The organism is Bradyrhizobium sp. Mp19 (genome assembly GCF_029952935.1).
In the GTDB taxonomy this organism is placed as follows: Bacteria; Pseudomonadota; Alphaproteobacteria; order Rhizobiales; family Xanthobacteraceae; genus Bradyrhizobium; species Bradyrhizobium elkanii.
In genome coordinates this window covers 1-52,288 of sequence record NZ_JASAUT010000055.1, presented here as the reverse complement: position 1 = coordinate 52,288, position 52,288 = coordinate 1, and the positions used below count along the sequence as shown (strand labels likewise).

Below are 52,288 nucleotides of genomic sequence, written 5' to 3'. Positions count from 1 at the left end.
CAGGGTTGCAGCAGCAGCTGCTGCAACCCTGCAAGGAAGCGTGACCGATCTCTTGCCAAATCCGCGGCTAGAGACCCCGGTCTCGCCGACGGGCAGGGTTGCAGCGCAGTGCTGCGCTTCAACCTCAGTCCCTCAGGAGAATGACCGTGAACATGCTGAACCTTTCCCAGAGCGAAGAGTCTACGTCAGGCGGCTTCCGCGTGGACGTATCGCGCGGCCAGCGGATTGGCCGCGTATCGTCCGAGTGGTTTGCGCGTCCGGATGACGAGCGGTTTCTAAATTTGCCGAACCTCTATGAGGTCGTGCGGAGCCGCGCCGAACGCGCGCAGGCGCGGACGGTGGAGACCCGGGCCATCCGGGTAGAGGCGAGGCGGGATAATTTGGAGCGGCTGGCCCTGACCGTGCCAGGAGGCGACGGGGCGGTGACGCCGACGCATTGGAGCTTTGGTCAGTTGTGCACGCTCGTTGGTGCGCCGACATCCTATCTGCGGCAGCTTCCTGCGGCGCTGGCAGCGATCAACCTGCAACACGGCTTGCTCTCGCACCGCGCCGAGCTCGTGAAAACCTTGGAGAGCAACAGCGGATGCGTCGAGCTTCGTGCTGTGACCGGGCCGGACTATGGCCGGATCTGGGACCACGAACTTGTCGCCGCGGTGATGACGATCGCGGGTAACGGCACAGGCGATACGCGGTGGAAGGTGCCGGGCGTGCTGGATTGGGCGACCATGACCCATAATCCCTTTGTAGACGTGACCAGGGACACGACGACGCTCTACGCCAGCGACCGCGACGTGTTCCTATTCCTGGTCGACGACACCAACCCGATCGAGGCGGGGCGTTTAGCGGACGGATCGCCGGATTTGTACTTCCGGGGATTCTATTGCTGGAACAGTGAAGTCGGCAGCAAGACGCTCGGGATTGCAAGCTTCTATCTCCGCGCCGTCTGCATGAACCGCAATCTATGGGGCGTGGAGAATTTCGAGGAAATCACGATCCGGCATTCGAAATTCGCCGCGCAACGCTTTGCGCGTGAAGCGGCACCCGCGCTGACGAACTTTGCCAATTCGTCGCCCGCGCCCTTCGTCGCAGGGATCAGGGCGGCCCGGGAGCGGATTGTTGCTCGCACTGACGAGGACCGGGCGAGCTTTCTGCGCAGAGGCGGGTTTTCCAGATCCGAAATCTCGAAAATCATCGAGACCGCCCTCGGCGAAGAAAATCGCAAGCCGGAAAGTATCTTTGATTTTGTGCAGGGCATCACCGCGCTTGCCCGCGGCAAGGCGCATCAGGATGCTCGGCTTGAACTGGAGGGCAAGGCAAGGCGCCTGATGGAACGCGCAATTTGACGACATGAGCTGCGCAACCAGTTGCCGGTTGCGTGGCCTTGTCGGCCTGGTGCATCGTCGCCGATTTCGGCAAGCCGGATCGACGACGATGACGTGTCCTCCGCGCCCGACGCTCGCCCGGCCTTCGGCCCGGCTCGCCGCCAACAGTGCCGCACTATCGGGCCCAGATTATCCATCGACCATGGCTCATGTTTGGCGCTTGAGAAGATCGGCTGCCCAGAGGCCATCAGACGGCGTTGTCTCGCGGAGTATTTCACCACGGAGACGTTCGGCGGATGGAAGTTGCACCGTGGTCGCTGATGATGAGTCAGCTGTGCGATCACACCTTCGAAGATTTCTGCAGGATATGCACGAAACCCGCGCTGCCCAGGCCAGCGTTTTGTTGGAGCCCGGTGCGAGCTCCTTCAACCTGGCGCCGACCAGCGATGCCGCGAAGCTGCCATGTGAGTTCCGCGATCTGGGCCAGTCCTGTAGCCCCGAGCGGATGGCCCTTGGACAGCAGGCCGCCGGACGGATTTACGACAATGTCTCCTCCATAGCTGCCCCGGCCTTCGATGATGAATCGTTCGATCTCGCCTTCGGAGCAAAAGCCAAGCGCTGAATACATCAGCGCCTCGTTGCTGGTGAAGCAGTCGTGCAGCTCGACGACGTCGATGTCCTTCGGCCCGACCCCGGCATTCTCATAGGCCTTATCTGCAGCGTCCCGACCGAGCGCACGGAACATAAGATCCAATGGATCGCCCGAAAAATGTTCAGTGCGATCGCTTATCCACCCAGATCCGATAACGCGCACATTTCTCTGCAAGCCGTGCCGCGCTGCGAACCTTGGCCCGCATAGGACCGCGGCCGCCGCGCCACAGCTTGGCGGACAAGCGAACAGCTTGCGCAGGCCTCGAAAGAGCAAAGGGCTCGCCAAGACGTCGTCTTCCTGTAACGGTGTCCGAAACAAGGCGTATGGATTGGCTGCGGCGTGACAGCGTGCCTTAACCGCAATCTTGGCCAGGGCTCGATCGTCGACGCCGCAACGCTGCTGCAGCAATTCGACCTGACAACCAAAGAGCTGGATCGCCGGCGGTTTTGCACGATCATCGACGGTCAGGTCCATCATTTCCGCCACACGGGCCAGGTGCGGGCCAACCGGATTGGGTCGATCAGCGAATACCACGTCCAGTGCGCCGGGAGCCATTTGCTCAAACCCCAGTGCCAGGATGCATGCGTCCGGCTGATTGCGGATCGTCTCGACCGCAAGCGCAAATGCGGTCGAGCCACTGGCGCAGTTATTGTTCACGTTGATGATCGGTATTCCAGTTGCGCCCAGGTGACCGAGCGCAGCTTGGCCGGCGCAGCTGTCACCATACACGTAACCCGCATAGGCCCGTTCAATGTCGGCATATGCGATACCGGCGTCGTCCAGAGCGGCGCGCGCGGCTCCGGCACCCATAAGATCGTAACTTTGATTTTGACCGGGCTTGGCGAAGGGGATCATGCCAACCCCAGCGATCAGGACTTCAGCCATGCTGCTCCACCTCAATTCACTGCGCGTGTCCGCCCGTGCCAATAGGTTGCCCTCAGCTCGGTCTTGAGCACCTTCCCGGCCGCGCTGCGCGGCAGGTTCTCGACAAAATCCACGCTCTTGGGTGCCTTCACGCCGCCGAGGGTTCGCTTGACCAGGGCGATCAGCTCCGCTTCCGTTGCTTTGGCAGCAGGCTTGAGCTGAACCACAGCCTTCACGGCCTCGCCCCACTTATCGTCCGGTACTCCGATGACCGAACAGTCTTGCACGGCCGGATGAGCGGTCAGGACCTGCTCAATCTCGTTGGGAAAGATGTTGAAGCCCCCCGAAATGATCATGTCCTTCTTGCGGTCGACGATCGTGACATAGCCATGCTCGTCCATCACCCCGACATCACCGGTGTGATGCCAGCCAAACCGGCGGATAACTGCAGTCGACTCAGCGTCGTTGTAATAGCCGGGCGTAACCAGGGGCCCGCGCACGCAGATTTCACCGGCTCTCCCGCGCGGCAACTCTGCTCCAGCGTCGTCGAGAATGGCGACCCTGTTCCATACGCCGGGTCGTCCGACACTGTGCAGGCGGTCGATGTCGATTTCACCTCCGGCGCCCAGATAGTCCCATGGCGCCTTGAGGCAGATCGCAGCCGGACATTCGGCCTGACCGAACGTTTCCGACAACACCGGCCCGAATGCTCCTATGGCCTCCTTCAGTTTTTCAAGCGAGGAGGGCGCCGCCGCCACCAGCAGATGCCGCAGCGATCCATAGTCGTGCCGGCCAAGGTCGGGGTGAGCCAGCACCATGTAGAGCACCGTCGGCGGAAGGAAGAGATGGGTGATGCGGTGTTCTTGAATCGCCTCGAGAATGGCGCCGGCATCAGCCTTTGCCATGATGACGTTGCATCCACCCCGGCTAAAATGGAGGCAGCCGAGAATGCCGGCCGAATGCGTCATCGGAGCCACGACAAGATGCCGCGCGCCCTCGTAGTAACCGAAGTGGCTCATGAAATTACTGAACATTGCCGCGATATTGCCGTGAGTGATCATCACCCCCTTCGGCTGACCGGTTGTTCCGCCTGTTGGGAAGATCGCAAACATGTCATCCGGCGCGTATTCGCCGGTGAGATCGCTCGCCTGCTCCTGACTCGTCCAGGCATCGAGCGAAGGACCCAGTAGGCTTTCGGCGTCGAGGCAGACAGTGGCGCGCAGTTCGGGGACTTCCGGAAGGATGTGTTGTGCGTCCCTCTCATGGATCTGGCTGAAGAACAACAGCTCACCATCGAAGCGTCGTAGAAGGTCAGCGTTAACCGCTGGCGGATTGCGGGGATTGAGCGGAAGCCAAGTTGCTTCGGCGCGCATCAGCCCGATCAGGGTCACGAATGCAATGCTGCTATTGGGCGCCAAGATGCCGATCTTGGCGCCCTTACCAAATCCATGTTCCCGAATTGCTGCCGCGATCCGGCGCGTCAGACGATCAGCCTCTCGATATGTCAACATCTCGCCGCTTGCGAGATCGTGGAAAGCGACCTCGTCGGGATGATAGGCGACGCCCTGATCGAAGTGATCGATGATTCGCATAAGAGCTCACTGCTTAAGGTCGACAAGATTGGTACCATATTGTGCTTACTGGTACCATCGGGGACTTGTCAACATGGCTCTGGGTTTTCCGCCGGGTGGCGCGCTATATCGGAAGACCTGCAACGAGGAGAGATATGGATGGGCCAAGGCACGCGCCGGAGCGAGGACCGCCAGCATGGGCGTCATAGGGAGATCCTGGATGGGCTCGAAGAGATATTCCTAACTGAGGGGTTTCAGACACCGACCGTTGCTGATCTTTGCGCGCGATTGCACTGCTCGAAGCGTTCGCTATACGAGATCGCGCCCACCAAGCCTGAGTTGTTTCTACTGATTCTGCGACGGGTGCTCGATCGTATCCGGCGACTCGGCATGCGCGGCGCGCTTGAGAAGGAAGATCCGCAGGCGCGTATCCTCGCTTATTTGCAGCCGGGCATCACCGAAAGCTCCCGAGCGACCCAACGCTTCAATGAGGATTTGAGAGCTTTTGAATCTGCGCGGCTGATGCTTGAGGAACACCAGAAGGAGCGGGTAGCGGTATTGCGCGATATAATTGAAGACGGCATCAAGAAGGGGCACTTCCGAACGTTGCATGCGCACTTGGCTGCCGAAATCTACTTGGCCGCGGCGAGACTAACCAACCAGCCCGAGGTACTTGCCGCTGCTGGACTCACCATGAGCGAAGCCTTTGCGGAGCTCCCGGACTTGCTCTTCCACGGGCTGTTCAAGCGCAACGACGACGCGCCTCGGCGCGCGGCGCCCAAAAGCCGTTAAGGTACCTTCAGCTTTCCGAATGCGGATATGGACGGCGGCGAGCTCGACTCGAGGGCCGCTGGCGGCCGATTTTTGCACGCCCTTGACCGATTTGCTGCGCTAGCCGCTTGACAGCGGGTTGGTACCGAATTATCGATTTTGGTACCAAGAATGCGTTGGGCAAGTGCGAGTCAACGTGACGATGGGGAGGCGGCGATCGCGGAACGGACGCGACCTCGTGTTGGTCATCCGCGCGCCGGAGCTCTCCTTACGCCTTGCCGGAAGAGAGGAGACACCATGAGGCGCTTTGTTGTTGGAAATGATGGGGGCGGAAGGTCAGATGTTCTGGCCGTTGATGATATTTCAGATCTGCCGCACCTCGGCTTTAACGTGTTCGGTCGTGATCTATGGATCACCCACGAGACTCCAGCAGATCTGTCCTGTTCGCGAGACCCCACGGTCGGCGCGACGATCCAGCACGAGCCCCCGGACGGAGGCACAGTTTTTCGCGTTGTTCGTTTCAGGCCCAATCCGGAGCCCCACTCGGCTGCGGAAGTCGAGGCAATGCATCGATCGATCCAAAGTGTGCATGTGCCGTCTCGCGAAGAGATCGAAAGGGCGAAGCACAGCTCCATGCACAAGACCGACACCCTCAACTATTTCATGATCGCCTCCGGACAGGTCTGGATGTTGACCGAGGGACGGGACGTTCTTCTTCAGGCCGGCGATGTGGTCGTGCAAAACGGTGGGATGCATGGCTGGCGCAATGATGGTCCCGACGATTGCGTATTGGTCGGTGTACTCGTCGATGGAAAGGTCTCGGCATGAGGCTAGTCACCTTCAGCGTCCAGAGCAGGCGTTCAGTTGGGGCACTCCTGGCCAATGACAGGATTGTCGATCTTACCGCGTCAACTGCGGCGGATTCTCGGGCCTCGGGCTGGTTCAGATCGATGCAAGACATGATTGAGGGGGGCGCGGAGGCACTTAGCCTCGCGCGACAAATCATCAGCCACCCTTCTGCCGCGGCCATTGTGCCGATGGTCGAGGCGAAGCTGCTCGCGCCATTGCCGCGCCCCGTTCGCATGCGCGACTGCAACATGTTTACGGAGCATGTGGAACGTTTCTTTGAGCGCAAGGACCAACTCGAAGCCGAGGCCGCAGCCGGCTCGGATCAGGCGGCAGCTCAACTCGCCGTTGCCAAACGGCTACGCTTTGATCTGCTCCTTGAGCGGCTGACCTACTATACGGTCGACCCTTTGTCCGTATCGGGCCCGGATGAGGATATTCAATGGCCCACTTATTCGATGGCTGCGGACTTTGAGCTGGAGTGGGCCGTCGTCATCGGGACGCGGGGCAAGGATATTCCGCTGAATGCGGCGAGAGACCACGTCTTCGGGTACACGATCTTCAACGATTGGAGCGCCAGAGACGAACAACTGATCCACATGGAAATGGGGATCGGGCCGGGCGGCGGTAAAGATTTTGATGGAGCGGTAACTCTTGGGCCGTGCATCGCGACCTCAGACGAGTTTCGCGACATGTCCGACGTACGCATGATTGCGAGAGTTAACGGCGAGGAATGGACCAACCGGTCCTCCCGGCATATGCGGTTTACCTTCGAGCAAGCAATCGTCGAGATGAGCCGCTCCCGCACCATTTTCCCTGGCGATATCTTCGCGTCCGGTACGGTTCTCGGAGGTAGCGGTGTCGATCACGGCCGCTCACTGAAGGACGGCGACGCAGTCGAGCTTGAGGTCGAGGGCATCGGTGTATTGCGAAATCGCGTGCGCATAGCGACGCGCGGCTCGGGCTGATCGGAGGCGATGAACTTCGAATGGGATGGACGCTCGAACTCCTCCAACCTTGGAGAGACGATATGGATTGATCAAATGGGTCCTGTTCCGAATTGCCATTCCAAAACTGTGATCTGACCTGCATCGCATCTTAGTCCGGAGCGTCGGTCGAACTCCGCAAGTTCGTTGCGATGTGAAGCACCGGGGCACATGATCAGCAGCACGTCTTGATCGTTGGCGAACGCGCCTATCTCTTGGGCTGCAACGCTCCAACCCGCCACCAACGCGAAGAGCCACCTCTCCGACGGTAGTTCCGTCGGCGAGGAGAGCTGCGCCGTTTTGTGAGATCTCAGCGCGAGCCAGCCTGGGTTCTCACGATAGGTGCGGCAACAATTTTGAGGTGTCTGCAAGAAGCAACGAAAAACACTTATCAGAGGGAGGATGGAATGAATCAACGTCTAGCAGTTTCCGGTGATCAAACTATAGCGCCGCCAAACCGGGATCAACTGCATCTGCGCCGGTATCGAGCACTTTGTCTGGGCTCGTTGAGTCTCGTTGCTCTTGCTGTGAGTGACGCGCCTGCTCGGGCAGATCTTGTCGAGCACAAGGCGAAGCCTGGCGAGATCATCACTAAGGGACAGAACGCACGCGCGGTTCCAGTCGGGAAAATGTCTGCCGATAATCGAAAGCGCGCATTGCGGCAAAAAGTTGCGTCGTCCGCGGACGGCAATGATCGGAAGATGGTTGAAGCGACTGCGCGCGGTCGTAAGGATCTTACCGAACTCAATAGGCGCTATGGAGTCAAGGGCTGGAATATTCCGTTCCCTTCCTACGGCGATTCGCTTCTGCGTGATGAAGGCGGCTGGCGCTCCGCATTGGCCTCAGCGGGCTTTGGTTTCCAAGCTTATAACATCGCGGTCTTTGAAGCCAATATGCTGGATACACCGCGGCAGGTGCCGAGCAATTATCCGCCTTGCACGTCACGCTATTCTCAAGCAACCGGCGCGATCTGCGCGGGCAACCAGACCTATTTCGGTCAACGTCCCAGCTATATCAATGAAACGATCGCTTGGCTTACCTACGATATGAGCCGCTGGGGTGTTCCCGACGGACAATTGATGGTGGCGGGGCTGTACAGCGCGGGCAACGATGTGGGGTACCTGCCAAATTCTCTCCAGCTCTATCAGCTCGCCTGGTATCAAACGTTCCTCGACAAAAAGCTGGAAATCAAGTTCGGCTATGTGACCAACACGACGGAGTTTATCGGCACCTTCGTTGGTTCGAATCTTGCCAGTACGTTCGGGCCCAGTGGCTCGATCCCCATCCAGCTGGGTATGTCGATTAGTCCGACCCCGAGTTTCAGGACAACCTGGCACGTCACGGATAAGATTTATAATCAAGCTGCTGTGCAACGCAGCCTGCCGATAAATAGCGTCACCGGGAACGTCATCTTTGATGAAGCGCTGACGAACCCGGCAGGCATCAACTGGAATGGACCAAAGGGCACCAGGGAGCTCTTCATCGATGAGCTCGGCTACAAACAGCCGGCAAGCCCGGGCAATCCCCAGACATGGCTGCGGCTCGACCTTCTCTACAACACTTCAACCTTCCGCGATTTTTCGCACCTACCGGCAAATCCGGGCGCAACGCGCGACGGCAACTTCGGCGTGACCTTTCTGGCCGATCGACAATTGTGGCAGCAGGACCACTCGTCACCATTAGCCGCCGCTCGCGGCCTGTATGCCGGCATATCGGTCATGTACGCACCGCCCGAAGCGACCGGTATTTCCCAATACTATGAGGGGCGGGCGTACTGGATTGGCCCATTTGACAACCGTCCGACCGACATGTTTTCCCTCGTCGCCGCTCGCAACGTTGTGAGCCACTATCTATCGGACGCAACCAACCGGTTCTCGGGGCTTACCGGAGTGTTTGCCGCCCGAACCTCCAATTCAGTCACGGCGACCTATACCGCGCATCTCATGCCCGGTCTCTGGGGTACGATTGGGGTAGGCTACACCGATCACCCAAGTCTCGCGTATTTCAAGACTGAGGGACCCTCATTCAACGTTCTCGCTTCTCTCCTCGTAAACATGTAGTGGCGCGTCATTTGATGCCATTGATTGGATCGCCAGATCTCGGGATCCAATCAATGGAAAACGTCGGCACCGTATGGCCAGGCCGGGCTGCGGAAACCATTGACGCAGCCCTGACGTGGAGTTGAGTGGGGCGATCGCCTGGCGGCCGGCGCTGCGCGATGGCGAAGGCCGCTTGCCGATGGCGTGTCTCGTGTTTCAGCTGGGGACCTGACCGGGCCGATGGCTCAATGATGACAGCGGTCGATCGTTTATTTCAGGAGTTCGTCGATGCTATCTGGACGGTAGACGACGAGCAGGGGTTCGAAAAGGTCGCAAGACGCCTGACCCAGCGGCTTGGATTTCGATGGTTCGCCTATCTGCAAATTACCAACGACGCGCCAACGCTCGTCTCCTCCTATCCGAAGGCATGGACCGGGCGATACTTCGAACTTGGCTATCAGAGACTTGATCCCGTTGTGCGTCGAGCTCGTTCGGAAAATGAAGTTTTCTGCTGGGGTGACGGTGCACCCAAACCTGTCGGGACAAAGCAACAGCGTAGTTTCTTCGAAGAGGCCATCACGTTTGGCATCAGGTCTGGCGTCACAGTCCCGATTAGGGGCGGCTACGGACGGATGGCGGCGTTCACGTTGGCCACTGACGAGCCTGCCGCCTCAACGAGCCGGCTTGTCGCCGGTTCCAAGACCGCTGTTCACCTTGTTGGGCTTTATTTTCATGCCCACGCAGCCGCGCGTCTGAGAATGCCGACGCAAGGCACCACCACTCTTACCCAGCGCGAGCGTCAATGTCTTGCCTGGGTCGCCCGGGGCAAGACTGTCGCGGATATCGCCGTCCTCGTTCAGATCTCACCGCGTACGGTGGTGTTCCATCTCGAGAACGCTCGGCGCAAGCTGGACGCCGCAACGATCGCCCAATGCGTCGGCGAAGCGCTGCGCCGGGGGCTATTGCCCTGATTCACTGCGCGCGGTCGGGATCACGACCCACACTAAATCGGGTCTCTTCCTCACTTGAGGAAGGGCATCTTCGATTGCTGAAATTGGCTCATTCTTGATAAGAGTGGATCTAGCTTCGCCTGTATCGGCTTCACACCTGCAAGATTCGACAGGCGCGCGATCCGTTCGCCTCTGGCTTTGTGACGTCCTGTTCTCAACCAGGAGGTCCTCATGCAAGTCGTTGCTCTCCGCCATCATCAGTTCGGGCATCATCTCGATCTGCTTGCCGCAATGTTTCGCCTGCGCCGGCGCGTGTTCAAGGACCGCCTCGATTGGACAGTGTCGGTATCGGGCGAGTTCGAAATCGACGTCTATGACGCGCTCAACCCGACCTATCTGTTGATTACGACAGAGACCCGGGACGTCGTGGCATCCGTTCGGCTGCTACCAACCACGGGGCCCACCATGTTGACCGACACGTTTTCATCCCTGCTCGCAGGCCAGCCGGCACCACGAAGCGAGCAGATCCTCGAAAGCTCCCGGTTTTGCGTCGATACCGCCCGCGCTCCCGAGGCGACGGAGGGCGGGCTCAATCGCACGACGTTCTTGCTGTTTGCGGCTATGATCGAGGGCATGCGGGCCGCCCGAGCGGATACGATCGCAACTGTTACCGACGTACGCATGGAGCGCATTCTCAGGCGCGCCGGATGGCCGCTGGAGCGGATCGCACCAGCGCAGCGGATCGGCCAAACCATGGCTCTGGCGGGCTTCCTGCGGAATTCCGATGCTACGCTAGCCGCGATGTACCGACATGCAGCTGTCGAAGGCCCTGTGCTTCGGGACGAGCCGCTGCCTCTCGCTGCCGCCTGACTCCGACACCTTTCCGCTCTCTATCGGTCATTCGGTCCATTTCTCAAGTCAAAACGATGCTGGCAGATCCGCGGCAAAGTCGTCTGGTCCTGATCAATCCCGGGCGTAACATGCCCGGGACCCTATCGGTTGAACGCGCTGATGCTCGGCAGGAGAGCATGGCGCTCCTGCCGGCGGTGTTCGAGGTTTTTGGGGTCACGGCTAACGTGCTCGGTGAGCACGAACCGCCATGGGCCAGCCAGTTTCGCGGTCTTGCTGCGCTACCCGAGGCGGATCCTCTGGAGCTCTGGCGCAGCGACAGTTTCATGGCGAGCCTGACATCCGCAGATACGAGCCTGGTCTTGGTTGCCGGAGCGTGGCTGGAGGAGGAAGTCCTGATCGCCGCGCTCGAGGGCACGAGGCTTGGTTACGATGTGCGAGTGCTTGCGGATCTCTCCCTCTTTCGCCGCGAACAGGAGCACCTGCATGCTCTCGATCGCTTGGCGCTGCACGGAATTCCGGCAACGACGATTCGCCAGACCATGCTTGAATGGGCGGCGTGCCTTGGTTGTCCGAGCGCAATACAGAAGGTGCGGCAGCTTCTCGCCAGTCCGGAATGCGGACCGTCTTGAGCGCGTCCACTTACAGATGGCGCAATTGACGCGCGGGTCGATCGAACGGTGGCGCCCGAGGTCCATCGCGGTCATTGCGGCGAGCAGCTGCGCGGACTAGATGGCATCCCGCGAAGACCCCACGGGCCCAGCTCGGAGAGCGTTAAGCGTTTGCTCAGATGCAACCGGGCCTGCCGGTTCGGCCGCCGTGGGCTCGGTCGCTTGTCGGGAGCTCCGAGTCGTGAATCAAACCATAACGCTGCAGGAAATAAGCTTGCAGCGCAGGCTCTGCGACTCAGGCTATGAGTCCGGCTCGATCCACGGAAGGAACTGGACGGAGCCGGCCCATGCCAAATGCATTCAGCATCTTTGTTGACGGCGGTGCCATGGTGAAGCGGTGCGTTGCGCAGTGTGTGGTCGGAGGGGCGACATTGACCGCGACGCTGGTGATGCTGGTGCGGGTCGTTTCCTCGCTGACGGTCGGGACGCCTTAGGGGGCGGACCGGACATATGGATCGGCTATCCCAAAGGATCACGTCAGGGCAGGGCATGCCGCCGGAATTCGTCGCGGTGCGGTTGGACCGGATTTCGGGATGGCGACGGCTTGCGGGCCGCGCATTCGCATTGCTTGTGATCGCCGGGGCACCGGCCGACCAGGCGCGCGCCGGCGACGTCGCCGGCCAGGCAAGCGTGATCGATGGCGACACCATCGAAATCCATGGCACGCGCGTGCGTCTCTATGGGATCGACGCGCCGGAGCACGACCAGCTCTGCAGCGACCGGCACGGCGGCCGCTATCGCTGCGGGCAGGTGGCCGCAAACGCACTGGATGCCTTCATCGGCCGGCAGGCCGTGGCCTGCGTCGAGGTCGACCGCGACCGGTACGGGCGCTCGGTCGCGGTCTGTAGCGCCGGCAAGGTCGACCTTGCGGAGTGGCTGGTGCGCGGCGGGCTTGCGGTCGACTGGCCGCGCTACAGCAAGGGTGACTACGCTGCGGCCGAAGCCTGGGCGCGCGGCAAGCAAAGCGGCATGTGGAGCGGACGATTTGTCGAGCCCTGGCGCTACCGCCAATGTATCGGCGCCGGGGGCCAGCCAAATGATTGCTCCGCCGAAGGGACGGGCGGACAGCGATAAGGCGAGGCGTCCAGGAGCTGATCGGCGGGACCGCCGCGAACGGCAGTCGCTGCAAAAGGACCGCCAGAGCAAAGAAACCGGACCCATGTGCATCAATCCATTGGCTGCTCGAGCCGTGTGCACATGGGGCCGGCCTGATCGTCGCCGCAGCCTCGCAAGAGCATCTTGCGATGCATCCGGTCGCCTCATCGCCATGATCGGCGCGACCGGCGATGCCGCGGCGGCCTGGGCGCGTGGAAAACCGCGCGCTTACTTCTTCATCTTCTTGGTCTTCTTGGCGACCTTCTTGGTCGCCTTCGCCGTCTTCTTCGCCTTCTTCGCTTTCTTGGCCATGTCGTCCTCTTGGTTTGGTTGGCTCGACGAATATGCGAACGCCGTGAATCTGCGCACGCACCATCAAGCTAATCTGAAACTAGCAAGATTGATACCACGTTGGGTTAACGCGTAGCCTGGCGTTGCGGACCGAGCAGCGATGCCCGCGTGCTGCTCTTGCTCCGCAGATGTTTTCATATTCCCTTGCCGGCGAGATGGCGCGCCGATTTGCCGACGAGCCGCAGGCCCGTCGAGCACGCCCCGCGTTCCGCATGCCAAGGCCCGGGAGCCGTGCTCTTGCCCCAATCGGCCGGAACGATCATAAGCGCAGCCTCAAGGCGTGGTGGGCTCTCTTGAATATGTCGCATCACAGGCGAGCTCGGCGCGACGCCGGCGAAGCGGCTTCCGGTCAGGCCTGCTTCGACGCCGCCGACTGGGCGTGGGAGTTCCTGCGGCGTAACGCCGACTATGCCGCGGACTGGCGGCGCTCGGTCCCGCGTCGTCTTCCGTGCCTCGCGCTGACCGACGGCACGCAATTGCTGCGGCTGCCGCGCCGGTTCCCGCAGGCCGAAAAATGGGGGCTGCTGGCCTTCTCGGACCCTGCGGTCGCCGCGCGCGATGCGCCGGTGCTGTGGCATGCGCGCGCGTTGAAACGCGTGGCGCGGCTCAAGGCGTTGCCGGCGCGCGAGGGCGACGAGGAACCGCCGAACGTGCTCGCCGACTTCAAGGTCGAGCGCCATGCGGTCATCGACGCCGACGGCCGGCCGCTCGTGCTGTTGAAGGGCAGGGGTGTCCACGTCGCGGTTGAGCTCCATGATCTCACGGTTCTTACCCGCAGGTTCCGGCCGGTGTTCGAGCTCGAAAGACTGTCGGAGCTTGCGGCCCAGACCGAACTCTTGAAGCGCTTGCAACGCTTCATGGTCAAAGAGACGGCGCCGCCCGAAACATCATCCTTTGGCGCCGACGAGCGGCTGCGCCAGGCGCTGCTTGCGCTGGACGAAAGCCTGAACGGCAAGACCTATCGGCAGATCGCGACCACGATCTTCGGTGCGAAAATGGTTGCCGATGAATGGCAGGGGCCGAGCCAGTTTCTCAAAGACCGGACACGGCGCCTGGTCGCCAAGGGCACCGAGCTGATGAGGGGCGGATACCGCGATCTGCTCGGCTGAGCGGGCGGCCTGCCTCACGCTGGACGAGACCTGCCCGCACGGGGTGGCAAACCGCGCTCGCTGATCTTCGCCACTCGGATTCCCGCGCGATCTGACGACGCTTCTTCTCGCATCCTGCGCGTTGCGCGGGCTCTCGCGAGAAGGAGTGCCGGACAACATGACGAAAATGGAAGACAAGCAGCCTGACAAGCCGTTCCTGAATACGGCGGAGGCGGCCGCCTGGCTCAGGCTCACCAAGAACACGCTGGAGAAAATGCGCGTGCAGGGGCGCGGACCGGCTTACCGAAAGCACGGCCGCTACGTCCGCTATCACATCGAGGACCTCGTCGAATTCTCGCAGGCCAGCAAGCGGAGGTCGACCTCAGATGCGGATTGATCCACGCCGTCGTTTCAGAAGGGCCGCGATCCTCGTAGTCATGTGCGGCGGCATCGTCACGCTGTGCATGGCCTTTGCCGACCGCGCGCCGCTTCTGATCTACAACGCCTCGGGCAGCGCGCCGCTCGGCTTCTACGCGCTCGAGCAGCGCTTGCCGGTGAGGGGCGAGCTTGCGGTGCTGAGGCCGCCGCCTTCGATCGAGCTTCTGATCGTGGCGCACGAGATCGCGCCTCAGGCGGTGCCGCTGCTCAAGCAGGTGGTTGCGCTCCGGGGCGATGAGGTCTGCCGCACAAAGGACCCGACGGACGCGATTTCGATGGGTGGCAAGGTCATTGCCGAAGTGCAGGAGAAGGACCATGCAGGCCGGCCGTTGCCGTCCTGGGAGGGCTGCATGCGGCTCGTCGACGGGGAGTATTTTCTGCTGCAGCCGCATCCTCTCTCGTTCGATTCCAGGTATTTCGGGCCGGTCCTGCGCTGCGATATTCTCGGCGTCGCTCGTCCGCTCTGGACGTGGAAGCCGGACGTTTGAGTGGCGGGTAACGGTGCGCGTTCCGACGGAGCGCGCGCCCTGCCTCCGTTTCTTTGGCCTGGCACGATCGGCGGCGTCCAGCCAGGCTCTTCCAAAGAGATCTCGCGCCGATCGTCTTGTTGAACGCTTCGCCATGGTGGATCGGATGGACCGCAAAATGCGGTTATCCAATCTCTGATCGTTTGTCGAAATCGAAGCCATCGAACTCGCCGGCTGAGCTTGACATCGAGCGGCGAGGTTAAATCCGGCACCTAGCTACTCGAATTAGCCAGTCTTGTTCAGAGTAATCGGAGGTTAACCTCTCTGGTCGAGACTTTGCACTCAGCCTGACCGGAGACGTGGAAGTTGTCCTTCCAGCTGACCGTCCTGAAAGTGCTGGCCGGCCAGCCCGCCGGGCGAGCCTCCGTTGCCGAAGTTCGGCACGCGGTCGAAATACTGATGAACAGCGGTAAAGACTGGACTGATCGCATGAAGCGATTGGCCGAACATGCGCCTGACCTGAATATCTTCTCGGCCAAATTTGTGGTTCGCGATGCGGAGGGTTGGGAGATCACGGAAGAGGGACGGCAATTCCTCGCCGCGCTTCAAACGGCGGTCGCTGTTCGAAGGTCGCCGCTTCGCCCAGTCGACGATCCGCCAACGAGCGAGCCCGCCGTAAGGAATGCGCTGAAATTGTCTGATCCTCCGCGCGGGCACCGGCGCAACGGGCCGCGGCGCCGTCGCGGGAAAGGTCGATCCAGTCGGCGTACAGCGTGAAGCATTACTCGCACAGCATCGATCTTATTTGCATTGGTTATTGATGGACATGGACATGAATGCTCTTCCGGACAGGCGAAAGTCCGTGCGTAATCCATCGCTAGACAATGCGTTGATCAGGTTTGGTGACCTGTCATTATGCTGTGTCGTGCGCGATATCACAGAGAGTGGCGCAGCGCTCAGGGCAGAAGATCCGCCATCCTCACTTCCCGAACAATTCACGCTTATCGTTCCGCCCAGCAGGACCTACTCGTGCAATGTCGTTTGGCGTAAAGGCGATTGGGTCGGCGTCGCGTTCGTTGTGTGACGACTACTTCCCAAATGCACGTGAACTGCGTGGAAAATCCAGGGCAATATGATCTACGTCACATTTGATCCTGCCTAATTGGCACTATCCTGCTGACTTCAGCGGGACGCCATGGACGACGACTTTTGCAAAGAGAGAGCGCGGACTGTGCGGGCGCTCGCCGAACAGGCTGATCCTGTCATCAGGAAGCGTCTGTTGCAGCTGGCCGATCACTACGAGCGGCGCCTCGTGATTCAGCCAGATGGCGCCGATCGCGCTCCAAGGCGAGACGCAGGACAGCGAACCACGTTCGCAGGCTGCGGAGCAGAACCGCAGGGACCACGTGACCGGCTCGGGTAGGCTCCAAGAACCGCGCGCCCGATGGAGCGCGGCCGATTTCATGGATACAAAGCGGCGACTCCCAACGTAAGCCCATCCTCCGATCAGGGGCGCGATCCGTCCGATCAACGCCGACTGCTGCAGCCCAGGGAGGCTGTGTCACGCCTCCAGTTGCATAGCCACGCGGCGAGGCCGGACGCTTCGATCGTCTCATGATGCCGCGCTTCGAGAGCGCGATCTGACGGATATTCTGGCGGTGCTGCCGGTTCATTCCCGCGAGAATGTGGCTGGGTTCCCCTTGCGTTGGTTCGGCTGCGTCCTCCCGGCGATTGATGCGCAGACATCGGCTTGTCTTCGGCCGATCCGGCCGTCTTCTGGTGCTGCGCGGGTGGCGGTTGCCATGGTCATCTCCGTCAGTTCCGTCATGAGCTCGCGTCCAACGCAGTCTCGATTGGGCTGATCAAGCCCGGGGGACGGCAAGGGCCTCGATCGCCTTCCCGCAACGGCTGCGCCTGCTTTTTTCCCCTGCCGCCAAGCCGCGGCATTCCTCGCGAAGGACAAAAAAGCAGGCTTATCGCCGTCCTCCGCTGGCGCTGCGGGCCTTTAAGGCTGCGGGCCGATCGCTCCCCGGGCAAGGGATCGCTATCGAGGCTGCGATGAGCGCGGCCCGAGCAAAACAGACGGAGATTATCATGGCGACCATCGGTACTTTCACCGCTTCGGACAACGGCTACACCGGCTCGATCAAGACGCTGACGCTCAACATCAAGGCAAAGCTCGTCGTATCCGAGAAGGACAACGACAAGGCTCCCGACTACCGGATCTTCGCAGGCGCAACCGAGTTCGGCGCCGCCTGGAAGAAGACCGCCCGCGAAAGCGGGCGCGAATATCTCTTGGTCAAGCTCGACGATCCGAGCTTCCCGGCCCCGATCTACGCCTCGCTGGTGAAGGTCGAAGGCGACGAGGGCTTCACCCTCATCTGGTCGCGCCGCAACGGCGACTGACCCAGACGGATCATCAGCCCCGCCTCCTCGGAGGCGGGGCTTTTTTGCGTTTCTTGCGCCGCCTTGGGAAGGGCAGAGCAGTATTTTCACGTTCAGAAGAGGGCTTTGCCGCCGGCCAAATACGATCAGCCGGACGGATTTCGTGCGCGGCGTTCTGCGCTGATTTCCCGGAATTCCATGTCGCTTCAGGCTCCGATTTTCGATCCCGGTGCGCGCTGTCTCGCCAGTTCGAACACCGGCCGCGCCCTGCGCGCGATTGCTCTCAGAGCCCGAATTGCTGGTCAGCCGATTGCTGAAGTCAAATCCCTCGTGTCACTTGCACCTTCGGACCCGTGGCGACTTGAGCAAAGTGAGAGACAGCAGGGCTGAGGACGGAGCAGGTGTGGCGCGAGGCAAGATTAAAGCACTGGCGTTCGACGAGCTCCAAGTCCTTGTCTGCACATCAAGGAGTTGGCGATACGACGCAACTGGATGTCGCCAATCGGGCTTCAAGGCGATGCCAGTGCTCGTCGTTTGCGTCTGCGACTTGGCGAGGGATCTTTGGCTTCACATATCCGCGGTCTTCTCAAGGGGGAGCCCGTGTCATGCATGGCATTGATGACGACGAACTCGAACCGAAGCTCGGCCGCATCGGCAACCGCAAGGCCAGAAGGCCGGCCGGATATCTTCGACGTGTTCGGCAGGCCGCGGAACGCGCCGGTCGCGCGGCTCATCACGCGTCGAACTTCTCGGGCGGCCGGATCGGCCGCGGATACGCGCAAGGTGCGGTGCTCGCCGACCGAGGCCGGAACAAGGGGCAGCGCCGGGTCGTGGTCAAGGCACGGATCGTGCGCATCAAGGCCGGCGACACAGGCGCCGTCCGCGCGCATCTGCGCTATGTGCAACGCGACGGCGTGACGCGAGCAGGTGAACCTGGCGAACTCTATGATGCAGCCAACGATCGCGCCGACGGCAAGGCGTTCACTGAACGAAGCGCCGGCGACCGCCACCAGTTTCGCTTCATCGTGGCACCGGAGGACAGCGCTGAACTCCCTGACCTGAAACCCTTTATCCGTGACCTGATGCGGCAGATGGAGAGTGACCTCGGCACCAGGCTCGACTGGGTCGCGGCGGATCATTTCAACACGGGGCATCCGCATAGCCATGTCGTGCTCCGCGGCAAAGATGACGCGGGGCATGACCTCGTGATTGCACGGGACTATATCGCCCACGGCCTTCGGACGCGGGCCTCCGACCTCGTCACCCGCGAGCTCGGCCCTGAGACCGAGATCGAGACCGCGCGCAAGCTTCAGCAGGAGGTCACGGCCGAGCGGTTCACGCGGATTGACCGGGCTATCCTGCGCGACGCCCGTGATGGTGTCCTTGAGCTTGCACAGGCCGCGCGGGATCCGGTTTGGCACACGATGCGCATGGGCCGGCTGCGGACGCTCGAGCGGATGGGATTGGCGGAGGAAGACAATCCCGGCCGCTGGCGCCTTGACGGGGAGCTCGAATTGAAGCTCCGGCGGATGGGCGAGCGCGGCGACATCATCAAGACCATGCATCGCGAACTGCGTGCGGCGGGCATCTCGCGGGCGGCAGCCAGCTATGCGATCTTCGATCCGCGGAGCGCGGGCCGGCGCCTGATCGGGCGGGTCGTTGGCGAAGGGTTTGCGGACGAGCTGACGGAACGCCGCTATGTGGTGATCGATGGGGTCGACGGGCTGACGCACTATGCCGAGGTCGGTGCTCTCGGCGCCAACGAAGAGCTGCCCGCGCGGAACACGATTCTGGAGCTTAGGCCGCGTTCGGCGGAGCTGCGCCCGGTGGATCGAACGATCGCCGAAGTGGCCGCGGCCAATGACGGCTCTTACAGCGAGCGCCTGCACCGGGAGCTGGATCCGCAAGCATCGGCCGAATATATCGGAACCCATGTCCGGCGACTGGAGGCGATGCGTCGGCAAGGGACGGTCAGCCGCCTTGCCGATGGCGGCTGGAAGGTCGGCCAGGACTATCTCGATCGGGCTTTTCGGTATGAGGAACTCGAGCGCTCGCGCAATCCGTTGCGCGTTGCGGTGTTGTCTTGGCAAAGGCTCGAAGAGCTGCCGCATGCAGTCGGTGCGACCTGGCTCGACCGGAAGCTCCTCGCAAGGGAATCCGATGGGCTCGCGCCAACCGGTTTCGGCGCGGAGGTCGAGACGGCATTGCGGGCGAGACGGCAGTGGCTGATCGAACAGGGGCTGGCGCGAGAAGAAGGAGGGTGGGCGCGCTATGCGCGGAACATGCTGCATATCCTTGAAGAGCGCGAGCTGGCGAAAACGGCGGCGGACATTTCCGCTCGCACGGGGCTCGAATATCGCAACGTCAGGGCCGGCGACAGCCTCAGCGGCGTCTACAAGCGGATGCTCACGCTCAGTAGCGGGCGGTACGCGCTGATCGAGCAGTCGCGCGAATTCGTCCTGGTGCCCTGGCGGCCGGTTCTGGAGCGCGCGCGTGGCCAACTCGTCAGCGGCAGCGTCGGCGGAGAGGGCATTTCCTGGTCGATCGGAATGAGGCGCGGCATCGGACGCTAGTCCAGAGCCTCCCGACTTCGACGGGGCTAGCCGGGTGCAAGCCCGACCCTGTACCGCTGCGCAAGGCGCCAGAACCAGTCCTGATCGAGGTCAGTCTGTCGATCGATTTCTCTGACCGAGCTGCGTGCGCGATCGAACAGCGCATAGCAGAGACCTTCGTCGTCGTGGCGGGCGTAATAGGCGATGCCGTCGGGATTGAGCGGATGGCTGAAAAGCGCCTTAGACCAGGCCTGCGGCACGTCGTAAGGCAGTCCGCCATGCACCACCTCGGCGGTCGCGCCGAGAATGGCGAGCGAGGGGCCGGCCAGTCTGGCCAGCGAAAGATCTGATGTGATCTCGAGGCGAGCATAGGCCTTGCGACTGAGCAGGCGGGGATCGAGCAGGGTCCGTCCCGGCACGCGGAGGAACGTCTCTGCGAAGGCGCCAAAAGGCTCCCGGGCCGCATAGAGGACGCCATAGCTCCCGTCGGGTGCGTTCAGCCGGCCGAGACGCGAGGTGTCGAAGAAGATCGGATCGTACCCGGCGGTGTAGAACCGGTGAACGACCGTACCCGCCCGCAGCCGGACCCGGCGGGGACGGCGGCGATCGAGATCGTCCGGCGGCAGCGGAGCGGTCACGCGCCTTGCTGAGCCATGCGCCGGGCGGCCTCGACCACAAGTTCAACCTTGCCCTCCCTCAGCAGGTCGATCGGCTTGCGGCCACCCAACCGGTCGTCAGGCTGGGCCAGGAAGTTCAGAACTGTCCAAGGGTTGTTGGTCGGCAGCGCCTCCTGGACGGACTTGAGACCTTCGACGACGGTGCCGTCGACGTTGAACTGAAGCGTCGGAAAGCTCCGGTGGTTGCTGGGACCCGGTACCGCAAGGAGGCTACCTTCCTGCACGCGCTTGTCGACGGCCTGCCGGGAGATTCCCCGCAGGAGCGTTCTGACCTGGTCCAGATCATACGCGCCGCCGGATCGCCGAAGATCCTCCTGCGCAATGCGGACGCCCTCAAGGACGGCGAGCGCGCGGGCATCGGGCGCGAATGCGTCCTTGTTGACGACAGCGGTTTTCTTCGCCGCCTCGGAGAAGAACCGGAATGCTTGCCCCGTCAGTTGCTTGTTCTGCTCACGCACCTTCTGCAGTGCGGTCACGCTTTTGGAAACGATGGCGACCTGCGCGTCGGCAGGGAGCGCGAGGCTCTTCAGGGCCGCGGGTTTCTGCTTAAGTACCATCATCACGCCGTCCTCGTGGACGGACAGATCCTCGGTACCGGAGCGCTTTGATTGTGCTTTGGACATGAGCTGAACTCCGCCTTCAATATCGGGATTGTATGCAACTTTGTCAACTTTAACAAACGACGTTGCCGGTATTATCGTAGTATAGTTAGCCCCGTTTTGGATCTCTGGGCATTCCCCCCGCAATCGTGCGGAGAATAGAACCGCCAGTCTCCGCACGGGCGTGTCGCGCGAGATCGATGGCCATTGGGCAGCCCGTCGCGCGGCGATAGTGCTTTCGTCCCCGTGCGCCCTTTTTCAAGCTGGCGGTCGATGCGACGATCGACGTTGAAGGCACAAGCGGCCTTTGTTCGATTCGTTCATTCGCTGGGGTGTGCGCATGCGCGATCACCAATCCTGGGCAAGGCCGAACCAGAGATCCAGTTTGATCATGCCGTTCACCTTCAATTGAGGAGCTTCCTCACCCACGCCGAGACTGCCGCAGCAACGATCTTGCTTCGATGGGTTTGATCGAGTCGGATCTCGTTGCTGGCGGCGATTTTTATTCAGGTTGAATGCGAGCCGTCATCCCGCTTTTCATCTCGCCGCGCTCGTTGCGAGCGTCAAGTGGGGCGGATAATGTTTCCGGCAAAAATCTACGTCGGTCAGATCACGGTCGTCTTCGGCATCGTCATCGCGTCGACATGGGGAGCGACGCAATGGACGGCGGCGGCGCTTGGATTTCAGGCGCGGCTTGGCGCGCCGTGGTTCGCCATTAGCGGCTATCCGGTCTATCTGCCTTGGCGATTGTTCGAATGGTGGTTCGCCTATGAGGCCTATGCGCCCGAGATATTTGAGGAGGGCGGGGCAATCGCCGCGGCTGGCGGCATTGCGGGCGCGCTGTTTGCTATCATCAATTCGGTGTGGCGGGCGCGGCAAAACCAACTGGTCACGACCTACGGCTCCGCGCGCTGGGCCAATGTGAAGGAGATCCGCGCTGCCGGCCTGCTCGCGGGCAGGGGTGTGTTCCTCGGGCGATTTGAAAATTACTACCTGCGTCACGATGGACCCGAGCACGTCATGTGTTTTGCACCGACGCGGTCGGGCAAGGGCGTGGGGCTGGTGCTTCCGACACTGCTGTCGTGGACTTCATCGGCGGTCGTGCATGACATCAAGGGCGAGAACTGGGAGCTGACGTCCGGCTGGCGCTCGACCTTCTCGCACTGTCTGCTGTTCAATCCGACCGATCCAGCAAGCGCGCGCTACAATCCGCTGCTCGAGGTCCGCAAGGGCGCGGCCGAGGTCCGCGATGTCCAGAACATTGCCGACATCCTGGTTGACCCGGAAGGGGCGCTGGAGCGCCGAAGCCACTGGGAGAAGACCAGCCACTCGCTGCTCGTCGGCGTCATCCTCCACGTCCTCTATGCAGAGCAACAAAAGACGCTGACGCGGGTCACCGAGATCCTGGCTGACCCGGCGCAGTCCTTTGAGAAGACGCTGCGGATCATGCTCGCTACCAACCATCTCGGAACAGAGGCCGAGCCGAAGGTCCATCCCGTCGTCGCCGCGACCGCGCGGGAGCTGCTCAACAAGTCTGAAAATGAACGTTCCGGCGTGCTGTCCACCGCCGTGAGTTTCCTTAGCCTCTATCGCGATCCGGTTGTGAGCCGCAACACCGAGAGCTGTGACTGGCGTATCGCGGATCTCGTCGGTGCGGAGAGGCCGGTCACGCTTTACCTGGTCGTGCCGCCGTCAGACATCAGCCGCACCAAGCCGTTGATCCGGCTGATCCTCAATCAGATCGGCCGCCGATTGACCGAGTCCTTGAACGTCAGGGCGGGTGATGCAAAGCATCGCCAGCTGCTCCTGATGCTGGACGAATTTCCAGCGCTCGGCCGGCTTGATTTCTTTGAGAGCGCGCTCGCCTTCATGGCCGGCTACGGCATCCGGGCCTATCTGATCGCCCAATCGCTCAATCAAATCGCCAAGGCCTATGGCGAGAACAACGCGATCCTGGACAATTGCCACGTCCGTATCGCCTTTGCGGCCAATGACGAGCGAACCGCGAAGCGCATTTCGGATGCGCTCGGCACCGCAACGGAACTTCGGGCACAGCGGAATTATGCCGGTCACCGGCTCGCTCCCTGGCTAGGCCATGTCATGGTCAGCCGCCAGGAAACCGCCCGGCCGCTGCTTACTCCAGGCGAGGTGATGCAGCTGCCCCAAGATCAGGCCATCGTGCTTGTCTCGGGGCTTGCGCCGGTGCGGGCTCGCAAGCTCAGGCACTACGAGGACTCAAATTTTGTGACGCGCTTGCGTCCGTCACCGCCCCTCGGCGCCGGCGAATACCGCGATCGCCCGGCTGCACGTCCGAGCGATTGGGGGCGCCAGATCCGGGCGGTCGATCTCAGGTTGGCAACGCTTCCATACCGCGACCTCATGCAGGCGGGCGCGGAGGAGGGCGGGCTCAAACAGCAACTGCCGCTGTTTGAGGAAACGGTGCCCCAAGCCGAGGCGACGCGGTTTGCCGAGGAGCGGCTGCTCGACGACGACGCAGATGTGGCGGCGGATCGCAACCAGATGCAGCGCGCGGCGAACGCCTCCAGCGCCATCCGCAGCGCTCATGCCGTCACGCGCGATGACGACGATCTCCTTCCTGCATTCTGAGGAGCACTCTCAATGAAACCAAAGCTATCCGCCTATGTCTCCGACAGCGTGGCGCAACAGCTCGAACTCGCGGCCAGGCGGCCGGGCACCAACAAGTCGGCGATCGTCGACGCCGCCCTCGACCGCTTTCTCAATCCGGAGCGGGATGCAAGCGGAGACGCAGCCCTGATCCGCAGGCTCGACCGGATGAGCCGGCAGCTCGATCGGGCAGACCGTGATCTCTCGATCATGGTGGAAACCATCGCACTGTTCGTTCGCTACTACCTGACGATTACGCCTCCGCTGCCCACCGGAGACCAGGACGCCGCGCGTGCGCTCGGGCGTGAGCGGTTCGAGATGTTCGTCGCGCAGGTCGGCAAGCGTATCGCCTCGGGCGGCCGGCTGGTTGCCGACGTCATGGAACAGGTCTCGACATCAAATCCGGACCTCTTCATGCGGCATCTGGAGGAGGGCGCGCCGCTCGGCGCCGGTGAGGCCCAGACCACGACAACAGAATCCCGCTCGCACCACGCGGCGGGCCAGCAGCCGGAGCCGTCTCCGGCTGGGCGAGAGGAGGTCGGCAATGTCTGACCTTCTCTCGCCCGAAACCCGCGAGCGCCGCCGCGGCATGCTGCGGACCGCGATGGGGCCGGCGATCGCGCTGGCGCTGGAAGAGGCCGAGGTTGTCGAGGTGATCGTCAACCCGGACGGCAGGCTCTGGCTTGAGCGGCACCGGTCCGGACGTACTGATACCGGCGTCATTCTGACGCCGCAGGAGTCGGAGCGGATCATCCGACTGGTCGCAAGCCATGTCCGGGCCGAGGCCAGTGCATCCTTCCCGATCGTCTCGGCCGAACTTCCCGAGACCGGCGAGAGGTTCGAAGGCGTGCTGCCGCCGGTCTCGCTCGCGCCGTGCTTTGCCATCCGCAAGCCCGCAACGACGACGTTTCTTCTCTCCGACTATGTCAGGGCGCAGATTGCCTCGCCCCTGATGGCCAAGGTGCTGGCGGCGGCCGTTGTCGAAGGCCGCAGCATCCTGGTTGCGGGCGGCACCGGATCGGGCAAGACCACACTCGCCAATGCGCTCCTGGCCGAGATTGCGCGCCTCGATGAGCGTATCGTCATCATCGAGGATACCCGCGAGCTGCGCTGCGAGGCCAAGGACGTCGTGACACTGCGCACCAAGCCGGGCGTCGCGAGCCTTGCCGATCTCGTGCGCTCAACGCTTCGCCTTCGACCTGATCGCATCATCGTGGGCGAGGTGAGGGGCGCCGAGGCCCTCGACATGCTGAAGGCCTGGAATACGGGCCATCCCGGTGGGATCGCCACGGTTCACGCCAACTCGGCGCGCGCCGCGCTCTATAGAATTGAGCAATTGATCCAGGAGGCTGTCGCCACCGTGCCGCGCCGGCTCATCGCCGAGGCGATCGACCTCGTCGTCTTCATCAGGGGACGGGGTCCTGCGCGCCGGATCGAGGCGATCGCCGAGCTCAAGGGCCTCGATCCTTCCGGCGATTACCTCCTGGAGAACCCGCCAGGCCTTCCAAACGCTTCGCATCGTCCCTGATCTACACGGAGAATACGACATGTCTGGTTTGCCCCGTTCAACGGCGCATTTCTGCTTTCGCCGAATTTACAAGCGTTTCCTCATCGAGCTGGGAGGAGGCCTCGCGTGCATGCTCCTAACGGGCCCGGCTGCGCACGCCGCAGGCTCGGGCATGCCGTGGGAAGCGCCGCTCGAGCGCATCCTGGAGTCGGTGCAGGGACCGGTCGCGAAGATCGTAGCCGTCATCATCATCACGGTAACCGGGATTTCGCTTGCGTTCGGCGACACCTCGGGTGGCTTCCGCAAGATGGTCCAGGTCGTCTTTGGCCTCTCCATCGCTTTCGCGGCGAGCTCTTTCTTCCTGTCGTTCTTCTCATTCGGCGGCGGAGCGCTGATCTGATGCGTCCCGACGGCTTTGAACTCGTGCTCCATCGCTCGTTGACCGAGCCCATTCTGCTCGGCGGTGCGCCGCGCTCTGCGGCCATCCTGATCGGCACCCTGTCGGCCGTGCTGGCGCTCGGGCTGCGGCTCTGGCTCGCAGGCGTCGTGCTCTGGATCGTCGGGCACGCCATCGCGGTGTGGCTTGCCAGGCGCGATCCCGCCTTTGTCGAGGTCGCAATCCGTCACACCAAACACAAGGGCTGGCTCGCATGCTGAATTTGAGAGAATTCCGTCCTCATGCCTATCGTCTGGCCGACTGGTTGCCCTGGGCGTGCCTCGTTGCGCCTGGCGTGATCTTGAACAAGGACGGCAGCTTTCAGCGCACCATCCGCTACCGGGGCCCGGATCTCGACAGCGCGACCGAGGCCGAGCTCATGAGCGTGACCTCGCGGGTGAACAACGTCTTAAAGCGCTTTGGCTCGGGTTGGGCCCTGTTCTTCGACGCTACGCGGATTCCAGCGTCGGAGTACCCGCGCTCACGTTTTCCGGACGCGGTGTCGTGGCTTGTCGATGAGGAGCGGCGGGCCGCCTTCGAAAGCCTGTCCGAGGCCTCCTGGGACGATCCGTCGCGTCCGCGCGGACAGCATTTTGAGAGCGCGTTGCATCTCACCTTGATGTACCTGCCGCCGGCCGAGCGCGTGTCGCGGCTGGAGGGACTATTCCTCGAGCGTTCGCGAGACGAGCAGGGCCCGGGACGGTCACGCCGTCAGCGGCATGCGCAGCATGCTTCCGAGGCTGATCCAAAAAGCGGCCGGCCGGACGATCCAGTCGCCACGTCGGCTCGTGAGACTGACCAGCCCCTGCCGTCGCGGGAGCACAGCTATCGTGATCATCTCGAGCGCTTTGTCCAGGAAACGGACCGGGCGATTGATCTTCTGTCTTCGGTCCTGCCCGAGATCTGGCCGTTCGATGACGAGGAGACACTGACCTACCTGCATAGTTGCATCTCGACCAAGCGACACCCGGTCGCCGTGCCCGAGATTCCAGCCTATCTCGATTGCTTCCTGAGCGACGAGCCGTTGACTGGTGGATTGTCGCCGGCGATCGGCCGAAGCCATCTTCGTGCGCTGACCGTGCTCGGCTTCCCGCACGTGACCTTTCCCGGATTGCTGGATGAGCTGAACCGGCTTAGCGTTGCCTATCGCTGGGCCACCCGATTTTTGCCGCTCGACCGCACGCAGGCGCATTCCTCGCTGTCGCGGTATCGCCGCCAATGGTTTGCCAAGCGCAAATCGCTGGGAGCAATCGTGAAGGAGGTCATGTTCAACGAGCAGGCGGCGCTCGTGGACACGGACGCCAGCAACAAGGCTGCCGACGCGGACACTGCGCTGACGGAGCTCGGCGATGATCTCGTCGCGTTCGGTTACATCACGACGACCGTCACTGTCAGCGACGAGGACGCGCGCGTCGCCGACGACAAGATCCGGCTCGTCGAACGCGTGATCAACAGCCGGGGTTTCACCACGATCCGGGAAAGCGTCAATGCGGTCGAGGCGTGGCTTGGCAGTCTGCCAGGACAAGCCTATGCGAATATCCGCCAACCCATCGTGCACACGCTCAATCTGGCGCATATGTGCCCGTTGTCGGCGGTGTGGGCTGGCCCAGCGCGATGCGAGCATCTCGATGGACCGCCGCTTCTGATCGCGAAGACCAAGGGCGCAACCCCCTTCCGGCTTTCACTGCACGCCGGTGACGTTGGGCATTGCATCGTTGTTGGGCCGACCGGCGCCGGCAAGTCTGTGCTGCTCTCGATGCTGGCCCTGCAGTTCCGGCGCTACCCGAATGCCCAGCTGATCACATTCGACAAGGGCCGCTCCGCGCGTGCGACAACGCTTGCGCTGTCGGGCGCGTGGTACGAGCTCGGCGCCAAGGGTGGCATCGCGTTCCAGCCCCTGAAGGATGTTGCGGAGGAGGGGGCGCGGCTTTGGGCGCTCGACTGGCTTTGCGGCGTCCTTGCCCACGAGCGGGTGAGCGTGACGCCGGAGGTCAAGGAAACCATCTGGTCGGCACTCAAGAGCCTGGGTACGGCGCCGGTGTCCCAGCGCACGATGACCGGGCTCGTGGCCTTGCTCACCCGAGACGCCCTGCGTCAGGCGCTCCAACCCTACACGCTGGAGGGACCTTACGGCCGCTTCCTCGATGCGGACGCCGACCGGCTTTCGAGCGCCGACGTCCTAACCTTCGAGATGGAGGAGTTGATGGCGCTGCCGGGGCTTGTCGCCCCCGTGCTCACCTATCTGTTCCACACTCTGGAGTCGCGTTTCGATGGGCGGCCGACCCTGCTGGTGCTCGACGAGGCCTGGGTGTTCCTCGACGACCCGCTGTTTTCGAGCCGGATTCGCGAATGGCTGAAGACGTTACGCAAGAGGAACGTGGCGGTGGTCTTTGCCACGCAGTCGCTTGCCGATATTGCGGACAGCGAAATCGCGCCCGCGATCATCGAGTCTTGTCCGAGCCGCATATTCCTGCCCAATCCCCGGGCCCTTGAGCCGACCCAGACCGAGACCTATCGGCGCTTCGGCCTGAACGACACGCAAGTGCGTCTGATCGCCGAAGCCTTTCCCAAGCGCGACTACTATCTGCAGTCTCGTGCCGGCAACCGCCTGTTCGAACTTGGCCTTGGACCGGTGGCGCTTGCGCTCGTCGGGGCATCCTCGCCGGACGATCAGCGCATCATTGACGATGTCCTGGCCCGTTCGGGGCCCCACCATTTTGCCGAACGCTATTTCGCTGAACGCGATCTGCACTGGGCGGCCAACCTGATCAGCACCTTTGAACAGGCCCACAAGGCCTGACCCGATCTCAATCTCCGGAGTCTTCCATGCTCGAATGTGTCGGCCTCTTGGGCGCGCGTACAACTACAAGAATTATCGTCACGGTAGCGCTATCTGTCGTCGTCGCTGTGAATGGATCGCGGCGGGTCGGGGCGTTCGACATCGTGTTCGACCCCTCGAACTACAGCCAGAATCTTCTGACTGCCGCTCGCGCGCTCGAGCAGATCAATAACCAGGTCAGAAGCCTCGAAAATCAGGCTCAGTCGCTTCTCAATCAGGCAAAGCATCTGGCAAGCCTCCCGACCAGTGTCGTCGGCCAGCTCACTTCGACCATAGGTCAGATGAACAGCCTCATTGCACAGGCAAAAGGCATCTCGTTCGACGTTCAAAAGACCCAGCAGGATTTTGCGCAGCTCTATCCTCAGCAGTATGGCGCCGCCACCTCCTCGGACAGGATGGTCCAGGATGCAACCGCACGCTGGAATAACAGCTATGAGGGGCTCAAGCAGGCGCTCACAATCCAGTCGGCCATCGTCAGCAACCTGGATCAGGACGGCCAGACGCTTCGCACACTTATGGCGAGTTCGTCAGCCGCGGCCGGCTCCTTGCAGGCCCAGCAGTCCGGCAACGAGCTGCTGGCTTTGCAGATCAAGCAGGCATTGCAGACGCAGGCGCTGCTGGCAACTCAAGCCCGCGCCGACACGTTGAGGGCGGCTGAGGAGCGCGCGTCGGCGGCGGCCGCCCAGGAGCGCTTTATCCGCTTCATCGGCGATGGCCATGCCTACGCCGGCGGCAGATAGGAGGGGGCCATGGCTGATCTCTCCGTCATCGATCGCTTCACCGAGACGTTTTCGCGCTACATCGATTCTGGCTTTGGTCTTCTGTCAGGCGAAGTCTCGTTCCTGAGTTCGACACTCGTCGTCATCGACCTCACGCTTGCCGGGCTTGCCTGGAGCGTGCGGTCCGACGACCAGATCCTGGTGACGCTTGCCAAGAAGATCCTCTACGTCGGTGCATTCGCCTTCATCATCGGCAACTTCAAGAGCCTTGCCGACATCATCTTCAACTCGTTTTCTGGCATCGGCCTGAAGGCGTCCGGCGGCACATTGAGCCCGGCTGATCTGGCCCGGCCGGGTTTTGTTGCCGCCGCTGGGTTCACTGCGGCGCATCCGCTTCTCGAGGAGGCGAGCCAGTTCTCGGGCTTCGATGTGCTGACGAACCTGCCGACGATCGTGATCCTCTTGTTCTGCTGGATCGTGATCGTACTCGCGTTCTTCGTGCTGTCGATCCAGCTGTTCGTGACCCTGATCGAGTTCAAGCTCACGACACTCGCGAGCTTCATCCTGGTGCCGTTCGCGCTCTGGGGCAAGACGGCCTTTCTTGCCGAAAAGACGCTCGGCAATGTCGTTGCCTCAGGCGTCAAGGTGATGGTGCTGGCGATTATCGTCGGCATCGGCTCGACTATCTTCGGTCAACTCGCGAGCACTTTGACACGGCCGGTCGATATTGCGTCGGCCATGAGCTTGCTACTTGCGGCGCTCGCTCTGTTTGGGCTTGGAATCTTCGGTCCGGGCATTGCTGCGGGTCTCGTGTCCGGTGCACCTCAACTGGGGGCCGGGTCGGCGGCGGGTACGGTGGCCGGTGCTGCTGCTGTCGCAATCGGAGGCGGAGCGGTCGCCATGGGCGGCCTTCGCATGGCCGCCGGCGGATCGATGACGGCGGTCCGTTCCGCGGCGTCGCTGAGTGCAGCATCGTCGATTGGCGACGGTGCGGCCCGCGCGGCCGCGGCCGAGCAGCCGGCAGGCGGAGGCGTTGGACGAGCGGGCGGAGCCGCGGCCGCCAGCCCTTCGCGCGCAACTGCGACCCCCGCCCGACACGCCAGGGAAGCCGCACAGATTACTGCCCATACCCTGAAGGAAGGGGACAAGGGCGGTCATTCCTCGGGTCCCAAGCTTGGGGAGGACTGAGATATGGCCGGTCATCCATTTCAACGCGTTTCGGTTCGGTACGGAGAAACGCCCGAGCCCGTGACGCCTTACCAGAAAGCGGGACAGGTCTGGGACGAGCGGCTGGGGTCCGCGCGAGTTCAGGCGAGTAATTGGCGGCTCGCTGCGCTGGGTGTCACTGCAGTGAGCGTTGTTCTCGGCTTGACCCTGCTTGCCGTGATCGGCCGTTCAGGGATCGTCCCCTATGTGGTCGAGGTCGACCGGTTGGGTGAGGTCCGCGCAGTTGGACCTGCGCTGGAGGCGTATCAGCCGTCGGATGCGCAGATCGCGCACTTCCTGGCGCGGTTCATCGAAAACGTGCGTTCGTTGTCGATCGATCCCGTGATCGTCCGCAGCAACTGGCTACGGGCCTACGACTTCGTCACCGATCGGGGCGCGCAAGTTCTGAACGACTACGCGCGCGAAACCGATCCGTTCGCGAAAATCGGGTCCAGGACGGTCACCGCGGAGGTGACCTCGGTGGTGCGTGCGTCCCACGACAGCTTCGAAATCCGCTGGAAGGAGAATTCTTTCGAGAACGGCTCGATTGCCAAGACCGAGCGGTTCACGGGTCTCGTAACCACGGTTCTCAAGCCGCCGGTGGACGCCGAGACGCTGCGAAAGAACCCGCTCGGCCTCTACGTCCATTCCCTCAACTGGTCGCGCGACCTCATCGGAGATGCGAAATGAATTCTACCGCCCCCGCCAAGCTTGCGTCGGCCAGCATCCTGACCCTGTCGCTCGTGCTCGGAGGATGCGCCACAAAGCTCAACCTCGAAGCGCCCTATGACGAGATGACATTCGAGCAGGCTCTCCCCGAGGCGGATCCGCCGAAGCCCGTCGAGATTGTTGAAAGGCCCAAGGTCTTGCCTCTGCCTGGCCAACTCAAGCCTTATCCAAAGAAGGGCGGCAAGGAAGAACAGCTGCCACCGGAGCAGGCGATCGCCAAGGCGAACAAGGCCGCGCGGATGGAGCCGACCCGGGCGGGCTACATCAATGCGATCCAGGTCTATCCATGGACCGAAGGAGCCCTCTATCGGCTCTATGCGAGCCCCGAGAAGGTCTCAACCATCGCGCTTCAGGCCGGCGAGGAATTGATCGATGTCTCGACAGGCGACACGGTTCGCTGGGTGGTCGGCGATACCTCGAGCGGTCAGGGTAGCAACCGGCGTGTCCATATCCTCGTCAAACCGACGCTGCCGGACATCCAGACCAATCTGGTGGTCCTGACCGACCGGCGCGCCTACCACCTCGAGTTGGTCTCAACCAAGCAGACCTACATGGCTTCGATCTCCTGGACGTACCCGACGGATACGCTGGTTGCACTTCACAAGCAGAATGCGATCGCCCAGGCAAACGAGGAGCGGGTCGCCGATCGCGGCGTGCGGCTCGATAGCCTGAACTTCCGCTACCGTATCGAAGGCGATGACCCACCATGGCGACCAGTGCGTGCGTTCGATGACGGCCGCAAGGTCTATATCCAGATGCCATCCGGCCTGTCGCAGGGCGAGGCGCCGCCCCTGTTCGTCGCGGGCGCCGATGGCCGTCCGAATCTGGTCAACTATCGCGTCAGGGGCTCCTACTACATCGTCGACCGCATGTTTGGCGCCGCCGAGCTCCGTCTCGGCGAGGATCCCCAGCGCATCGTCCGGATCATCCGCATCGATGCGCGGCCGGTGTCGCAGGCCGTCAGCAGTGGGAGCGCCTCATGACGAGTGGGGTGGATCGGGAGCCGCCGGAGCCTCTGGAGCTGCGGGCACGGCCGCGGTCCATCCGGCGGTTGAACAGGCGCGCGCTCATGATCGGCTGCGCTATCACTGCACTGTTCATCGCCGGAGCGACGATAGTTGCGCTCCAGCCGCTGCGGCCTTTGAAGCACGCCGACCGCGCAGAGCTCTTCAACACCGACCGGAAGCAAACGGCGGACGGCCTGAACAAGCTGCCGAGGTCCTACGAGGAACTTCCGCCGTCAACGCCACGGCTTGGACCGCCATCCCCGGGCGATATTGGACGAGCTTTTGCCGAGAACGAAAAGAAAGTCGGCATCGCGCCATCATTGGATCCAGCCTTCCGCAGCAACCCGGAAGAGGACGCAGAAAGGGCGGAGCGCATCCGGCAGGTGCGCATCGCGCAGCAGGCGAGGGAATCGGGCTTGTTCTTCCGACTGTCGGAAAAGCAGGACAAGCGAAAGCAGGCCGGTGTCACGGACGTGGCAGCCAGCCAGCCGTCCCCGTTTCGGCCGCCGGCGGCCGATTCCGGGCCGTCCGCAGCGGAACTTGCGAAAACCGCGCGGGCAATGGTCGATCGATCGGACGAGATCGTACCCTCGTCGCAGGCACGAAAGCTCGCCTTTGTGGGAGCGAAGGCCGACACCGAGACCACCAATCCGCACGCGGTCGTCGCCGCGCCCTCCAGCTATGCCGTGATGGCTGGGTCGATTATTCCAGCGAGCCTGGTGACGGGGCTGAATTCGGACCTGCCGGGAGCGACGATCGCTCAGGTCACGGAGAACGTCTATGACACGGTAACGGGCGAGCATCTGCTGATCCCACAAGGGACGCGGCTCGTGGGCAAGTACGACAGCGTCGTCGCCTTTGGCCAGAAGCGGGCACTGGTCGTCTGGACGCGACTGATCTTGCCGAACGGAAATTCGATCGTGATCGAGAACCTTCCGGCCACGGATGTTGCCGGCTATGCCGGGCTCGAGGATGAGGTGGATTTCCATACCTGGCAACTGCTCAAGGGCGTGGCTTTGGCGACGCTGATCGGGGTGGGTACACAGCTCTCGATCGGAAATGACGAGAGCGATCTCGTGAAGGCGTTGCGGGAAAGCACGCAGCAGACAACCAATCGTGCGGGCCAGCGCCTGGTGGAGCGCCAGCTCGACGTGCAGCCGACAATCACGGTCCGACCGGGATGGCCGCTACGGGTGATTGTTTCTAAGGATCTGGTGCTGAAGCCGTACGAGGACGTTCAGACGGTCGCGAAGGGCAGGTGAAATATGAAGCTTGCGAAACTGCCTGATCGAACACCCGTGAGGATGAATCTTGTATTGGCGCCGAGCTTAGCGAAGCGGCTGCGGGAGTATGCTGATTTTTATGCGGAGACTTACGGCAGCAAGGAGGAGGTTGCCGAACTGATCCCGTTCATGTTGGAGGCATTTCTCGATAGTGACGCGGATTACAAATCGAGGCAAAAGGATGACAAACGTAAAAAATCGAGCCGACTGGACTGCTTGCAGGGCTTGCGTGAACCGGCGAACGACTCGGCCTGAGGGTTTAGGTCGTCCTTGCGAGAGTAGTCAGAGCTGAGGCTCCGCCGGAGCCCGCGTCTCCGCTTGATTCAACCCCTGCTGATGGGTCACCTCCGCGCAGCTGTTGTAGTCGAGTCGGACCCGTAGCTAACGCGGAAAGGCCCGGCAGCGATGCCGGGCCTTTTTTTCTCTTGAGCGCTGAACGGTTGGGCTCAGAAGTCCATGCCACCCATCCCGCCGCCTGGGGGCATCGCGGGACCGCCGGCGTTCTTCTTCGGCAGTTCGGCGACCATCGCTTCCGTGGTGATCAGGAGCGCGGCAACCGAGGCAGCGTTCTGGATCGCGGTACGGACGACCTTGGTCGGGTCGATGATGCCCTTGCTGACGAGATTGACGTACTCACCGGTCTGACTGTCGAAGCCGAACGCGTACTGATCCTTCTCCAGGATCTTGCCGACGATGACGGAACCATCCTCGCCCGCGTTGATCGCGATCTGGCGAGCCGGAGCCGACAGCGCCTTGCGCACGATCTCGACGCCGGTCTTCTGGTCGTCGTTCTTGGTGCGGATGCCCTTGAGATGTTCGGAGGCCCGGAGCAGGGCGACGCCGCCGCCCGGCAGGATGCCTTCCTCGACAGCCGCGCGGGTCGCGTGCATCGCGTCATCAACGCGATCCTTGCGCTCCTTCACCTCGACCTCGGTCGCGCCGCCGACGCGGATCACCGCGACGCCGCCTGCGAGCTTGGCGAGACGCTCCTGCAGCTTCTCACGGTCGTAGTCCGAGGTGGTCTCCTCGATCTGCGCCTTGATCTGGGCAACGCGAGCGTCGATGTCGGCCTTCTTGCCGGCGCCGTTGACGATCGTGGTGTTCTCCTTGTCGATCATCACCTTCTTGGCGCGACCGAGCATCTGCAGCGTGACGTTCTCGAGCTTGATACCGAGGTCTTCCGAGATGGCCTGGCCGCCGGTCAGGATCGCGATGTCCTGCAGCATGGCCTTGCGGCGATCGCCGAAGCCCGGAGCCTTGACGGCCGCGACCTTCAGGCCGCCACGCAGGCGGTTGACGACGAGGGTGGCGAGGGCTTCACCTTCGACGTCTTCGGCGACGATGACCAGCGGCTTGCCGGTCTGCACCACGGCCTCGAGCAGCGGCAGCAGCTCGTTCAGCGAGGAGAGCTTCTTCTCGTATATCAAGATGTAGGCGTCGTCCATCTCAGCGCGCATCTTGTCGGCGTTGGTGACGAAGTAGGGCGAGATGTAACCGCGGTCGAACTGCATGCCCTCGACGACGTCGAGCTCGGTCTCGAGCGACTTGGCTTCCTCGACCGTGATCACGCCCTCGTTGCCGACCTTCTTCATGGCGTCGGCGAGGAACTTGCCGATCTCGGCATCGCCGTTGGCCGAAATGGTGCCGACCTGGGCGATCTCCTCGTTCGAAGTGACCTTCTTCGAGTTCTTCTGGAGGTCCGCAACGACGGCTTCGACCGCGAGGTCGATACCGCGCTTCAGATCCATCGGGTTCATGCCGGCGGCGACCGATTTAGCGCCTTCACGGACGATCGCGGCAGCCAGCACGGTCGCGGTGGTGGTGCCGTCGCCGGCAGCATCCGCCGCCTTCGACGCCACTTCGCGCACCATCTGGGCGCCCATGTTCTCGAACTTGTCCTCAAGCTCGATCTCCTTAGCGACGGCAACGCCGTCCTTGGTGATGCGGGGCGCGCCGAACGACTTCTCGAGGACGACGTTGCGGCCCTTCGGGCCGAGGGTGACCTTCACCGCATTGGCAAGGATGTCCACGCCGCGTAGCATGCGATCGCGGGCATCGACACCTAGTTTGACCTCTTTAGCTGACATGTTTGTCCTCCCTGAATTGAAATTCGTCTCTCACCTGCGAGGCAGCATCGGCAGGCGCTCCTCAGAGGTGAGCGTTTGCGGCGGTCAGCGTTAGGCCGCCTTCCTGGAGCCGGCCACGTTGGTGAGAACGCCCATGACGTCGCTCTCCTTCATGATCAGAAGCTCCTGGCCGTCGATCTTGACCTCGGTGCCGGACCACTTGCTGAACAGGACCCGGTCGCCTACCTTGAGGTCAATCGGGATCAGCTTGCCAGCTTCGTCGCGACCACCGGGACCGACGGCGATCACTTCCCCCTGGGAGGGCTTTTCCTTGGCAGTATCCGGAATGATGACGCCGCCAGCGGTCTTCTCTTCGGCGTCGATGCGCTTGACCACGACGCGGTCGTGAAGCGGACGGAATTTCATGCGATCCTCCTTGGCTTTTTGATTATTGCTGGGTTGGCAGTCGCAATGAGCGAGTGCTCACCGGTCCTCACATAAGTCCGTGACACTCCGGCGCAAGGGGACCCACGTCGCCTGTTGGTCTTGGTGTCGAACCGCGCCCCTCACTTTGACTACGGCTGTTCGCGGGAGATCGGACGTGGTTGCGGGCATACCAAATCGACGCGAGTGACCCGACGCGGAAGTCGGTCCTAGTACAACGCCGGCTCAATATGCTTTGATGCGCGGGTTAGGACTGAGATAGATGGGTGGCTGATGTACATGTTCATTCGAAAGTACACCAACGTTCGCTCGGTTGCTGACGCTGCTCGCCGCGCCAAAAGTGGCATCGGTCAGATCCTAAGGGAATCGCACGGATTCAGATCCTATTACGTATTGGATGGGGGCGATGGCGTCGGTGTAGCTGTGATGATATTCGAGGACCGCGAAAGCGCCAATGCCGCGAACGATAAAGTTCTGGATTTCGTTCAAGCAAGCCTGCATGACCTTAATCTTGGAGACCCTGAAATCATTGCCGGGGAAATTTTGGTGAAAATAGAATCTGATGCGTAAGTCTTCCGCGCGTCGGTTGTCGCGGGAGGATCGTGCGCGGCGGTGCTGACGGACAATGTATCCGATTGCATCATCGCGGCTGCGTTGGCCGCATCCCAATCCGCTAACGAGATCGAGGTCGCTTTCGGAGACCAAATACGTATCTCCCGAACCAGACGGGGTATTCCATTGGTCTGTGCAGTCTATCGCAATTCAGCATGCCAAGCTCTCTCAAGGTGTCGCACGACGTCCACCCGCGCGGAAGGCGGACTGACATGTGGTCGCACCCCATGCGGGTAAGACTGAGTCGGGTGCGGTGGCCGCTGCGGCGCCGTTTGCTGAAGGAACTGTCCCGCCGCCGCCGTCTTTCATACTCCTTCTCGAAAGCGTATTGTTTCGATCAAACGAGCTCACTCTGCAGCGCGGTCGTTCAGAGTATCTTGTTCTTCGATTCAAGAAGCTCTCAGCAACGAAACGCGGGGAACGCTCATGACCGGCGCAAGGCTGAAACATTACGGCTGGGGACGGGAAGGCGAAGGCATGAGCGCGGAAGAGCGGGCGTTTGTCCTCGGCCGCTACCATGCCAAGTTTGGCGCCCGCGAATTCGACACGGTAACTGTTCCCGGCCTTGAAGAGCTATCCTTGCGGGAGCCGCGCGTGGTGCTGCCAGCTTCGCTCACGCCGTTCTGCACGACCGAACGCTACGACCGCGCCGCGCACACTTACGGCAAGTCCTATCCAGATTACGTCAGGGCCATGCTCGGCGATTACGGTTGCGCGCCCGATATCGTGGCCTATCCACGCAACGAGACGGAGATATCGGCTGTCATGGACTGGGCGGGGTCCGTCGGTGCTTCGCTGACGCCGTTCGGGGGCGGATCCAGCGTGTGCGGTGGCGTCGAGCCGCTGGCCGATGGCATCAAGCACAAGGCGGCCGTCACGTTAGACCTGCGCAATCTCTCCAAGGTCGTCGAAGTCGATCCGGTCTCGCGCGCCGCATTGATCGACGCCGGCACCTATGGGCCATCGCTGGAAAACCAGCTCAAGCCGCACGGCGTCACGCTGCGGCATTTTCCGCAGAGCTTTGAGTATTCGACCTTGGGCGGTTGGATCGCGACACGATCGGGCGGCCACTTCGCCAGTCTCTACACCCATATCGACGATTTCGTTGAAAGCCTGCGTGTCGTGACGCCGGTTGGCGTCGTGGAGACGCGCCGGCTTCCCGGCTCGGGCGCGGGGCCGAGCCCCGACCGCATGTTCATTGGCTCGGAAGGAATCTTAGGCGTGATCTCGCGCGCATGGATGCGATTGCAGCCGCGTCCAAAATTCCGCGCCGGCACATCGGTTCGCTTTCCCACTTTCTTCGATGCCGCGCGCTCGGTGCGTGCGGTGGCACAAGCCGGCCTCTATCCCTCCAATTGCCGCATCCTGGATCCGCAGGAGGCGTTCAACACCGGTGCGTCCGACGGCAGCTCCGCCATCATGGTGCTTGCATTCGAATCGGGCGATCATTCCCTGGACGCCTGGTTCAAGCGTGCGCTCGAATGCTGCGCCGACCACCGCGGGACACCGGAGCCCGCAGAGGCCGGCGACGCGCATCTCGAAGGCGCGGCAGGCATCTGGCGCAACGCGTTCATTCGCATGCCCTATGCGCGCGAATTCTTGGCGCCCGTTGCTATCATCAACGATACGTTCGAGACCGCCATCACCTGGGATCGGTTCGAAAGCTTTCACGATCAGGTCAAGGCGGGAACAGAACAGGCGATTCTGCAAGCGACCGGAGTGAAGGGTGAAGTTACCTGTCGCTTCACCCACGTCTACCCGGACGGGCCAGCGTCCTACTTCTCCTTCCACGCACGCGGTCGGCACGGTGCGCTGCTCGCGCAGTGGAAGGCCATCAAAGACGCGGCGAGCGACGTGCTAATCGCGGCAGGCGGCACCATCACGCATCACCATGCCGTCGGCCGCGATCACCGACCCTGGTACGACCGGCAGCGGCCACAGCTTTTTGCCGCCGCGTTGCGGGCCGCCAAGCGCGAACTGGATCCCCACGGCATGCTCAACCCGGGTGTCCTGATCGATCCTTAGGCGGGTGCCGTTGACGCGGGTGTGGTGACCTCAGGATCTACTTGGACGAGAGAGTTGGAAGGCAATTTTGATCGCCGTGCTAGGCGTGGATATTTTCGCCGAAGCGTGGCTCAAACGCTCGGTCCGTGGTTCGCTAAGGCCCGCAGTCTGTCGGCCTCACGCTGGCGCGTAGTCAGCGCCACGACTGCGCCAGTTGTGGCGAGGACCTGAATCGTGGCGACCCATCAGGAGTCGTTTGCGCGGGTCGGTTTCATCGGCAAGGAGATATCCGCATTGCATTGCTTGGCGCCTATAGCGGACATACCAGCCAGTCGGATTGATGTCCGCCTTCAGAGGCGAGCACACATCCTAGCTCGCAACCAGCGTAGCCATGAATTGATCTATTGAGGGCTGCGCAGCCTTTTGCATTTTATGCAGGTCTTCAGGTTTGAGATTCGTATAACGCCGGAGCATGCGCCAGTCCTTGTGGCCGGTCACCATAGCGACTTGCTGGATTGAAAATCCGGCTTCAAACAGTCGGCTCGTCCCTTCATGGCGGAGGTCGTGAAAGCACAGATCATCGATATCGATTGCCTTGCACGACCTGTGGAAGGCGGCACCAACCGATTTTGAATGGTGAGGAAATACTCGCCCAACGCCGCGCGTGACGATCCGTTGCTCAAGAACGAGTTGCCATGCGTCATACCCCGTCGAATTGAGTAACGGGACTTTCTGATGGTTTCCGTCCTTTCGTCGCGGATCCTTGCGGTCCCGAATAGTGACTGTTCGCTTCGTTAGATCGACGTCAGACCACTCTATCCGGCTAATCTCGGCTTGGCGCATTGCAGTCGCTATTGCGAAGCGAATAATTCGACCGAGCGGTAGAAATTGTTGAGGGTTAGACTCCGCATACCCGATCAATCGATCCAATTCGTCCTGCGTAGGGCGACGATCACGCTCGTTCGATTTTCCCACGAGATTGAGGTGTTTGAGCGCAGCTTTGGCCAGCTGAACGTTCTCAACGGAGACGTCGATGCCATGGACCGCCGCAGCGTGGAGGAGGATCGCTCGAATAAACGAGAAGTCGATCGCAAGAGTGGCTGGTCCAGCGCCTTGCGAGGCTCGCTTCCGTCCAAATTCGATCAATCTCTCACGGCTTAGGTCTCTCAGGTTAACGCGTCCAAGAGAAGTTTTGAGCGCCTTAAGCACCATCGACTTCGATCGTCGAACCGGCTTGCCAACCTGGGCAAGATCGTCGAGGTGCAATGCGATCAAGTCGGAAAAGATGCGCGGTTGCTCGCCAAACTTGGAACGTCGGACCGCGGTTCCCCGATCGATGGAACGCTCGGCTTCGATTGCCCACTCTTCAGCGTCGCGTCGCCTAATGAACGTATTTGCGATGTACTGGCGTTTTCTCCTGACCTGGACCCGCCAGCTTCCAGACCCCAGCTTCGTATAAGTCGGCATTTGCGTGTGCACTCCGTCCGTATTTCGTGTGCTCTACGTGTGCACCGCGAGGTCAAATGCGGTACAAACCAGCGCAAATTTGGCTAGTTTGGAGTGCACACAGAGGGGGTATGTTCCTCTTCTAGTCCTTTGAGAGTGTAGGATAACTTCTTGAATAATCAAGATTATCGGTTTTGTACCGCGCCCATGATGGACTGGACCGATCGGCATTGCCGGGTCTTCCATCGGCTGATGTCGCGGCGGGCGCGGCTTTATACGGAGATGCTGACGACCGGCGCCATCATCCATGGCGATCGGGCGCGGCTGCTCGGCTTCGACGCCAGCGAGCATCCGGTGGCGCTGCAGCTCGGCGGTTCCGATCCGCGCGATCTGGCGACCGCCGCAGAGATCGGCGAGCAGTTCGGCTACGACGAGGTTAATCTCAATGTCGGCTGTCCCTCCGATCGGGTGAAGGATGGCCGCTTCGGCGCTTGCCTGATGGCCGAACCCGCGCTGGTCGCCGAAGGCGTTGCGGCGATGAAGCGTGCGGTGCGAATTCCCGTGACGGTGAAATGTCGGATCGGCATCGACGACCAGGATCCGGAAGTCGCGCTCGACACGCTGGCCCGCGGCGTGATTGCCGCGGGCGCGGATGCGCTTGTCGTGCACGCGCGCAAGGCCTGGCTCAACGGATTGTCTCCGAAGGAGAACCGCGACATCCCGCCGCTCGACTACGATCGGGTCTATCGCCTCAAGGCGGCGTTGCCGCAGGTGCCCATCATCATCAACGGCGGCATCACCAGCCTCGCCGAGGCAAAGCGGCATCTGGCGCATGTCGATGGCGTGATGCTGGGGCGGGCGGCCTATCAGGAGCCATGGCGGCTGCTCACCGTCGATTCCGAGCTGTTCGGCGAGACGCCGCCGCACGCCACGATGAAGGACGTGTTCGCGGCGATGCTGCCCTATATCGAGCGGCAACTGGCCGAGGGCACCCGGCTGCATTCGATCACGCGCCATTTCGTCGGCGCTTTCCATGGCGTCCCCGGTGCGCGTGCGTTCCGCAGGTATCTCGCGGAGAACGGCGTTCGGCCGGGGGCTGACATCGACGTGCTGCGCGAGGCGATCGCACGCGTTGACGATCGCGCGCCGGCGGCGGTCGCGGCCTGAGGGCTCTAGATTCCTTGTCTTGACGCGTTTTCTTCACGCGAACCGGTATCCACTTCGCTCGAAAACGCTCTAATGCTTGCGCTGACGCCGCGTGACGTCTTGTGCGACCTTCAGGAAATTGAACAGATGCGGCATCCGGTTGTCGCGCCGGTAGTTCAGCGACAGCGCAGTGCCCGGATTGTGTCCCTCATAGGCGCGGTAGGCGACGCCGGGCCGCTCCGCCTCCGAGACCGATTTCGGCACCAGCGCGATGCCGACGCCGACCGACACCAGGCTGATTGCGGTCTGGTAGTCCTGCGCCAGCACCTGCGATTTCGGAATGAAACCTTCCTCGAGGCAGATATTGAGGATGTGGTCGGCGAAGCTCGGGCGCGGCTTGCGTGGGTAGAGGACGAACGTCTCGGCCTTCAGCGCCGCCAGCCGCGGGACCTTTTGATCGAGCAAGGGCGAAGTGTCTGAGAGCGCGAGGATCAGCGGCTCCTGCAGCAACGGCTCCGACTTCAGCTCCTCGTCGTCGAGCGAGGGTCGGGCGATGGCGATATCGATCTCGCGCTGGATCACCGCGCGCTTCTGCTCGGCGTTGTTCATCGCCGACAGCGCGAGCTCGACGTCAGGATAGGCCGAACGAAACGCCTGGATCACGCTCGGCAGCACGCCATAGGTCGCCGATCCGACGAAGGCGACGCGCAGGTGACCGGAAAAGCCTTCGCCGATCCGCTTGATCTCGCGGTGTGTCCGGTCGAGCCGCTCCAGGACGTCGCGCGCCCGCTCCAGCAGAACGCTGCCGGCCTGGGTCAGCCGGATCTGGCTGCGGCTCCGGTCGATCAGCGTGACGCCGAGATCGCTCTCGAGTTGCGCGATTTGCCGGCTGAGCGGCGGCTGCGCGATCGCAAGCCGCGACGCGGCACGGCCGAAATGCAATTCCTCGGCGACGGCGACGAAATAGACCAGCCGCCTGAGATCCATGACATCGTCGCGATCGGTCACGGCTAGCCGAACGCTTGTTCGCGCGCTTCCAAGGAAGCCGCGGAAAAATCCTGCCGGGTTCGATATCGCGTGGTCATCAGCGCACGATCGAGATGGTTCCAGCACGAAGACTGGGCGTGGGTCCCTGGATTGTCAATTGCCCGCGGGAACGACGCCATCCGGCTAGTCCTTCCGGGCAAAGGTGCGGATCTTGTCCTCGTCGACCTCTACGCCGAGACCGGGGCCATCAGGGACACAGATCTCGAACTCGTCGAATCTGATCGGGTTGACGACCAGATCCTCCACGAGGATTCGCGGACCGAAATGTTCGGTGCCCCATTCGAGCCTGGGCAGGGTGGCGAAGGCGGCGAGATGCGCCGCTGCGCCGATGCTGCTCTCCAACAGGCAGCCGCCATAGAGCTCGAGCCCGTGCGCGGCCGCGACCGCAGCGGCGCGCTTCATCTCGAACAGGCCGCCGCTCTTCACGAGCTTCAGCGAGTAGACGCTGCCGCAGCCCATCGCGCCTGCGCGCGCGATGTCCTCCTTGGTGAAAGCCGCTTCGTCCACCAGCAACGGAATCGAGGTGCGGGCCGCGACACGCGCCATTGCTTCCAGTTGCAACGCCGACACCGGTTGTTCGATCAGGGCAACATCCAGCTCCTCCAGCGCGGGCATGAAACGGATGCATTCGGCCTCGGTCCAGCCCTGGTTGACATCGACGATCAGGCGCACCTCGTCGCCGAGGCCGTCGCGCAATGCTTGCAACCGCTTCAGATCGGCCTGCGGCCGGTTGAAGCCGAACTTGATCTTGAACTGGCGGTGTTCGCGGCGCCGCAGCTTCTCTTTCGCTTCTTCCACCTCCTGGCCGCTGTCGCCCGAGGCCAGCGCCCAGATCACCTCCATGCGTTCGCGCACGGCGCCGCCGAGCAGCGCGCTGGCGGGCAGGCCCAGCGTCTTGCCGGCGGCGTCGAGCAGGGCGGACTCGATCGCGCCCTTGGCGGCGAAATTGCGGGTGGCGGCCTTGCTCATGCGCAAGGCATTGGCTTCGAAGGCGAGGGCAGGCTGTCCGAGCAGCGCCGGCGCCAGATAATTCGTGACCGCGGCCTTGATCGATTCCACGCTCTCCTCGGCCCAGCGCGGCCCGCCGAGCGTCGAGGCTTCGCCGATACCCGTCACGCCGTTATCGAGCAGGACGCGCACCAGCACGTAACCCTGATGCGTGACTTCCGTGTTCGAGAGCTTGTGCCGGCGGCGGGTCGGCGCCTCCACGATGGTCGCGCGGATACTGCGGATCGCAGTGTCCTTTGCGTGAGCCTGCACTCGCTCCACGGGCTCGGCGATTTCGATCACGGCACGACTCATATGTCCTCGCAGGTCAGTTTAGAATGAGCCCTGCCAGGCTGGTGGAGCCTGGCAGGACGTAACGGGCATTATTCGGCGGCGACGAGCCGTTCGACGGCGGCTTTCTTGAGCTTGAAGTCGAAGCTGAGAACCAGATCGGTGTCGGCGCCGGCGGGGGCCTTGGCGAACTTGCCGATCAGGCTCTGCTTCACGGCGAACACCGAGTCGTTGTCGAGATACTTGGTCTCGGAATCGTAGATCTGCGAGATCAGCGATTGATAGCCGTCCTTCGAAAGCATGAAGTGGATGTGGCCCGGACGCCAGGGATGGTGGCCCATATACTTCAGCAGCTCGCCGCCGGCGCCGTCATAGGGGATCGGGTAGGGCTCGGGGCGGAGCGCCACGAAGGCATATTCGCCGTTGGCGTCGGTCGTGAAGCGTCCGCGAAGATTGTAGGCCGGCTGTTCCGGATCCTGCAGGTCGTAGAGGCCGTTCGGCGCGTCTTCCCAGACGTCGATCGTGACGCCCTCGATCGGCCGCCCTGCCGTGTCGCTGATGCGCCCGCTGACTTTGACGGTCTGCGCGTTGTCGAACGTCTTCTTGATGATGGAGGCGCCCTTGGCCAGCACCGGCGGATTCTCCCTATAGAACGGCCCCAGCACGGTGGATTCGCTCTCGCCGTCGGTGACCCGGTGATCGAGCATGTCGACCAGCACCTCGACGCCGAGAATGTCGGCGATCAGGATGAACTCGTTGCGCTTCTCGTCCGAGATGTCGCCGGCGCGGCGCAGGAATTCGCACGCGGCGAACCACTCTGCGAAAGTCAGGTCGACCTCCTTGCAGAAGTCGTGCATGTGGCGGATCAGGCTCGTCATGATCTGACGGTTGCGATCCGGAATGTCCTTCGAGAGCGCGGCGATCACGTGGTCGGTGATGGTGTCCTTGTTGACGTTCAGCATGGTCGTTTCCTCCTTTTCTTGCAGTTTGCTCAAACTTGCATCCCCGTTTTCGGGAATATCGGTCGCTGGTCTCACCAGACAAATTCGTAAGCGGCATTCTCCAGCGTCGTGGGCGCAGGGTGCGGATCGGCAAGGCCGCCGAAGCGGCCGCGGAAGAACAGCAGCGGCTTCTTGCTGGGCTCCAGCGACATCTCGCGGACGTGGCCGAGGAAGATCGTGTGGTCTCCGGCGACGATCTCATCGGCGAGATCGGTCACGAAATATGCCGCCGCGTCAGCGATCACAGGCAGGTCGTTGCGGCGTTCGAAGACGTCGCAGAGGTCGAGCCTTGGCTTGCCGGCGAAATGCCAGGCGAAATCCTCCATGCCCTCGGCAAGGATGCTGACCGCAAAGCGGCCGGTCTTCTGGATGTTGCCGAGCATCTTCGCGCTTTTCGCGATCGAGATCGCGACCAGCGGCGGATCGAGCGAGACCGACATGAAGGCGTTGGCCGTCATGCCGTGATCGCGGCCCTCGCAATGCGTCGTGATGATGGTGACGCCGGTGCCGAACTGGCCACAGGCATTGCGCAACTCTCGCGGATCGATGGCGGTCATCGGCTTGCGACCTCAAGTTGGGCCAAACCGGATCGGTCGGCCGGTGGTGCGGTCACCATATCCCGCCAGTTTTCCAGCGTCGCCGCGGCGGCGGCAAGGCCGGATCGTCGCAAGGCGCGGATCCGGCTGCTGGAGACGATCTCGCCATTGCCACAGCGCACCGGCGGCAGGATGCGCGTGTTGAAGTGCTGCCGCAGCAGCAGGGCGGTGCCGCCCTTGCAGGACCCGAAGCGGAAATCCTCGCCGACCATCACCTCACGCGGTTGCAGCTTATGCAACTCGGCGAGGAAATCGAGCGCGGTGCGCCGGACGTAGATCTGGTTGAAATCGGCGACGACGACGTGGTCAGGCGCGAATGTTGCGATGCGCTCGAGCTTTTCGCGAAGCGAAATCAGCGGCTCGGCCTGGCCGAAATACACCTTTGGCGGCGGATCGAAGGTGTAGACCACGGCTGGAATGCCGCGGCGCCGCGCTGCCGCGATGGTCTGCCGCAGCAGTTCCTGATGGCCGCGGTGAACGCCGTCAAATGCACCGATGGTCACGACGCAGGCGTCGAGGGCCAATTCCCCATCGCGATGGAAAGCGACAGCAGCGCTGTCAAAACCCGTGCCTAAACCCGTGGCCATGGCTCGCTCCGGTTTCGCTCCCTTGCCGTGCTGCGCATGGCTGCGTCAGCTGCGGCGTGCGCCGGCCGAACGATCCTTGCCATCCGGTCCGTGCCATCGAGTCATAGCCCGAGCCGGGCCAGTCCGCGCGGTATGGTGTGATACCTTTCGCCCGCTCCGGGTGAGCGCGTAGCGTTTCCTCCGATGTCACGCCGTCCAAGAGCGTGACGAGATGGTCTTGGGGCCGGCGTGACAACGCCGCCGGTCCAACGACACAAGCGGAGGAGAAACCCATGACTACTGCAGCAGCCCTGCGGGCCGACGTGCCTGCGCCAACCACCAGCGTCTATACCGGTGCGGAATTCCTGGACAGCATCCAGGACGGCCGGGAAATCTACATCTACGGCGAGCGCGTCAAGAACGTCACCCAGCATCCCGCCTTCCGCAATTCGGCGCGGATGGTGGCGCGCTGGTACGACCGCTTCCATGAGAAGAAGGATCAGATCGGCGTCCTGACCGACACCGGCTCGGGACAGCTGACCCATCCGTTCTTCCTCGGCTCGAAAACGGCCGACGACCTCGTCAAGGGCCGCGATGCGATCGCCGAATTGCAGAAGGTTGCTTTCGGCTGGATGGGCCGCTCGCCGGACTACAAGGCGTCGTTCCTCGGCACGCTGGGGGCGAATTCGAGCTTCTATGGCGACTACGCCGGCAATGCGAAAAAGTGGTATGCCCGGACCCAGGAACGTCTGGATTTCTGGAATCATGCCATCGTCAATCCGCCGATCGATCGCGACCGCGCCATCGAGGAGGTGGGCGACGTCTTCATGCATGTCGAGAAGGAGACCGACGCCGGCCTGATCGTTTCGGGCGCAAAGGTGGTGGCGACCGGCTCGGCGCTGACGCACTACAATTTCATCGCGCATTACGGCATTCCGATCAAGGACAAGTCGTTCGCGCTGATCTTTACGGCGCCGATGGATGCCAAGGGCATCAAGCTGATCGCCCGCTCGTCCTACGAATTCACCGCGGCCGCGACCGGCTCGCCGTTCGACTATCCGCTGTCCAGCCGCTTCGATGAGAACGACTCGATTCTTGTGTTCGACAAGGTGCTGGTGCCCTGGGAGAATGTCTTCATCTATGGCGACGTCGACAAGATCAACCAGTTCTTCCCGGCATCGGGCTTCATCCCGCGGTTCACGCTGCATGGCGTGACACGGCTTGCCGTCAAGCTCGACTTCATCGCCGGCCTGTTCTCGATGGCCGTCGAGGCGACCGGGTCGAAGGATTTTCGCGGCGTGCAGACGGCGGTGGGCGAGGTGATCGCCTGGCGCAATCTGTTCCACGGCATTGCCGATGCGATGGTGAAGTCGCCGATCGCCTGGCAGGGGACCGATGGCTACAATCTGCCGAACCTGAACTACGGGCTGGCCTATCGCGTGTTCGCGCCGATGGCCTATCCGCGGATCAAGGAATTGATCGAGCGTCATGTCGCGAGCGGCCTGATCTATCTGCCGTCGAGTTCGGCCGATCTGGAGAGCGAGGCGATCCGGCCCTATCTCGACCGCTTCGTGCGCGGCTCCAACGGCTATGCCGCGATCGACCGGATCAAGCTGCTGAAGCTGCTCTGGGACGCGGTCGGCTCCGAGTTCGGCGGCCGGCATGAGCTCTACGAGCGCAACTATGCAGGCAATTACGAGAACCTGCGCGTCGAGACGCTGATGGCCGCGAGTGCCACCGGCGACCTCGGCGCCATGCAGGATTTCGTCCGCAATTGCATGAGCGACTACGACGTCTCCGGTTGGACGGCGAAGGACCTCGTCAACCCCGACGACATCAACCTCGTCAGCCGCGGTCTGGTGCAAGGCTGACGACAAGGCTGACGATCTGATAGACCGATCAATGGAGCCGCCGCGATCTTGCGGCGGCTCCACGCCGTTTCACCCCATTGCTGAGAGAGTTCATCATCATGCTGTTCCACGTCGAAATGGATGTGCGGATTCCGCACGATCTCCCGGTCGAGAAGGTCGACGCGCTGAAGGCGGCGGAACGGGTCCGCGCCATGGAATTGCAGCGCACGGGGGCCTGGCGTCATCTGTGGCGGGTGGCGGGGCGCTACGCCAATGTCAGCATCTTCGACGTGTCTGGCGCGCAGGAATTGCACGACATCCTGTCCAGCCTGCCGCTGTTTCCGTTCATGGAGATCCAGGTCACGCCGCTGTGCCGGCACCCGTCGTCGATCCACGACGACGACCGGTAGCATCGGGTTGATGCCTCCGGAGCGATTGCGTCGGTTTGGCTCCCGTTCAGATCATCCAGGGCGGGAGCGGGAGATTCTTCTTGCGGAGGAAATCCGGATTGAAGAGTTTGGACTGGTAGCGCTGGCCACCGTCCGCAAGGATGGTGACGATGGTCTTGCCTGGACCGAGGTCGCGTGCAAGCCGCATCGCTCCCACGATGTTGATCGCGCTCGAGCCACCCAGAACCAACCCCTCATGCGCGACCAGGTCGAACAGGACGGGTAGTGCCTCCTCATCAGTGATCTGGTATGCCATGTCGATCGGCGTGCCCTCGAGGTTCTTCGTCACACGGACCTGGCCGATGCCTTCCGTAATCGACTCACCCTCTGTCGTCAGCTCGCCCTTTGTGAACCAGTTGTAGAGGGCGGCGCCCATCGGGTCGCTGAGCGCAATCTTCACGCCGGGGTTTCGCTCCTTGAGGGCGAGCGCGATGCCACCCAACGTCCCGCCGCTGCCGACGGCGCAGGTGAAGCCATCGATCTTTCCATCCGTCTGTTGCCAGATCTCGGGGCCGGTCGTGCGATAGTGGCCGTCGCGGTTGGCGACGTTGTCGAACTGGTTTGCCCAGAATGCGCCCAGTTCCTCGGCGAGGCGACCGGAATAGCGTGCATAGTGGTCCGGATGGGAAGATGGCACGGCGGGCATCAGGCGCAGATCGGCGCCGCACAGCCGCAGCATGTCTTTCTTTTCCTGACTTTGCGTATCGGGCATCACGATTACGGATCGATAACCGCGCGCATTGGCCACGAGCGCAATGCCGATGCCGACATTGCCGGCCGTGCCTTCCACGATGACACCGCCCGGCTTGAGCCGGCCGCGCTGCTCGGCGTCGTTGATGATGGCGAGGGCTGCACGATCCTTGATCGAGCCGCCCGGATTAAGAAATTCGGCCTTGCCGTAAATGTTGCAGCCCGTGCTCTCCGATGCCGCGCGCAGCCTGATCAACGGCGTGTTGCCGATGGAGTCCAGAAAACCGGATCGAACGTTCATGGTTGCCCCGCCTGGCCAAACAGTAGCTTGATGCTGTTTTCTCTTTATCTCGGAAATTTCCTTGCCGCGTGGCATGCAGGATCGGAAATTCTAGTCTCTGACCGTGTCGTCATCAGATACGTCGCGTGCCGACATGCCGGAGCAGATAGTGAAACTCAGTAGAGCCAGTTTTCGTGCACCGTACAATCTTCGTTTCGACAGTGCGACTGCAGATCACTCATGCGGTCGGTTCGTTGCGTCATCTCACTGCGGAAGTTGATCCGCATCGCACACGCATCGGACATCGAGCGGCCATCAGGTGTGATTTGTGGATCTGCGCCCCGGAGAGCCACGTGCTTGCGGAGGAGACGGTATCAAGCCGCTCCTGGCCTTCGTTGCGTGAGCGCTAGCGTAGCCTAGTCGACGGCCGTACGCGGACGCCGGTGGCGGCTTGAGGTGTTGATACTGCCGGTGACGTCGGGATAGCCGGTTAGGCTCAGCGTGTCGGCGCGGACGCCCCAGCTCTCGAGCCGGTCGAGGAAGCTCATGCCGAGCAGGTTGGTCTTCATCTGCCCGCGCTGCACCACCAGCGCCGGCACCGATTTCTCGACCAGCTTGCCGACCGCGAGCCGGTCGAGCGTCAGCCGCGCCGCCTTGGTGTGACCGCCGGCGGTCTCGAGGTCGACATTGTATTCGAGCATATCGATCGGCAGTCCGATCGCTTTCGCGGTTTCCCAGGTGAGCACGACCGAGGTCGCGCCGGTGTCGATCACCATCGGGGCGCTGACGCCGTTGATCTTGGCGCGGAACGCGAACTCGCCGCCCTGGCCGCGCGCAATCTGCACCGCGGGGGCGGAGCTGGAGGTCGAGGCTGAGGCGGTAATGCTGCGGCCGAAGATCTGGGTGAGATTTTCCCTGGCGCGGGCGATCTGCTCGGGGTCGCCATAGGCGACGACGGCGCCGGCGGTTGCCATCAGCAGCACGATGACGAGGAGGATACGGGTCACGGCGCAACCCCCGCCGCAACGCCGATCACGCGCGCTTCGGACGCGGCTCCATGCGCTCGAGCCCAGCCTCGGCCATGCGCGCCGGCAGCGTCGCCATCACCGACAGCCGCTCCGTGCGGTCCATCTTGTGCCAGCGCGCGATCTCCGGAAGCGTGCGGCCACAGCCGAAGCAGAGCTTCGTCCTGGGGTCCATCATGCAGACTGCGATACACGGCGTCTCTGAGCTCATTGTTCAAGTGTTGAACGGTTTCGGCGGCCGGTGCAAGCCGGCTGACGTGGGATGCTGCATCACGCCTCGGCTTTTTGTCGCGAGCATGGTTCTGGCGCGAACGTCTTGGGTTTATTGCCAAAGCGTTTTCGAGCGAAATGAAGACCGGTTCGCGTAAAGAAAACGCGTGAGAACCAAAATCTGGAGCCCCGTTCCGAATCCATCGGAACGGAAAGGGCTCCAGCGATAACCGCGTCACGATCTTCCGCGACATGCTCTACAATCCGGTGCCGGCACTCATGATCGACTTGCGGCGCACACGTTTCCGGTCGGCGCCCATCGTGGGCTCGGCGGGCTCCGGCGGCTGCATCGGCGGCGCTTCTTCCGCCATCGGCGCCAGCGCGCTCATCACCCGTTCCGGCGGCAAGGTCACGATCACCTCGGTGCCGATGCGCAGCTTCGACTTCAGCGTGAAGGTGCCGCCATGCATGTCGATCAGGCTTTTCGCGATCGGCAGGCCAAGGCCGGCGCCCTGTTCCGCCGACTTGATCGAGTTAGAGCCCTGGCCGAAGGAGGCCAGCACAACCGGGATCTCGTCCTCGGCGATGCCGCTTCCGGTGTCCTTGACGCTCAGATATTGCCCGCCCGACGCGGTCCAGCCGACCTTCAGCCAGATTTCGCCGCCCTGCGGCGTGAACTTGATCGAGTTGGAGAGCAGGTTGAGCACGACCTGTCGGATGGCGCGCTCGTCGCCCCAGATCCTGGGCATGCCGTGCTCGAACACCTCGTGGATGGTGATGCCGCGGCTGGAGGCGCGCAGCTTCAACAGGTGGTGGCAGTCGGCGACGACATGCACCAGCGCCACGGCCTCTTCATTCAGCTCGTAGCGACCGGCCTCGATCCGCGACAGATCGAGGATCTCGTTGATGAGATTGAGCAGATGCACGCCGGAATTATGGATGTCGGCGGAATATTCCTTGTACACGGGAACGGTATGCGCGCCGAAGATCTCGCTCTTCATCACCTCGGAGAAGCCAAGGATGGCGTTGAGCGGCGTGCGCAGTTCGTGGCTCATCTGGGCGAGGAAGCGCGACTTGGCGACGTTGGCGGATTCGGCACGGTGGCGCGCCTCGTCGGAGATCGCCTTGGCCTGCTCCAGTTCGCCGATCAGCGCATCCTTTTCGGCGCGGGCCTCCAGCGTCGCCAGCGTGGTCGAATGCAGGCGGTGCGCGAGCAGAGCAAAATAACCTTCGGCGGCAAGCGCGAGCAGCGCCAACACGTAATTGTCGAACGCGCCGTTGAGCACGAGGTCGAGCGCGATCCCGACCGTCACCGGAACAGTCGCCGCAAGGGCTGCGATCGGCAGGCTCGCGGCGAGCATGCTGGAGACCGCGATCACCAGCAGCATCAGGAACATCATCAGCGTGTTGGAGGCGAGATCGCGCCCGGCAGGGTGGATCAGGATCGCGGTCCAGCACAGGCCGTAGAGCAGGTCGAGCAGCACGAAGCGGGTCCGCCATTTGCGGGTGACCGCGACCGAGGTCGGTTCGGCGAGGAAGCGGGAACAGCTGCGGATGATGGCGAGATGGACGCAGAGGATGCCGACCGTCCAGGCGCCGGCCACGATCGGCTTCATCCAGAGGCCAAACAGCACGCCGGTTGCCACCACGAGCAGCATCACGACGTAGGACGCCGAGATCCGGGTCTGGGCGTATTGACGGAGCAGTTCGGCGTCGAACGCCGGGCGGGTTCCACTGGTTGACGTTAACCGATCCCGCGCCTCGCGCACCCGCTGCGCGGCGACGCGCCGGCTGTTCACCGGCACCGTCACCTGAGGTCCTGCCGGAAGCGCTACAACTTCAGGCTTTTCTGCGGGATTACTCATCAACAACACAAATCCTGCCCACGAACCGCGCGGGCTTTTTGCATTGTCTATCTGTGACGCTAATTCATTAAGCGTTACCTTAAAGAGCTAAAGAAAAGCGTAAACGGGGAGTTAGGGTCTGTACCTAAATAGCGCCACGTGATTCTCTTGCCTACGTGTTGATTCGGGGGCGAGAGAATGCGCGCTGGT

At 62.3% G+C, this 52,288-nt stretch carries 50 protein-coding genes; 33 read left to right on the top strand and 17 right to left on the bottom strand.

What is annotated here, in order from left to right; genetic code table 11:
- Positions 1-152: 152 nt before the first annotated feature.
- Positions 153-1,343 (top strand): hypothetical protein, encoded by a 1,191-nt coding sequence (locus QJT82_RS36695; RefSeq protein WP_028343925.1) that lies wholly within the window; start codon positions 153-155, stop codon positions 1,341-1,343.
- A 319-nt stretch (positions 1,344-1,662) separates the two neighbouring features.
- Here the strand turns inward: QJT82_RS36695 and QJT82_RS36690 are convergent, their stop codons facing one another.
- Positions 1,663-2,859 (bottom strand): lipid-transfer protein, encoded by a 1,197-nt coding sequence (locus QJT82_RS36690; RefSeq protein ID WP_028343926.1) that lies wholly within the window; start codon positions 2,857-2,859, stop codon positions 1,663-1,665.
- Positions 2,860-2,870: 11 nt separating this feature from the next.
- Positions 2,871-4,430: an AMP-binding protein gene (locus QJT82_RS36685; protein ID WP_028343927.1), complete on the bottom strand. Its 1,560-nt coding sequence runs from the start codon at positions 4,428-4,430 to the stop codon at positions 2,871-2,873.
- A 138-nt stretch (positions 4,431-4,568) separates the two neighbouring features.
- Here QJT82_RS36685 and QJT82_RS36680 point away from each other — a divergent pair, with 138 nt between their 5' ends.
- The 9 genes from QJT82_RS36680 (at position 4,569) to QJT82_RS36640 (ending at position 12,595) form a co-directional block, all read left to right on the top strand.
- On the top strand, positions 4,569-5,201 hold the full coding sequence (locus tag QJT82_RS36680) for a TetR/AcrR family transcriptional regulator (protein WP_028343928.1): 633 nt from the start codon (positions 4,569-4,571) through the stop codon (positions 5,199-5,201).
- A gap of 276 nt (positions 5,202-5,477) precedes the next feature.
- A complete protein-coding gene (locus QJT82_RS36675) occupies positions 5,478-6,008 on the top strand; it encodes a cupin domain-containing protein (RefSeq protein ID WP_155258735.1) in 531 nt (176 codons plus the stop codon).
- A 122-nt stretch (positions 6,009-6,130) separates the two neighbouring features.
- Positions 6,131-6,994, top strand: coding sequence for a fumarylacetoacetate hydrolase family protein (locus QJT82_RS36670; RefSeq protein WP_196238230.1), 864 nt, complete (start codon positions 6,131-6,133; stop codon positions 6,992-6,994).
- 425 nt (positions 6,995-7,419) lie between these two features.
- Positions 7,420-9,072 carry a carbohydrate porin gene (locus tag QJT82_RS36665; RefSeq protein ID WP_080686934.1) on the top strand — a complete coding sequence of 551 codons (1,653 nt, stop codon included), beginning with the start codon at positions 7,420-7,422 and terminating at the stop codon, positions 9,070-9,072.
- Between the two features lie 227 nt (positions 9,073-9,299).
- Complete coding sequence (locus QJT82_RS36660) at positions 9,300-10,022, top strand: autoinducer binding domain-containing protein (RefSeq protein ID WP_051448107.1); 723 nt, start codon at positions 9,300-9,302, stop codon at positions 10,020-10,022.
- 210 nt (positions 10,023-10,232) lie between these two features.
- Positions 10,233-10,871 carry an acyl-homoserine-lactone synthase gene (locus QJT82_RS36655; RefSeq protein ID WP_264641905.1) on the top strand — a complete coding sequence of 213 codons (639 nt, stop codon included), beginning with the start codon at positions 10,233-10,235 and terminating at the stop codon, positions 10,869-10,871.
- A 158-nt stretch (positions 10,872-11,029) separates the two neighbouring features.
- Positions 11,030-11,482, top strand: a complete 453-nt coding sequence (locus QJT82_RS36650) for an isochorismatase family protein (RefSeq protein ID WP_155258736.1) — start codon at positions 11,030-11,032, stop codon at positions 11,480-11,482.
- A gap of 326 nt (positions 11,483-11,808) precedes the next feature.
- The gene (locus QJT82_RS36645; protein ID WP_155258737.1) at positions 11,809-11,955 is read left to right on the top strand and encodes a hypothetical protein; all 147 of its coding nucleotides are present in this window, start codon (positions 11,809-11,811) and stop codon (positions 11,953-11,955) included.
- A gap of 16 nt (positions 11,956-11,971) precedes the next feature.
- The gene (locus QJT82_RS36640; protein WP_245288880.1) at positions 11,972-12,595 is read left to right on the top strand and encodes a thermonuclease family protein; all 624 of its coding nucleotides are present in this window, start codon (positions 11,972-11,974) and stop codon (positions 12,593-12,595) included.
- 249 nt (positions 12,596-12,844) lie between these two features.
- On the opposite strand, the gene QJT82_RS36635 is transcribed toward QJT82_RS36640, so the two are convergent.
- A complete protein-coding gene (locus tag QJT82_RS36635; protein WP_196238231.1) occupies positions 12,845-12,985 on the bottom strand; it encodes a hypothetical protein in 141 nt (46 codons plus the stop codon).
- Positions 12,986-13,266: 281 nt separating this feature from the next.
- Between QJT82_RS36635 and QJT82_RS36630 the strand changes: the two genes are divergently transcribed.
- The 6 genes from QJT82_RS36630 to rlxS all read left to right on the top strand — a co-directional run bounded on the left by QJT82_RS36630 (position 13,267) and on the right by rlxS (position 19,918).
- Entirely contained in the window at positions 13,267-14,076 is an 810-nt protein-coding gene (locus tag QJT82_RS36630; RefSeq protein WP_028343936.1) for a DUF2285 domain-containing protein, read from the top strand.
- 157 nt (positions 14,077-14,233) lie between these two features.
- Positions 14,234-14,452 (top strand): helix-turn-helix domain-containing protein, encoded by a 219-nt coding sequence (locus QJT82_RS36625; protein WP_035633119.1) that lies wholly within the window; start codon positions 14,234-14,236, stop codon positions 14,450-14,452.
- Entirely contained in the window at positions 14,442-14,981 is a 540-nt protein-coding gene (locus QJT82_RS36620) for a S26 family signal peptidase (RefSeq protein ID WP_051448108.1), read from the top strand. Before QJT82_RS36625 ends, QJT82_RS36620 begins: the two co-directional genes overlap by 11 nt.
- Before the next feature lie 345 nt (positions 14,982-15,326).
- Positions 15,327-15,737, top strand: a complete 411-nt coding sequence (locus tag QJT82_RS36615; protein ID WP_155258738.1) for a hypothetical protein — start codon at positions 15,327-15,329, stop codon at positions 15,735-15,737.
- Between the two features lie 1,317 nt (positions 15,738-17,054).
- Positions 17,055-17,366, top strand: coding sequence for a DUF736 domain-containing protein (locus QJT82_RS36610; RefSeq protein WP_028343939.1), 312 nt, complete (start codon positions 17,055-17,057; stop codon positions 17,364-17,366).
- A 380-nt stretch (positions 17,367-17,746) separates the two neighbouring features.
- Entirely contained in the window at positions 17,747-19,918 is a 2,172-nt protein-coding gene (gene rlxS, locus QJT82_RS36605; RefSeq protein WP_338132200.1) for a relaxase/mobilization nuclease RlxS, read from the top strand.
- Positions 19,919-19,944: 26 nt separating this feature from the next.
- Here rlxS and QJT82_RS36600 read toward each other — a convergent pair whose 3' ends face one another.
- Together QJT82_RS36600 and QJT82_RS36595 are read right to left on the bottom strand one after the other, a co-directional pair.
- Positions 19,945-20,535, bottom strand: coding sequence for an RES family NAD+ phosphorylase (locus tag QJT82_RS36600; RefSeq protein ID WP_028343941.1), 591 nt, complete (start codon positions 20,533-20,535; stop codon positions 19,945-19,947).
- Positions 20,532-21,197, bottom strand: a complete 666-nt coding sequence (locus QJT82_RS36595) for a hypothetical protein (protein ID WP_028343942.1) — start codon at positions 21,195-21,197, stop codon at positions 20,532-20,534. The genes QJT82_RS36600 and QJT82_RS36595 overlap by 4 nt, the downstream gene beginning before the upstream one ends.
- Positions 21,198-21,752: 555 nt before the next feature.
- Here QJT82_RS36595 and QJT82_RS36590 point away from each other — a divergent pair.
- The 12 genes from QJT82_RS36590 (at position 21,753) to QJT82_RS36535 (ending at position 33,779) form a co-directional block, all read left to right on the top strand.
- The gene (locus QJT82_RS36590; RefSeq protein ID WP_028343943.1) at positions 21,753-23,780 is read left to right on the top strand and encodes a conjugal transfer protein TraG; all 2,028 of its coding nucleotides are present in this window, start codon (positions 21,753-21,755) and stop codon (positions 23,778-23,780) included.
- Between the two features lie 12 nt (positions 23,781-23,792).
- The gene (locus QJT82_RS36585; protein ID WP_051448109.1) at positions 23,793-24,350 is read left to right on the top strand and encodes a hypothetical protein; all 558 of its coding nucleotides are present in this window, start codon (positions 23,793-23,795) and stop codon (positions 24,348-24,350) included.
- Positions 24,343-25,326 carry a P-type conjugative transfer ATPase TrbB gene (trbB, locus tag QJT82_RS36580; protein ID WP_028343944.1) on the top strand — a complete coding sequence of 328 codons (984 nt, stop codon included), beginning with the start codon at positions 24,343-24,345 and terminating at the stop codon, positions 25,324-25,326. Before QJT82_RS36585 ends, trbB begins: the two co-directional genes overlap by 8 nt.
- 82 nt (positions 25,327-25,408) lie before the next feature.
- Entirely contained in the window at positions 25,409-25,705 is a 297-nt protein-coding gene (locus QJT82_RS36575; RefSeq protein ID WP_028343945.1) for a TrbC/VirB2 family protein, read from the top strand.
- Complete coding sequence (locus QJT82_RS36570; protein ID WP_028343946.1) at positions 25,705-25,962, top strand: VirB3 family type IV secretion system protein; 258 nt, start codon at positions 25,705-25,707, stop codon at positions 25,960-25,962. Before QJT82_RS36575 ends, QJT82_RS36570 begins: the two co-directional genes overlap by 1 nt.
- Complete coding sequence (trbE, locus tag QJT82_RS36565; protein ID WP_259245203.1) at positions 25,956-28,541, top strand: conjugal transfer protein TrbE; 2,586 nt, start codon at positions 25,956-25,958, stop codon at positions 28,539-28,541. The genes QJT82_RS36570 and trbE overlap by 7 nt, the downstream gene beginning before the upstream one ends.
- Positions 28,542-28,567: 26 nt before the next feature.
- Positions 28,568-29,320 (top strand): P-type conjugative transfer protein TrbJ, encoded by a 753-nt coding sequence (trbJ, locus tag QJT82_RS36560; RefSeq protein WP_051448110.1) that lies wholly within the window; start codon positions 28,568-28,570, stop codon positions 29,318-29,320.
- Between the two features lie 9 nt (positions 29,321-29,329).
- Positions 29,330-30,487, top strand: coding sequence for a P-type conjugative transfer protein TrbL (gene trbL / locus QJT82_RS36555; RefSeq protein WP_028343948.1), 1,158 nt, complete (start codon positions 29,330-29,332; stop codon positions 30,485-30,487).
- 3 nt (positions 30,488-30,490) lie between these two features.
- The gene (gene trbF / locus QJT82_RS36550; protein ID WP_028343949.1) at positions 30,491-31,195 is read left to right on the top strand and encodes a conjugal transfer protein TrbF; all 705 of its coding nucleotides are present in this window, start codon (positions 30,491-30,493) and stop codon (positions 31,193-31,195) included.
- Positions 31,192-32,217: a P-type conjugative transfer protein TrbG gene (gene trbG / locus QJT82_RS36545; RefSeq protein ID WP_028343950.1), complete on the top strand. Its 1,026-nt coding sequence runs from the start codon at positions 31,192-31,194 to the stop codon at positions 32,215-32,217. Before trbF ends, trbG begins: the two co-directional genes overlap by 4 nt.
- Positions 32,214-33,503 carry a TrbI/VirB10 family protein gene (locus QJT82_RS36540; RefSeq protein ID WP_028343951.1) on the top strand — a complete coding sequence of 430 codons (1,290 nt, stop codon included), beginning with the start codon at positions 32,214-32,216 and terminating at the stop codon, positions 33,501-33,503. The genes trbG and QJT82_RS36540 overlap by 4 nt, the downstream gene beginning before the upstream one ends.
- 3 nt (positions 33,504-33,506) lie before the next feature.
- On the top strand, positions 33,507-33,779 hold the full coding sequence (locus tag QJT82_RS36535) for a DUF2274 domain-containing protein (protein ID WP_051003395.1): 273 nt from the start codon (positions 33,507-33,509) through the stop codon (positions 33,777-33,779).
- 191 nt (positions 33,780-33,970) lie between these two features.
- Here the strand turns inward: QJT82_RS36535 and groL are convergent, their stop codons facing one another.
- Both groL and QJT82_RS36525 read right to left on the bottom strand, forming a co-directional pair.
- Positions 33,971-35,611: a chaperonin GroEL gene (gene groL, locus QJT82_RS36530; RefSeq protein WP_259244160.1), complete on the bottom strand. Its 1,641-nt coding sequence runs from the start codon at positions 35,609-35,611 to the stop codon at positions 33,971-33,973.
- A gap of 90 nt (positions 35,612-35,701) precedes the next feature.
- Entirely contained in the window at positions 35,702-36,016 is a 315-nt protein-coding gene (locus tag QJT82_RS36525) for a co-chaperone GroES (RefSeq protein WP_028344525.1), read from the bottom strand.
- A 291-nt stretch (positions 36,017-36,307) separates the two neighbouring features.
- Here QJT82_RS36525 and QJT82_RS36520 point away from each other — a divergent pair, with 291 nt between their 5' ends.
- Positions 36,308-36,604: a hypothetical protein gene (locus tag QJT82_RS36520; RefSeq protein ID WP_028344526.1), complete on the top strand. Its 297-nt coding sequence runs from the start codon at positions 36,308-36,310 to the stop codon at positions 36,602-36,604.
- A 468-nt stretch (positions 36,605-37,072) separates the two neighbouring features.
- The gene (locus QJT82_RS36515) at positions 37,073-38,671 is read left to right on the top strand and encodes an FAD-binding oxidoreductase (protein WP_028344527.1); all 1,599 of its coding nucleotides are present in this window, start codon (positions 37,073-37,075) and stop codon (positions 38,669-38,671) included.
- Between the two features lie 348 nt (positions 38,672-39,019).
- Here the strand turns inward: QJT82_RS36515 and QJT82_RS36510 are convergent, their stop codons facing one another.
- Positions 39,020-40,117: a site-specific integrase gene (locus QJT82_RS36510; protein ID WP_028344528.1), complete on the bottom strand. Its 1,098-nt coding sequence runs from the start codon at positions 40,115-40,117 to the stop codon at positions 39,020-39,022.
- Positions 40,118-40,267: 150 nt separating this feature from the next.
- On the opposite strand from QJT82_RS36510, the gene dusA reads away from it, so the two are divergent.
- Positions 40,268-41,263, top strand: a complete 996-nt coding sequence (dusA, locus tag QJT82_RS36505) for a tRNA dihydrouridine(20/20a) synthase DusA (protein WP_080687019.1) — start codon at positions 40,268-40,270, stop codon at positions 41,261-41,263.
- A 69-nt stretch (positions 41,264-41,332) separates the two neighbouring features.
- On the opposite strand, the gene QJT82_RS36500 is transcribed toward dusA, so the two are convergent.
- The 5 genes from QJT82_RS36500 to QJT82_RS36480 all read right to left on the bottom strand — a co-directional run bounded on the left by QJT82_RS36500 (position 41,333) and on the right by QJT82_RS36480 (position 45,751).
- Positions 41,333-42,250, bottom strand: coding sequence for a LysR family transcriptional regulator (locus QJT82_RS36500; protein ID WP_245288935.1), 918 nt, complete (start codon positions 42,248-42,250; stop codon positions 41,333-41,335).
- A gap of 162 nt (positions 42,251-42,412) precedes the next feature.
- Complete coding sequence (locus QJT82_RS36495) at positions 42,413-43,591, bottom strand: muconate/chloromuconate family cycloisomerase (protein WP_028344531.1); 1,179 nt, start codon at positions 43,589-43,591, stop codon at positions 42,413-42,415.
- A gap of 68 nt (positions 43,592-43,659) precedes the next feature.
- Entirely contained in the window at positions 43,660-44,529 is an 870-nt protein-coding gene (locus QJT82_RS36490; RefSeq protein WP_028344532.1) for an intradiol ring-cleavage dioxygenase, read from the bottom strand.
- Between the two features lie 71 nt (positions 44,530-44,600).
- The gene (locus QJT82_RS36485; RefSeq protein WP_028344533.1) at positions 44,601-45,125 is read right to left on the bottom strand and encodes a flavin reductase family protein; all 525 of its coding nucleotides are present in this window, start codon (positions 45,123-45,125) and stop codon (positions 44,601-44,603) included.
- Positions 45,122-45,751: an FAD synthetase gene (locus tag QJT82_RS36480; RefSeq protein ID WP_245288936.1), complete on the bottom strand. Its 630-nt coding sequence runs from the start codon at positions 45,749-45,751 to the stop codon at positions 45,122-45,124. The genes QJT82_RS36485 and QJT82_RS36480 overlap by 4 nt, the downstream gene beginning before the upstream one ends.
- A gap of 272 nt (positions 45,752-46,023) precedes the next feature.
- Between QJT82_RS36480 and QJT82_RS36475 the strand changes: the two genes are divergently transcribed.
- The gene (locus tag QJT82_RS36475; RefSeq protein ID WP_028344535.1) at positions 46,024-47,601 is read left to right on the top strand and encodes a 4-hydroxyphenylacetate 3-hydroxylase N-terminal domain-containing protein; all 1,578 of its coding nucleotides are present in this window, start codon (positions 46,024-46,026) and stop codon (positions 47,599-47,601) included.
- 98 nt (positions 47,602-47,699) lie between these two features.
- Positions 47,700-47,990, top strand: a complete 291-nt coding sequence (catC, locus tag QJT82_RS36470; protein WP_026192617.1) for a muconolactone Delta-isomerase — start codon at positions 47,700-47,702, stop codon at positions 47,988-47,990.
- A 46-nt stretch (positions 47,991-48,036) separates the two neighbouring features.
- Here the strand turns inward: catC and QJT82_RS36465 are convergent, their stop codons facing one another.
- The 4 genes from QJT82_RS36465 to QJT82_RS36450 form a co-directional block, all read right to left on the bottom strand.
- Complete coding sequence (locus QJT82_RS36465) at positions 48,037-49,020, bottom strand: cysteine synthase A (protein ID WP_028344536.1); 984 nt, start codon at positions 49,018-49,020, stop codon at positions 48,037-48,039.
- 395 nt (positions 49,021-49,415) lie between these two features.
- Positions 49,416-50,006, bottom strand: coding sequence for a TIGR02281 family clan AA aspartic protease (locus QJT82_RS36460; protein WP_028344537.1), 591 nt, complete (start codon positions 50,004-50,006; stop codon positions 49,416-49,418).
- Positions 50,007-50,031: 25 nt separating this feature from the next.
- On the bottom strand, positions 50,032-50,235 hold the full coding sequence (locus QJT82_RS36455; protein WP_026192618.1) for a DUF1289 domain-containing protein: 204 nt from the start codon (positions 50,233-50,235) through the stop codon (positions 50,032-50,034).
- 256 nt (positions 50,236-50,491) lie between these two features.
- Positions 50,492-52,099, bottom strand: a complete 1,608-nt coding sequence (locus tag QJT82_RS36450; protein WP_028344538.1) for an ATP-binding protein — start codon at positions 52,097-52,099, stop codon at positions 50,492-50,494.
- Between the last annotated feature and the right edge of the window lie 189 nt (positions 52,100-52,288).

What these genes read in the sequence shown, in the direction of transcription:
- QJT82_RS36695 (WP_028343925.1), top strand. Translation starts at nt 153, where the DNA reads ATGCTGAACCTTTCCCAGAGCGAAGAGTCTACGTCAGGCGGCTTCCGC.
- QJT82_RS36690 (WP_028343926.1), bottom strand. Translation starts at nt 2,859, where the DNA reads ATGGCTGAAGTCCTGATCGCTGGGGTTGGCATGATCCCCTTCGCCAAG.
- QJT82_RS36685 (WP_028343927.1), bottom strand. Translation starts at nt 4,430, where the DNA reads ATGCGAATCATCGATCACTTCGATCAGGGCGTCGCCTATCATCCCGAC.
- QJT82_RS36680 (WP_028343928.1), top strand. Translation starts at nt 4,569, where the DNA reads ATGGGCCAAGGCACGCGCCGGAGCGAGGACCGCCAGCATGGGCGTCAT.
- QJT82_RS36675 (WP_155258735.1), top strand. Translation starts at nt 5,478, where the DNA reads ATGAGGCGCTTTGTTGTTGGAAATGATGGGGGCGGAAGGTCAGATGTT.
- QJT82_RS36670 (WP_196238230.1), top strand. Translation starts at nt 6,131, where the DNA reads ATGCAAGACATGATTGAGGGGGGCGCGGAGGCACTTAGCCTCGCGCGA.
- QJT82_RS36665 (WP_080686934.1), top strand. Translation starts at nt 7,420, where the DNA reads ATGAATCAACGTCTAGCAGTTTCCGGTGATCAAACTATAGCGCCGCCA.
- QJT82_RS36660 (WP_051448107.1), top strand. Translation starts at nt 9,300, where the DNA reads ATGATGACAGCGGTCGATCGTTTATTTCAGGAGTTCGTCGATGCTATC.
- QJT82_RS36655 (WP_264641905.1), top strand. Translation starts at nt 10,233, where the DNA reads ATGCAAGTCGTTGCTCTCCGCCATCATCAGTTCGGGCATCATCTCGAT.
- QJT82_RS36650 (WP_155258736.1), top strand. Translation starts at nt 11,030, where the DNA reads ATGGCGCTCCTGCCGGCGGTGTTCGAGGTTTTTGGGGTCACGGCTAAC.
- QJT82_RS36645 (WP_155258737.1), top strand. Translation starts at nt 11,809, where the DNA reads ATGCCAAATGCATTCAGCATCTTTGTTGACGGCGGTGCCATGGTGAAG.
- QJT82_RS36640 (WP_245288880.1), top strand. Translation starts at nt 11,972, where the DNA reads ATGGATCGGCTATCCCAAAGGATCACGTCAGGGCAGGGCATGCCGCCG.
- QJT82_RS36630 (WP_028343936.1), top strand. Translation starts at nt 13,267, where the DNA reads ATGTCGCATCACAGGCGAGCTCGGCGCGACGCCGGCGAAGCGGCTTCC.
- QJT82_RS36625 (WP_035633119.1), top strand. Translation starts at nt 14,234, where the DNA reads ATGACGAAAATGGAAGACAAGCAGCCTGACAAGCCGTTCCTGAATACG.
- QJT82_RS36620 (WP_051448108.1), top strand. Translation starts at nt 14,442, where the DNA reads ATGCGGATTGATCCACGCCGTCGTTTCAGAAGGGCCGCGATCCTCGTA.
- QJT82_RS36610 (WP_028343939.1), top strand. Translation starts at nt 17,055, where the DNA reads ATGGCGACCATCGGTACTTTCACCGCTTCGGACAACGGCTACACCGGC.
- QJT82_RS36595 (WP_028343942.1), bottom strand. Translation starts at nt 21,197, where the DNA reads ATGTCCAAAGCACAATCAAAGCGCTCCGGTACCGAGGATCTGTCCGTC.
- QJT82_RS36590 (WP_028343943.1), top strand. Translation starts at nt 21,753, where the DNA reads ATGTTTCCGGCAAAAATCTACGTCGGTCAGATCACGGTCGTCTTCGGC.
- QJT82_RS36585 (WP_051448109.1), top strand. Translation starts at nt 23,793, where the DNA reads ATGAAACCAAAGCTATCCGCCTATGTCTCCGACAGCGTGGCGCAACAG.
- trbB (WP_028343944.1), top strand. Translation starts at nt 24,343, where the DNA reads ATGTCTGACCTTCTCTCGCCCGAAACCCGCGAGCGCCGCCGCGGCATG.
- QJT82_RS36570 (WP_028343946.1), top strand. Translation starts at nt 25,705, where the DNA reads ATGCGTCCCGACGGCTTTGAACTCGTGCTCCATCGCTCGTTGACCGAG.
- trbE (WP_259245203.1), top strand. Translation starts at nt 25,956, where the DNA reads ATGCTGAATTTGAGAGAATTCCGTCCTCATGCCTATCGTCTGGCCGAC.
- trbJ (WP_051448110.1), top strand. Translation starts at nt 28,568, where the DNA reads ATGCTCGAATGTGTCGGCCTCTTGGGCGCGCGTACAACTACAAGAATT.
- trbL (WP_028343948.1), top strand. Translation starts at nt 29,330, where the DNA reads ATGGCTGATCTCTCCGTCATCGATCGCTTCACCGAGACGTTTTCGCGC.
- trbF (WP_028343949.1), top strand. Translation starts at nt 30,491, where the DNA reads ATGGCCGGTCATCCATTTCAACGCGTTTCGGTTCGGTACGGAGAAACG.
- trbG (WP_028343950.1), top strand. Translation starts at nt 31,192, where the DNA reads ATGAATTCTACCGCCCCCGCCAAGCTTGCGTCGGCCAGCATCCTGACC.
- QJT82_RS36540 (WP_028343951.1), top strand. Translation starts at nt 32,214, where the DNA reads ATGACGAGTGGGGTGGATCGGGAGCCGCCGGAGCCTCTGGAGCTGCGG.
- QJT82_RS36535 (WP_051003395.1), top strand. Translation starts at nt 33,507, where the DNA reads ATGAAGCTTGCGAAACTGCCTGATCGAACACCCGTGAGGATGAATCTT.
- groL (WP_259244160.1), bottom strand. Translation starts at nt 35,611, where the DNA reads ATGTCAGCTAAAGAGGTCAAACTAGGTGTCGATGCCCGCGATCGCATG.
- QJT82_RS36525 (WP_028344525.1), bottom strand. Translation starts at nt 36,016, where the DNA reads ATGAAATTCCGTCCGCTTCACGACCGCGTCGTGGTCAAGCGCATCGAC.
- QJT82_RS36520 (WP_028344526.1), top strand. Translation starts at nt 36,308, where the DNA reads ATGTACATGTTCATTCGAAAGTACACCAACGTTCGCTCGGTTGCTGAC.
- QJT82_RS36515 (WP_028344527.1), top strand. Translation starts at nt 37,073, where the DNA reads ATGACCGGCGCAAGGCTGAAACATTACGGCTGGGGACGGGAAGGCGAA.
- QJT82_RS36510 (WP_028344528.1), bottom strand. Translation starts at nt 40,117, where the DNA reads ATGCCGACTTATACGAAGCTGGGGTCTGGAAGCTGGCGGGTCCAGGTC.
- QJT82_RS36495 (WP_028344531.1), bottom strand. Translation starts at nt 43,591, where the DNA reads ATGAGTCGTGCCGTGATCGAAATCGCCGAGCCCGTGGAGCGAGTGCAG.
- QJT82_RS36490 (WP_028344532.1), bottom strand. Translation starts at nt 44,529, where the DNA reads ATGCTGAACGTCAACAAGGACACCATCACCGACCACGTGATCGCCGCG.
- QJT82_RS36485 (WP_028344533.1), bottom strand. Translation starts at nt 45,125, where the DNA reads ATGACCGCCATCGATCCGCGAGAGTTGCGCAATGCCTGTGGCCAGTTC.
- QJT82_RS36480 (WP_245288936.1), bottom strand. Translation starts at nt 45,751, where the DNA reads ATGGCCACGGGTTTAGGCACGGGTTTTGACAGCGCTGCTGTCGCTTTC.
- QJT82_RS36475 (WP_028344535.1), top strand. Translation starts at nt 46,024, where the DNA reads ATGACTACTGCAGCAGCCCTGCGGGCCGACGTGCCTGCGCCAACCACC.
- catC (WP_026192617.1), top strand. Translation starts at nt 47,700, where the DNA reads ATGCTGTTCCACGTCGAAATGGATGTGCGGATTCCGCACGATCTCCCG.
- QJT82_RS36465 (WP_028344536.1), bottom strand. Translation starts at nt 49,020, where the DNA reads ATGAACGTTCGATCCGGTTTTCTGGACTCCATCGGCAACACGCCGTTG.
- QJT82_RS36455 (WP_026192618.1), bottom strand. Translation starts at nt 50,235, where the DNA reads ATGAGCTCAGAGACGCCGTGTATCGCAGTCTGCATGATGGACCCCAGG.
- QJT82_RS36450 (WP_028344538.1), bottom strand. Translation starts at nt 52,099, where the DNA reads ATGAGTAATCCCGCAGAAAAGCCTGAAGTTGTAGCGCTTCCGGCAGGA.